At 48.5% G+C, this 57,671-nt stretch carries 50 protein-coding genes and 1 pseudogene; 30 read left to right on the forward strand and 21 right to left on the reverse strand.

Features of this window, described 5'->3' with window-relative positions; translation table 11 throughout:
- From BQ8005_RS15010 to meaB, 4 genes are all read left to right on the forward strand, one after another.
- A partial coding sequence (locus tag BQ8005_RS15010; RefSeq protein ID WP_075318603.1) for a cytochrome c biogenesis protein occupies nt 1-1,518 on the forward strand: 1,518 nt, incomplete at its 5' end.
- A gap of 147 nt (nt 1,519-1,665) precedes the next feature.
- Complete coding sequence (locus BQ8005_RS15015; RefSeq protein ID WP_075318604.1) at nt 1,666-7,494, forward strand: alpha-2-macroglobulin family protein; 5,829 nt, start codon at nt 1,666-1,668, stop codon at nt 7,492-7,494.
- Between the two features lie 101 nt (nt 7,495-7,595).
- Entirely contained in the window at nt 7,596-8,666 is a 1,071-nt protein-coding gene (locus BQ8005_RS15020; protein WP_075318605.1) for a DUF1573 domain-containing protein, read from the forward strand.
- Between the two features lie 2 nt (nt 8,667-8,668).
- Nucleotides 8,669-9,778 (forward strand): methylmalonyl Co-A mutase-associated GTPase MeaB, encoded by a 1,110-nt coding sequence (gene meaB / locus BQ8005_RS15025; protein WP_075318606.1) that lies wholly within the window; start codon nt 8,669-8,671, stop codon nt 9,776-9,778.
- A 6-nt stretch (nt 9,779-9,784) separates the two neighbouring features.
- Here the strand turns inward: meaB and BQ8005_RS15030 are convergent, their stop codons facing one another.
- Nucleotides 9,785-11,290, reverse strand: a complete 1,506-nt coding sequence (locus BQ8005_RS15030; protein WP_159436271.1) for a tetratricopeptide repeat protein — start codon at nt 11,288-11,290, stop codon at nt 9,785-9,787.
- A gap of 286 nt (nt 11,291-11,576) precedes the next feature.
- Here BQ8005_RS15030 and BQ8005_RS15035 point away from each other — a divergent pair, with 286 nt between their 5' ends.
- The 24 genes from BQ8005_RS15035 (at nt 11,577) to BQ8005_RS15150 (ending at nt 36,387) form a co-directional block, all read left to right on the forward strand.
- Nucleotides 11,577-14,843 carry a SusC/RagA family TonB-linked outer membrane protein gene (locus tag BQ8005_RS15035; RefSeq protein ID WP_075318608.1) on the forward strand — a complete coding sequence of 1,089 codons (3,267 nt, stop codon included), beginning with the start codon at nt 11,577-11,579 and terminating at the stop codon, nt 14,841-14,843.
- Between the two features lie 21 nt (nt 14,844-14,864).
- Complete coding sequence (locus BQ8005_RS17745; protein ID WP_234984066.1) at nt 14,865-15,539, forward strand: RagB/SusD family nutrient uptake outer membrane protein; 675 nt, start codon at nt 14,865-14,867, stop codon at nt 15,537-15,539.
- Nucleotides 15,540-15,635: 96 nt separating this feature from the next.
- On the forward strand, nt 15,636-16,412 hold the full coding sequence (locus BQ8005_RS17750; RefSeq protein WP_234984067.1) for a RagB/SusD family nutrient uptake outer membrane protein: 777 nt from the start codon (nt 15,636-15,638) through the stop codon (nt 16,410-16,412).
- Between the two features lie 202 nt (nt 16,413-16,614).
- Nucleotides 16,615-16,776, forward strand: a complete 162-nt coding sequence (locus BQ8005_RS17445; protein WP_159436272.1) for a hypothetical protein — start codon at nt 16,615-16,617, stop codon at nt 16,774-16,776.
- A gap of 28 nt (nt 16,777-16,804) precedes the next feature.
- Nucleotides 16,805-18,448, forward strand: a complete 1,644-nt coding sequence (locus BQ8005_RS15045) for a leucine-rich repeat domain-containing protein (RefSeq protein WP_075318609.1) — start codon at nt 16,805-16,807, stop codon at nt 18,446-18,448.
- Between the two features lie 256 nt (nt 18,449-18,704).
- Nucleotides 18,705-19,535 (forward strand): DUF6261 family protein, encoded by an 831-nt coding sequence (locus BQ8005_RS15050; RefSeq protein ID WP_075318610.1) that lies wholly within the window; start codon nt 18,705-18,707, stop codon nt 19,533-19,535.
- 516 nt (nt 19,536-20,051) lie between these two features.
- Complete coding sequence (locus BQ8005_RS15055) at nt 20,052-21,350, forward strand: DUF3472 domain-containing protein (protein WP_083610580.1); 1,299 nt, start codon at nt 20,052-20,054, stop codon at nt 21,348-21,350.
- Between the two features lie 313 nt (nt 21,351-21,663).
- Entirely contained in the window at nt 21,664-22,497 is an 834-nt protein-coding gene (locus BQ8005_RS15060) for an AAA family ATPase (RefSeq protein WP_075318612.1), read from the forward strand.
- 83 nt (nt 22,498-22,580) lie between these two features.
- Nucleotides 22,581-23,579 (forward strand): DUF4435 domain-containing protein, encoded by a 999-nt coding sequence (locus tag BQ8005_RS15065; RefSeq protein ID WP_075318613.1) that lies wholly within the window; start codon nt 22,581-22,583, stop codon nt 23,577-23,579.
- Between the two features lie 12 nt (nt 23,580-23,591).
- Nucleotides 23,592-24,854, forward strand: a complete 1,263-nt coding sequence (locus BQ8005_RS15070; protein WP_075318614.1) for a mechanosensitive ion channel family protein — start codon at nt 23,592-23,594, stop codon at nt 24,852-24,854.
- 487 nt (nt 24,855-25,341) lie between these two features.
- On the forward strand, nt 25,342-26,172 hold the full coding sequence (locus BQ8005_RS15080) for a DUF4121 family protein (RefSeq protein ID WP_075319288.1): 831 nt from the start codon (nt 25,342-25,344) through the stop codon (nt 26,170-26,172).
- A gap of 12 nt (nt 26,173-26,184) precedes the next feature.
- A complete protein-coding gene (locus tag BQ8005_RS15085) occupies nt 26,185-27,126 on the forward strand; it encodes a hypothetical protein (RefSeq protein WP_075318615.1) in 942 nt (313 codons plus the stop codon).
- A gap of 80 nt (nt 27,127-27,206) precedes the next feature.
- The gene (locus BQ8005_RS15090; protein WP_075318616.1) at nt 27,207-30,209 is read left to right on the forward strand and encodes an N-6 DNA methylase; all 3,003 of its coding nucleotides are present in this window, start codon (nt 27,207-27,209) and stop codon (nt 30,207-30,209) included.
- A 222-nt stretch (nt 30,210-30,431) separates the two neighbouring features.
- On the forward strand, nt 30,432-30,923 hold the full coding sequence (locus BQ8005_RS15100; RefSeq protein WP_071149203.1) for a hypothetical protein: 492 nt from the start codon (nt 30,432-30,434) through the stop codon (nt 30,921-30,923).
- Between the two features lie 12 nt (nt 30,924-30,935).
- The gene (locus BQ8005_RS15105) at nt 30,936-31,250 is read left to right on the forward strand and encodes a hypothetical protein (protein ID WP_071149204.1); all 315 of its coding nucleotides are present in this window, start codon (nt 30,936-30,938) and stop codon (nt 31,248-31,250) included.
- Nucleotides 31,251-31,262: 12 nt separating this feature from the next.
- The gene (locus BQ8005_RS15110) at nt 31,263-31,550 is read left to right on the forward strand and encodes a hypothetical protein (protein WP_071149205.1); all 288 of its coding nucleotides are present in this window, start codon (nt 31,263-31,265) and stop codon (nt 31,548-31,550) included.
- A gap of 84 nt (nt 31,551-31,634) precedes the next feature.
- Nucleotides 31,635-32,567, forward strand: a complete 933-nt coding sequence (locus tag BQ8005_RS15115; RefSeq protein WP_075318617.1) for a hypothetical protein — start codon at nt 31,635-31,637, stop codon at nt 32,565-32,567.
- A gap of 38 nt (nt 32,568-32,605) precedes the next feature.
- Nucleotides 32,606-33,187 carry a hypothetical protein gene (locus BQ8005_RS15120; protein WP_075318618.1) on the forward strand — a complete coding sequence of 194 codons (582 nt, stop codon included), beginning with the start codon at nt 32,606-32,608 and terminating at the stop codon, nt 33,185-33,187.
- Between the two features lie 13 nt (nt 33,188-33,200).
- Nucleotides 33,201-33,431: a hypothetical protein gene (locus BQ8005_RS15125; RefSeq protein ID WP_055300459.1), complete on the forward strand. Its 231-nt coding sequence runs from the start codon at nt 33,201-33,203 to the stop codon at nt 33,429-33,431.
- A 10-nt stretch (nt 33,432-33,441) separates the two neighbouring features.
- Nucleotides 33,442-34,038: a hypothetical protein gene (locus tag BQ8005_RS15130; protein WP_075318619.1), complete on the forward strand. Its 597-nt coding sequence runs from the start codon at nt 33,442-33,444 to the stop codon at nt 34,036-34,038.
- Nucleotides 34,039-34,049: 11 nt separating this feature from the next.
- Complete coding sequence (locus BQ8005_RS15135) at nt 34,050-34,259, forward strand: hypothetical protein (RefSeq protein WP_075318620.1); 210 nt, start codon at nt 34,050-34,052, stop codon at nt 34,257-34,259.
- 10 nt (nt 34,260-34,269) lie between these two features.
- On the forward strand, nt 34,270-35,340 hold the full coding sequence (locus tag BQ8005_RS15140; protein ID WP_075318621.1) for an LPD29 domain-containing protein: 1,071 nt from the start codon (nt 34,270-34,272) through the stop codon (nt 35,338-35,340).
- Nucleotides 35,337-35,669 (forward strand): hypothetical protein, encoded by a 333-nt coding sequence (locus BQ8005_RS15145; RefSeq protein ID WP_057281950.1) that lies wholly within the window; start codon nt 35,337-35,339, stop codon nt 35,667-35,669. The genes BQ8005_RS15140 and BQ8005_RS15145 overlap by 4 nt, the downstream gene beginning before the upstream one ends.
- A gap of 4 nt (nt 35,670-35,673) precedes the next feature.
- Entirely contained in the window at nt 35,674-36,387 is a 714-nt protein-coding gene (locus BQ8005_RS15150) for a hypothetical protein (protein ID WP_075318622.1), read from the forward strand.
- A gap of 54 nt (nt 36,388-36,441) precedes the next feature.
- On the opposite strand, the gene BQ8005_RS15155 is transcribed toward BQ8005_RS15150, so the two are convergent.
- The gene (locus BQ8005_RS15155) at nt 36,442-36,786 is read right to left on the reverse strand and encodes a hypothetical protein (protein ID WP_075318623.1); all 345 of its coding nucleotides are present in this window, start codon (nt 36,784-36,786) and stop codon (nt 36,442-36,444) included.
- 335 nt (nt 36,787-37,121) lie between these two features.
- Here BQ8005_RS15155 and BQ8005_RS15165 point away from each other — a divergent pair, with 335 nt between their 5' ends.
- Complete coding sequence (locus BQ8005_RS15165; protein ID WP_055172636.1) at nt 37,122-37,412, forward strand: DUF4120 family protein; 291 nt, start codon at nt 37,122-37,124, stop codon at nt 37,410-37,412.
- A 41-nt stretch (nt 37,413-37,453) separates the two neighbouring features.
- The gene (locus BQ8005_RS15170; protein WP_075319289.1) at nt 37,454-38,377 is read left to right on the forward strand and encodes a DUF932 domain-containing protein; all 924 of its coding nucleotides are present in this window, start codon (nt 37,454-37,456) and stop codon (nt 38,375-38,377) included.
- 114 nt (nt 38,378-38,491) lie between these two features.
- Here BQ8005_RS15170 and BQ8005_RS15175 read toward each other — a convergent pair whose 3' ends face one another.
- From BQ8005_RS15175 to BQ8005_RS15265, 19 genes and pseudogenes are all read right to left on the reverse strand, one after another.
- Complete coding sequence (locus BQ8005_RS15175) at nt 38,492-39,670, reverse strand: WG repeat-containing protein (protein ID WP_029426920.1); 1,179 nt, start codon at nt 39,668-39,670, stop codon at nt 38,492-38,494.
- Between the two features lie 19 nt (nt 39,671-39,689).
- Nucleotides 39,690-40,928: a hypothetical protein gene (locus tag BQ8005_RS17105; RefSeq protein ID WP_052332009.1), complete on the reverse strand. Its 1,239-nt coding sequence runs from the start codon at nt 40,926-40,928 to the stop codon at nt 39,690-39,692.
- Nucleotides 40,912-41,319, reverse strand: a complete 408-nt coding sequence (locus BQ8005_RS15185) for a hypothetical protein (protein WP_075318625.1) — start codon at nt 41,317-41,319, stop codon at nt 40,912-40,914. Before BQ8005_RS15185 ends, BQ8005_RS17105 begins: the two co-directional genes overlap by 17 nt.
- Nucleotides 41,320-41,547: 228 nt before the next feature.
- The gene (locus BQ8005_RS15190) at nt 41,548-42,426 is read right to left on the reverse strand and encodes a hypothetical protein (RefSeq protein WP_159436273.1); all 879 of its coding nucleotides are present in this window, start codon (nt 42,424-42,426) and stop codon (nt 41,548-41,550) included.
- Nucleotides 42,427-42,438: 12 nt separating this feature from the next.
- A complete protein-coding gene (locus BQ8005_RS15195; protein ID WP_159436274.1) occupies nt 42,439-42,837 on the reverse strand; it encodes a type III secretion system chaperone family protein in 399 nt (132 codons plus the stop codon).
- A gap of 13 nt (nt 42,838-42,850) precedes the next feature.
- Complete coding sequence (locus tag BQ8005_RS15200) at nt 42,851-43,324, reverse strand: hypothetical protein (protein ID WP_029426924.1); 474 nt, start codon at nt 43,322-43,324, stop codon at nt 42,851-42,853.
- A gap of 26 nt (nt 43,325-43,350) precedes the next feature.
- Nucleotides 43,351-44,328, reverse strand: coding sequence for an AAA family ATPase (locus BQ8005_RS15205; RefSeq protein ID WP_083610581.1), 978 nt, complete (start codon nt 44,326-44,328; stop codon nt 43,351-43,353).
- A 176-nt stretch (nt 44,329-44,504) separates the two neighbouring features.
- Entirely contained in the window at nt 44,505-45,053 is a 549-nt protein-coding gene (locus BQ8005_RS15210; protein ID WP_029426926.1) for a hypothetical protein, read from the reverse strand.
- Nucleotides 45,054-45,066: 13 nt separating this feature from the next.
- Nucleotides 45,067-46,197, reverse strand: coding sequence for a YqiA/YcfP family alpha/beta fold hydrolase (locus tag BQ8005_RS15215; RefSeq protein WP_075318628.1), 1,131 nt, complete (start codon nt 46,195-46,197; stop codon nt 45,067-45,069).
- Between the two features lie 19 nt (nt 46,198-46,216).
- Nucleotides 46,217-48,088, reverse strand: coding sequence for a RelA/SpoT family protein (locus tag BQ8005_RS15220; RefSeq protein WP_029426927.1), 1,872 nt, complete (start codon nt 48,086-48,088; stop codon nt 46,217-46,219).
- A gap of 139 nt (nt 48,089-48,227) precedes the next feature.
- A pseudogene (locus BQ8005_RS15225) lies at nt 48,228-49,178 on the reverse strand (IS1595 family transposase).
- A gap of 142 nt (nt 49,179-49,320) precedes the next feature.
- The gene (locus BQ8005_RS15230) at nt 49,321-50,370 is read right to left on the reverse strand and encodes an ADP-ribosylglycohydrolase family protein (RefSeq protein WP_029426928.1); all 1,050 of its coding nucleotides are present in this window, start codon (nt 50,368-50,370) and stop codon (nt 49,321-49,323) included.
- Between the two features lie 16 nt (nt 50,371-50,386).
- Nucleotides 50,387-50,962, reverse strand: coding sequence for a hypothetical protein (locus BQ8005_RS15235; RefSeq protein WP_029426929.1), 576 nt, complete (start codon nt 50,960-50,962; stop codon nt 50,387-50,389).
- 3 nt (nt 50,963-50,965) lie between these two features.
- On the reverse strand, nt 50,966-51,400 hold the full coding sequence (locus BQ8005_RS15240) for a YkvA family protein (RefSeq protein WP_029426930.1): 435 nt from the start codon (nt 51,398-51,400) through the stop codon (nt 50,966-50,968).
- Between the two features lie 182 nt (nt 51,401-51,582).
- Complete coding sequence (locus tag BQ8005_RS15245; RefSeq protein WP_033160468.1) at nt 51,583-52,257, reverse strand: PP2C family protein-serine/threonine phosphatase; 675 nt, start codon at nt 52,255-52,257, stop codon at nt 51,583-51,585.
- A 413-nt stretch (nt 52,258-52,670) separates the two neighbouring features.
- The gene (locus BQ8005_RS15250) at nt 52,671-53,546 is read right to left on the reverse strand and encodes a hypothetical protein (protein WP_144430719.1); all 876 of its coding nucleotides are present in this window, start codon (nt 53,544-53,546) and stop codon (nt 52,671-52,673) included.
- 42 nt (nt 53,547-53,588) lie between these two features.
- Entirely contained in the window at nt 53,589-54,935 is a 1,347-nt protein-coding gene (locus BQ8005_RS15255; protein WP_029426933.1) for an Ig-like domain-containing protein, read from the reverse strand.
- 474 nt (nt 54,936-55,409) lie between these two features.
- Complete coding sequence (locus BQ8005_RS15260; protein WP_075318630.1) at nt 55,410-56,804, reverse strand: WG repeat-containing protein; 1,395 nt, start codon at nt 56,802-56,804, stop codon at nt 55,410-55,412.
- A gap of 101 nt (nt 56,805-56,905) precedes the next feature.
- Nucleotides 56,906-57,436, reverse strand: coding sequence for a WG repeat-containing protein (locus tag BQ8005_RS15265; protein WP_029426936.1), 531 nt, complete (start codon nt 57,434-57,436; stop codon nt 56,906-56,908).
- Nucleotides 57,437-57,671 lie beyond the last annotated feature (235 nt).

Genomic DNA, 57,671 nt, shown 5'->3' on the forward strand with positions numbered 1-57,671 from the left:
CTGCTGGCCGCGCCCTTCGTGCGTGCGGCCGAAGACCTGCCGCGCACCTTGCCACGCCAGACGGCCGCCAGCTTCGGTCGGCTCTATGTCTATTACAACGACCGCGTCTGCCCCCTGCAGACGCTGGCCAAGGATTTCACCATGAAGCTCTATGGCAAGCCCACGTATCGGGGCCTCACAGCCGAGCAGGTGCTGACGGGCTGGTTCTTCTACTACGACGACTGGAAGCGCGAGCCGTGCATCCGCGTGAAGAGTGCCGACGTGCGCCGCCTGCTGGGGGTGGAGGGGGGCTATGCCTCGTTGCAGGACTTCTTCGGCCCTGATGGCTACCGACTCGATGCCGAAGCCTTGGCCGACGCTTCTATGGCCGACGCGAAGGCCGTGGGCGAGGCCAACGAGAAGTTCAGCCTGGTGAGCAGCGTGGCGACAGGGGCGGCCTGGCGCATCTTTCCCTATATGCCCCCGTCGTCGGCCGATGCCTCCCGCCTGGAGTGGCTCTCCCTGGCCGACCGCCTGCCGCGCGACATGCCCCTTGAAGAAGGCACCTTCGTACGTGGGGCGATGAACTACGTGGCCGAGCAGGTGGCGCGCAAGGATTTTGCCGAGGTGGAGCGGCTGGTGGACAAGATACGCCGCTACCAGCAGCGTGAGGGTGGGGTGTTGTTGCCCTCTGCCCTCCGCTTTCGTGCCGAGCGGGTCTATAACCAGGTGAACGATAGCTTTCCGCTGGCCGTGGCCTCTGTCGTGCTGGGGCTTTTCTCCTTTGTTTATTCTGTCCGCTGCCTGATGCTTCATCGGCGGGAAAGGCGAGGGGTAAGTCGTGTACTGCTGGGCGTATTGGCTCTGATGGCCTGCTGGCTGGCAGGCCTGATGGTGCTTCGTGGCCTGGTGAGCGGCCACCTGCCCATGTCCAACGGGCACGAGACGATGCACCTGCTGGCCTTTTGTGCCGCCCTGCTCACCCTTGTCTTCCATCGCCGCCTGCCCCTGGCGCTTCCCTTGGGCTTCCTGGTGTGTGGGTTGGCGTTGGTGGTGTCCATGCTGGGCGAGCGCAATCCGCAGGTGGGGCAGCTGATGCCTGTCCTTGCCTCGCCCCTGCTCAGTGTGCATGTGGCGGTCATCATGGTGGCCTACGCCCTGCTGGCCTTCGTCATGCTCAATGGGGTGGCGGCACTTGTCTTGCTTGCTTCGCGCAGGGAGTGTGAAGCTCAGGTGGAGCGCCTTCAGGTGGTGAGCCGCCTGCTGCTCTATCCGGCCGTCTTTCTGCTGGCCGTGGGCATCTTCATTGGTGCCGTGTGGGCCAATGTGTCGTGGGGCCGCTACTGGGGATGGGACCCCAAGGAGGTGTGGGCGCTGATCACGATGCTTGTTTATGCCCTGGCGCTCCATCCTGCTTCGTTGCCCTGTTTCCGCCGTCCGTTGTTCTTCCACGTGTTCAGTGTGGCGGCCTTTTTCTGTGTGCTGATTACTTATTTTGGTGTCAATTTCCTTTTGGGAGGCATGCACAGCTACGCATGAAGCGTGCTTCCCTATTTCTTCTTTATTTTCAGACTTTTTCAGTTAAAAGATACGGTTGTTTAAACTTTAATCCTTTTCTTTGTTCTAAGTAATATATTCAAAAACTGAACAGACATCTATTAGAGAACGAATGAAAGGGAAATGCTTATGAGAGGTTTACAATGTATCTGCAAGATTGCTTTGTGGAGCATGCTCCTTGGATGGGGGATATGCGCCCAGGCACAATCGTACGAAAAATTATGGAAGCAAGTGGAGCAGGCACAAAAAAAGAGTCTGCCACAGACTGTCGTGAATTTGACAGGTGAAATCTGCCAGAAAGCATTGGCCGAAAAAAACTCGCCACAACTGCTGAAGGCCTATCTCTGTCGGGCTGTTTTTCAGGAGCGTCTGACTCCAGACAGTCTTTATACACGCCTGAACGAGATGGAGCAATGGGCCGCTACGGAAACAAATGAAACCGACCGTGCCATCCTTCATTCGATTTTGGCGAGCGAATATGCCGGCTATTGGCAGAATAACCGTCGTGTCATTGCCGCACGAACAGATTTGGCTACGGACAAACATCCTGCCGACGTTCGCGAATGGACACCTCGTCAATTTGTGGAGAAAGTGGATGCTCATGCTCTGGCTTCGACCCACGATGTCGATAGGCTCATCAAGACCTCGACAGACGGCTATCAGCCTTTTGTGGAGCAAGGCGAACAGAGTGCTTACTACAGTCACGACCTCTATCACCTGCTGGCGCGTAGGGCCATCAGTGCATTGAAATCCATGACGGGAGCGGGAGCCGACTCCTTGATGCAGACACGCGTCGAACGCCTTTACCTGCAGATGATGGATGCCTATGCAGCTCGCCCTGATGGAGCAGATGCCTGCCTGCTGGCCACGCTCGATTATTGGGAGTGGAAGAATGGAAGTGTCTTGCAGGATGAGGCAGCTTACCTGCAAGCTCTTGACGAATTGATGACTCGCTATGCCGACCGTCCCTTGTGTGCCGAAGTTTACCTGCGTAAGGCCCAATGGATGAGCCGTGGAGGTGAAGGACGAAGTATGGGCGAGGCCATCCGCCTGTGCGATGAGGCTATTCGCCGCTATGCTTCCTATGCGCGCATCGGGCAAGTGAAGCAACTCCGTGCTGAACTCTTGCGCCCGCAACTGGCTATTTCTGCCGAAGGTATAGGCTATCCAGGCGATACCTTGGATTTGCGCGTGCGCTATCGTACGATGGATGCACCTGTCACATTGAATATCTATGCCACGAACCTGAGTGGCTATTCTACTCGCTATGATTGCAATAACGACAAGACTTTCCGTAGCTTGTCGCCTCGCCGAGTCTATAGTCGGCAACTCACTTTGAATCCTTTGCCTGCTGAACATAAGTCGGAGGCTGATCTTCCTTATCTGGAGAGCATCACAAACCTGCCCTTGCCTGTACCTCAGGAGGCGGGTGTCTATGTTGTGGAAGTCGTTCCTCAAGCCAAGAATGGCCGCACGAGCCGTTGCCTCTTGCCTGTGAGCCGCCTGCGTGCCCTGACGCTCGACTTGGGCGAAGGACAGATAGAAGTGACCACACTCGACGGTCGTAGTGGCCATGCTGAAGGGGGCGTCCGCGTCTGCTTCTATTCATCGAGCGACGAAGAGAAGCGCCGCCTGCTGAAGGAAGTCGTGACCGACGAGCAGGGGAAAGCCCTTGTGACTCTTGAAAAGTATGACTATAACACCTGCTATACCCTTAGTAAAGGAACAGACACGGCATTGCCTTCTACAGGTGTGTATTTGAGCCGCTTGTCACGAACCTCGACCGATAATCGCTACGAACTTTCGCTCCTCACCGACCGAAGCATTTATCGCCCTGGTCAGACCGTTTACTTGAAAGGAGTTGTATATAATAAAGGAAAAAACAGTGCCCAAGTGGTAGAGGGCGAATGGGTGAGCCTGGAGTTGCTCGATGCCAACCGTAAACAGATAGCTACCCGACGCGTGCAAACCAATGATTTCGGTTCCTTTACCGCTGACTTCACCTTGCCCTCTGTCTGCCTGAACGGTCAGTTCATGGTACGTGCCCAAGGAAATGTAATGGGGACCGCTCACTTCCGGGTGGAAAAATACAAGCGGCCGACGTTCGAAATCACTTTCCTGCCTGTCACCGTTCCCTATTGCTTGGGCGAGACAGTAACTCTTCGTGGTGAAGTAAAGGCTTTTAGCGGGGCTTCTGTTCAGGAGATGCCGTTGGCTTGGAGCTTGAGACGCTATGACCGTCTGCGTGGCTATCTGCATACAGACAAGGTGCTAAAAGCCGACACGGTACGCCTTGATGCGCAAGGCCGTTTTGCTATCGACATCCCGTTGGAAGGCGAAGTGGAAAAGACTCTCCAACCTTGGCAAGTCAAACAATATTATACTTTCGAAGTGGAAGCAACCGTAACCGACGAGGCAGGTGAAACGCAAACCGCCTCTTACGCCCTTTCGGCTGGTTCACAGGCATTCAACCTGGATATCTCCGTCCCTGCGCAATTATGTAAGGAAGACACAGCCCAATGGCTCATTCACGCCTCCAATCCACAAATGGCGCCTCTCTCACTGATCGTCGACTGGCGTATCGACCTCGAAACAGAGAAAGGCGAATTAGTGGTAAAGGATGCCAAGCCTGCTTTGAGCGGACGATGCCTCACGGGCAAAAAAATCCCCTCGTCCACTTGGCTGAGTGTGCCTTCAGGTCGGTATCGCATGACGGCATGGGGCACCGACTCGTTGGGGCATCGGGTGGAGAGCAGCGCATCATTTACTCTCTTTTCGAAAGAAGACCGCCGTCCACCTGTCCACTCCCCTCTCTTCTTCCACGAACGGAAGATGGAGGTGGCTGCTGGTGAAAAGGCCTCCTTCTGTCTGGGTACTTCGTTCAAGGACGCCTGGGTATGGATGGATGTCTTTACAGGTGGCAAGCGTGTGGAGAGCCGTCTCTTACAAATCTCAGACACCCTGATGAGCGTCGAGATGCCTTACCTGGACAGTTACGACGAAAGCGTCACGCTCCTGTTCAACACCCTGAAGGAAGGCGAGCTGTATAGCCGAACCGCTTTCTTGAAGCGCACCCAGCCCAATCGCACTCTGCAGATGAAGTGGGAAGTCTTCCGCGACCGCCTGCGTCCTGGTCAGGAGGAGGAATGGCGTCTTGTGGTGACTACGCCCGAAGGCCTGTCCGCCTCGGCTGAGATGCTGGCGTTGATGTACGACGCTTCGCTCGACAAGCTTTATCCCAACCGTCAGTCGTGGGGAGTCTTCTTTGCTCCGCAACTCGACTGGCGCAATGTGCGTCTGAATACGGCCAGTCGCCTTTACTTGTCGCCCTACTTTACGATACCCGACTGGAAGATACCCGGCTGGTCGTTCGACCGCTTCTGCTCGCCGTGGCTGGTACCCCAGGTCATAGAGATACGCGATGACGCTCTCGTCATAGGATACGGCTCCAGCCGGACGCCCACTTTGGTAGGAGGAACCGTCTTGCAGAAGTCTCCCTCCAACGCTATCTTCAACACGAAGGAAGAAGCTGGCCTTGCCGTGGAAGCCGCCTACGCACCTCCTACGGCCGACGATGTCTTGTTTGAAGAAGAAGTGGTGAATACCGCCGAAACCCTCCAACCCGATGCCGACCTCCGCACCAACTTTGCCGAGACGGCCTTCTTCTATCCCCAGCTCCGCACCAACGAACGGGGCGAGGTGGTTGTGGCCTTCACCCTGCCGCAAAGCCTGACCCGATGGAACTTCCGCGGCTATACCCACACGAAGGACATGCAGACAGGCCTGCTCGAAGCATCGGTTGTCAGTGCCAAGGAATTCATGCTGCGTCCCAACCTGCCGCGCTTCTTCCGCATGGGCGACCAGGCACAGGTGGCCGCCACGGTGAGCAACCTGACCGAGGGCACGATAAAAGGGCGTGTGACATTACAATTGTTCGACCCCACAACCGAAAAAGTCATCCTGACCCGCCGCGAAAAGTTTGAAGCGGAAGCCGGCCGCAACGCCGCCGTCGGCTTCGCCTTCAATGTGGACGACCGTTATCCCCTGCTGGGCGTACGCCTCACGGCCGATGGAGGTAACTTCAGCGACGGCGAGCAGCATGTCCTTCCTGTACTTAGTAACCAAGAGTACGTGACGGAAACCTTGACCTTCGACCTGAAGGGCAACGACGCCTGCACACTCCGCCTCGATACGTTGTTCAATCACAACAGCTCTACCGCCACCCAACGGCGCCTGACCGTCGAGGTGACAGGCAATCCTGCCTGGATGGCTATACAGGCCCTGCCTTCCTTGACGCAACCCGACGGCGAGAATGCCATCTCGTGGGCCGTAGCCTATTATGCCAATACCTTGGCCGCCGCCATTGCCCAGTCGCAACCACGCGTCCGCGAAGTCATCGAGGCTTGGCTGGTTAGCGGGCAGAGCAAAGAAACCTTTCTTAGCCGTCTGGAGCAAAATGAGGATTTGAAAAATATGTTGTTGAGTGAAACGCCCTGGCTGGCCGAAGCCACTTCGGACACGGAGCGCATGCAACGCCTCGTACAGCTGTTCGACGCCAACCGCCAACGCAACCTCACCCTCTCGGCCCTTACCCGCCTGAAGGAATTGCAAGGCGAAGACGGCGCCTGGAGCTGGTACAAAGGCATGGGCAGCAGTCGCGACATCACCACCTACATCGCCACTCTGCTTGTGCGCCTGCCCCTGCTGACAGGCAACCCGCTCGACGCCGATGCCTCGGCGATGAAGCAACGTGCCTTTGCCTACCTCCATCAGGAAGCCCTCAAGGAGTACAAACGCCTGCGCGAAGCCGAACGCAAGGGCACGCCCATCACCACCCTGTCGGCCGACGCCTTCGACTACCTCTACCTGCTGGCCTTGGATGCCGACGCGATGAAGCAGGCTGACAAGGAGGTACACAACTACTTCCTCTCGCTTCTGCCCCGCCAGCTGACCACGGCCTCCATACAACGCAAGGCGCAAACCGCCGTCATCCTGCAAGCCGCAGGTCGCAAGGCCGATGCCCAAGCGTTCGAAGCCTCACTCAAGGAGCACCTCGTGCAGGAAAAGACGATAGGCGCCCACTTCGCCTTCAACGACGGCTATTATAGCTGGGGCATGATGCCCGTCACCACCCATGTGGCCGCCATGGAAGCCCTGTCGCGCTTCGAAGGCAACGCATCTGTCATCGAAGAGATGAAGCGCTGGTTGCTAAAGCAGAAGCAGACCACCCAATGGAATACGCCTGTAGCCTCTGCCGACGCCATCTACGCCCTCTTGTGCAACGGCCGCAACTGGCTGGCCGACCGTGGCGATGTCACTCTCATCTTGGGGCATGAACGCCTCCGTACTACTGACGCTTCCGCCTGTCCGTTGCAAGGCTTGGGATACATCAAGGAAACTTACGAGGAAGGCAACGCCGCCCTCAAAGCCCGTACCCTCGAAGTGGAGAAACACGACGAAGGCATGGCTTGGGGAGCTGTCTATGCCCAGTATCTTTCGCCCGTGGCCGATGTCCGAGCACAAAGCACTGGTTTGTCCATCGAAAAGCAATGCTTTGTCGAGCGTAAAACAGCCTTTGGCCGTTCGGAACTCCATCCGCTGGAAAAGGAAGGCGGCCTTCGCGTAGGCGACAAGCTGGTCATCCGCCTTGTACTCCGCCTCGACCGCGCCATGGATTACGTTCAGCTGAAGGACAGCCGTGCCGCCTGCCTCGAGCCGACCGCAACACTTTCAGGTTACCGCTGGACAGGAGGATTCGGCTATTATGCCGAGACGAAGGATGCTTCGACGCGTTTCTTCTTCGACCATCTGAGCAAGGGTACCTACGTATTGGAGTACAGCTGCCGTGTTTCGCAAGTCGGCACCTACCAATCGGGGCTTGCTACCGTCCAATGCGCCTATGCGCCCGAGATGGCTGCCCATTCCTCGGCTGGTACACCTCTGCAGGTGAAGGAATGAGTAGGGAAACCAAAAACTTGCCTAAAATATGTAGAGCAGGATGTTTCTTCGGCTTGAATTTTGTAAATTTGCGGCAAGTAATAAAGATAAAGACGAAATAGATGAAACGATTTTTTGCGATAGTTGCTTTGAGCATGGGGTTGACGGCTACGCTTTCGGCACAGGCCCGCTTCACTTCGAGCACCCAAATGCAACACTTGGGGCAGATTGAATGGAAGCGTCCTGTAACCGTGCAGTACACCATCACCAATACGGGCGACGAGCCTTTGGTGCTTTCCGAGGTGGAACCCGATTGTGCCTGTACGGCTGCCCGCTGGACAAAGACTCCCATTGCGCCTGGCGATAAGGGAACGGTGGATGTGACTTTCGATGCTGAAGCGCTTGGACATTTTCAGAAGGCCGTGGCCATATTCACCAATGCATCACCCAATCTGGTGTATCTGAAGTTCGACGGTGAGGTGGTGACGGAAATCAAGGACTTTGCCCGTACCCATCCCTATCTGGTAGGACAAATACGCATCGACCAAAACGAGATAAACTTCCCTGACGTGCAGCATGGCGAGCATCCTGTGGTATATCTCAGTGTGGTAAATCTCTCCGACAAGCCTTATGAACCTGTCCTGATGCACTTGCCACCCTATCTGGAGATGAAAGCCGAACCTGAGGTTTTGCAGCAGGGCGAACGTGGTACGCTGACCTTGACATTGAACTCTGAGAAACTGACCGATTTGGGCTTGACTCAGTCGTCTGTTTACCTTTCTCGCTTTTTGGGCGATAAAGTCAGTGAGGAGAATGAACTGCCCGTTTCTGCTATCCTTTTACCTGATTTTTCTGGGTTGACGGAGACAGAGCGCCTGAATGCTCCTGCCATTCGCCTTTCGGCCGAGGACATCGACTTGAGCGGCGACTTGGCGAAGAAGAAACGTGCGCGGCGAGACATTACCGTGACCAATACAGGTCGTTCGCCTCTTCAGATCAGTAAGCTTCAGGTGTTTCACCCAGCGGTGGGCGTCAGCTTGAAGAAGACCGTCCTCCAACCTGGTGAATCCACCCGCTTGCGTGTTTCTGTTACAAAGAAGAATATAGGCAAACATCGTCGTCACTTGCGTCTGTTGCTGATTACGAACGATCCCACGCAGCCGAAAGTAGAAATCAACATTAAAGCCAAATAACCATGGAACATCCTGAAAACTGTGCTGAATACAAGGGCTTGACCGTCAACGCAGGCGTTGAGCAACCCTCGTCCGTGAATCCTTATCTGAAGAACCGTCCGCGGCGTAAGAAACGCGAACTGACCGTGGCCGACTATGTGGACGGCATCCTGAAAGGTGACGTCACTGTATTAAGTCAGGCCGTGACTTTGGTCGAGAGTGTAAAGCCTGAGCATCAGGCCGTGGCTCAGGAGGTTATCGAGAAGTGTCTTCCTTACTCGGGTAATTCTGTCCGTATCGGTATCAGTGGTGTGCCAGGTGCTGGTAAGAGTACGTCTATCGATGTTTTCGGACTTCATGTCCTCGAACAATATGGAGGAAAGTTGGCCGTGTTGGCCATTGACCCCAGTAGTGAGCGTAGCAAGGGCAGTATTTTGGGCGACAAGACTCGTATGGAGAAGCTTTCTGTCCATCCGAAATCCTTTATTCGTCCCAGCCCTTCGGCAGGTTCGTTGGGAGGAGTCGCACGCAAGACGCGCGAAACCATTATCCTTTGCGAAGCTGCTGGCTATGACAAGATTTTTGTCGAGACCGTGGGGGTAGGACAGAGCGAGACGGCTGTTCATTCGATGGTCGATTTCTTCCTGCTCATCCAGTTGGCGGGTACGGGTGACGAGTTACAGGGCATCAAGCGTGGCATCATGGAGATGGCCGATGGTATTGTCATCAACAAAGCCGATGGCGACAACATCGAACGCGCCCGTTTGGCTGCTGCCCAGTTCCGCAATGCCCTCCATCTTTTCCCTGCTCCCGAAAGTGGATGGACACCCCAAGTGCTGACCTATTCAGGTTTCTATAACTTGGGTATAAAGGAGATCTGGGACATGGTTTATAACTATATTGATTTCGTGAAAGAGAACGGTTATTTTGTCTATCGCCGCAACGAGCAGAGCAAGTATTGGATGTACGAAAGCATCAACGAACACCTGCGCGATAGCTTCTACCACAATCCAAAGATAGAAGCTTTGTTGGCCGATCGTGAGCAACAGGTTCTGCAAGGCAACCTGACCTCGTTTGTGGCTGCCAAGTCGTTGCTCGACACATACTTTGAAGATATGAAAGGCGGTGAGTAAGGGGAGTCAGAATCCCGTAACAAACTCATCGAAGCTGGTGTCGGTAATGCCAATCTTTTCTTTCAGGCGCATTTTTTTACGTGATATACTTCCCTTGGCTATGTGGTAGATTTCTGCCAGTATGGCCAAGGGAAGTTCCATTTTCACCAGGCAGCAAAAGTCAATCTCTTCATCCGTTAGTTGTGGATAAGTTGTTCGTAAACGTCGGGTGAAGTTGTCGAAGCAAGCGTCAGTATTGTTGCGTAAGGTTTGCCAGTCTTCTTGGGAAAGGTGAAGGGCACCTGCCTGGTTTCGACTGCGCATGAGCAGGGGAATGGTGATTTCGTTCAGCTGCTTAAAGTATTCTATCTTCTGGGTTAGTTGGGCGTTTTCGAGTTGTTCCTTTGCTTCCTGTTCTTTCAGATAGCGTATTTCCATTTCCTGTCGGGATAGTTGTGCTTGCATCAGGTCGCGGTTGAGCAAGGCCTGACGGCGGCGGGTGTAGATGTAGTAGACTCCCCACAAAATGACGAGAAAGCCAACGAGAATAGCCAGACGGTAGACTTGTAGTATGCGACGTGTCAGTTGGCTTTCACTTCTTTCGATCTGTTGTTGTTGCTTGCGATATTCGCTGATGGCGTGTACTTTGTCCAATAGTTCGGCTTTTTTATCAGCATCGAGCGAGTCGCGATAGCGCACGTGTTCGCGCAAGAAGTCAAAAGCTTTGAGACTTTCACCGCGATGGTATAGGGCTTCGGACATATAGCGGTAGGCATCCGTTTTGCGAGGCAGGGGATACATTTCGGCTATTTGGCGGAAGTAGTAGTGTGCCGAGTCGTTGCGGGCGATGTGGAAGCGGATGCCTTTGCAGAAGGTTCGGTAGAAATTCTGTCGCCCCGCACCTGTGGCGATAGCACGTTCGATGTCTGCCAGGGCAGAGTCGGGCTGCTCCATATAAAGATGGACTACGGCCATTTCGGCTTGTAGTTCAGCTTGCTTTTCAATGCTGACGGAAGCGGCGTATCGGTCGGCCATGCGTAGTTCTGCCAAGGCTTGGTCAAATTCTTTTTTGCTTTTGGAGCGGCTGCTTCGGATAAGTCCGATGCGTACCAGCATCAGGCTGTCCTGTTCCTGCAAGGCCTTGTCGAGGGCTTTGTTCAAGAGGCGTGTCTCTTGTGAGGCGAAATGATTGAAGCGGCAAAAGTCAGCTTGCGCGATGTCCAGCTCCATTTGCAGGCGCGACGGTGATGGAGTGGGGAGGTACTGGCGGGCTTTCTCGTAACACTCCTGAGCGCGTAGCAGGAAGAAATCCTGATGCAGCTTTTTTCCTTTGAAGAAATAGATGAGGCTGATGTGAAGCGAATCGTCTGTTTCTATGGCCTGCTGTAGCCCTTTGTCGAGCAGACTGTCTGGTAATAGAACGGAGTCGTGCAGGGCAATGCTGTCCCAAAATAAGCTCGGGAATTCTTCGTGGCGGTGGTTGCACGCACTTAGCCATGAGGCAAACAAAAGGAATAACAGGACTTTTCTCATAATTATTGCAAATATATACAGAAAGTCTGAAACTTCCTCGTGAAGCTCTATTTTTTTGCTTTTGGAGGACGTCTGCTGTTATTTGTACATCGTGTACATTATCGTTTAGGTGTTTATTCCTTTGAAAAACAGTGATTTGTTTCTCTTTCTTATGTACATCGGGTTTGCTTGTCCGCTTGTGCGTTATCCTATAATTTTGCCGTCGAAAGTCATCACTAAGCGATGCAATGGCTGGATTTTGACAAGATTAACCATCTATACTATCAATACGCTATTTTGTGATTTTATGAAAGAGAGAGTTTTGACATTGATTATGTGTGTGTGCCTGGGTGCGGGAGCGCTTTGGGCACAAGTGAGGCAAGTGACGGGCGTGGTTACTTCTGCGGAAGACGGACAGCCTGTTATCGGCGCTTCGGTGCTGGTGAAAGGAGCCTCGCAAGGTACAGTGACGGACGTGGATGGCAAGTTTGCCTTGGACAATGTACCGGCTTCAGCCAAGATGCTGGTAGTCTCGTTCGTTGGTATGAAGACACGTGAGGTGCCGGTGAGCGACCGCGTGGAAGTTGTGTTGGAGAGCGATCAGCAAGTGCTTGATGAAGTGCTTGTTACGGTGGCGTACGGTACGGCCAAACGTTCGTCGTTGACGGGAGCTATTTCTTCTGTCGATCAGAAGCAGATCGAGCTGCGCCCCGCTTCGAGCGTTACTTCCGCTTTGGAAGGAAGCACTTCAGGTGTGCAGATCAACAGCACTTACGGAGCGCCGGGTAGTTCGCCTGAGATCCGTATTCGTGGCATCGGGACGGTGAATGGATCCAGTTCGCCCCTGTATGTGGTGGACGGCGTTCCCTTCAGCGGAAGTATCGCCGACATCAATCCTGCTGATATTGAAAGTATGTCGGTGTTGAAAGATGCCGCTTCGTGCGCTCTTTATGGTAATCGTGCTTCGAATGGTGTCATTCTGATTACCACCAAGAAAGGTACGGCTGGAAAGCTGAGTTTCAATCTGAAGGTGAATCAGGGTATCTACACGCGAGGCATCAAGGAATATGCCCGTACGGATGCGCGGCAGTTCATGGAAGCCAGCTGGCAGAATTTGCGTAACGCCCGCATTTCCGCAGGCGACGCTCCCGACGTGGCAGCCCGCTATGCCAGCGAAAATCTGATCGGCGAGCAGCTTTACCTGAACATCTTCAACAAGCCCGACAAAGAGCTGTTTGATGCTGACGGACGCCTAGCTGCAGGCGTGCAGATATTGCCCGGTTACGCTGAAGATCTCGATTGGTACAAGGCGTCTATCCGCAACGGATACCGTCAGGAATATCTCTTCAGCGGCAATGCAGCCAACGAGAAGAGCGACTATTATTTCTCGCTGGGCTACCTCGATGAAGAGGGTTACGTGCGCAATTCGAGCTTCGATCGTCTTTCAGCTCGTGTGTCGGTCAATGTGGCGCCAGTGAGCTGGCTGAAGGCGGGAGTTAACCTGTCGGGCAGCCATCAGAATTCCCAGATTACGGCCGGCGACCAGGATGCGTCGTTCACCAATGCTTTCATGTATTGCCGCCAGATTGCGCCCATTTACCCTGTGCATCTGCATAACGCCGATGGCTCTTACCGCCTGACGGCCGACGGGCAGCGACAGTACGATCCCGGCTACTACACCGACGACAAGGGCGTTGAGATAGCTACCCGCAATCAGTATGCCGACCGCCACGTGGTATGGGAAAACGAACTGGACAAGAACGAGACCGTGCGCAATACGTTGCAGGGCATCGCCTATATGGATGTCAAGTTCCTGAAGGATTTCACGTTCACCGTAAAGGGCGACATGAACCTGAGTCAGTCGGACAATACGGCTTACGACAACGCCGTCATCGGCAACGGAAAGGGTAGCAACGGCCGCGGACGCCGTGAACTCTACCGCTACAAGAGCTACACCTTCCAACAGCAGCTGAAGTGGACGCATCTCTTCGGCGGGCATTTGCTGGACGTGCTGCTGGCGCACGAGAATTTCTCCTATAACTATAATTATCTGTATGGATTCAAGACGTCGCAGATTTTTGCCGGACGTCCCAATTTCAGTAACTTCACCGAGATGACTAGCCTGGACAGCTACGAGAACAACTACCGCACGGAAAGTTACCTGGGACGCATCCGCTATAACTACTGCGACCGCTACAATCTCGAAGTATCTTTCCGCCGCGACGGTTCCTCGCGTTTCCATCCGGACAACCGCTGGGGTAACTTCGGCAGCGTGGGAGCCAACTGGATCATCAGTGAAGAAGATTTCATGAAGGATGTCAGCTGGGTGAACGACCTGAAGCTGCGCGCCAACTACGGCCAGGTGGGCAACGACGCCGGAGCCGGATACTACGCCTACATGAGCCTTTACTCCGTGGAGCAGAACGCGCATAAAGGAGCGCTCTACCTGACGCAGAACGACTCTTACGACCTGAAGTGGGAAACAGGTGAGGCCTACGGTGTGGCCGTCGAGGCACGCCTTTTCGATCGCTGGAACCTGAGTGCCGAGTATTTCGACAAGCGCAACAAAGATCTTCTGTTCGACATCTACCTGCCTCTTTCGGCCGGTGGTACTTCGACCTCTGCCGCCGAGTCGACCGTGACGCGCAACCTGGGAACCATCTCCAATCGCGGCATCGAGGTGAACACCGACGTCGATGTCTTCCGCAACCGGAACTGGACCATTAACCTGGCGGCCAACGCCACCTGGTTGAAGAACAAGATCGTGAAATTGCCCGATCAGAACAAGGATGGCATCATCTCCGGTCCCTACAAGATTGTCGAAGGCAAGAGCCGTTACGAATTCTTTACCTACACTTTCGAAGGTGTGGACCAGCTGACGGGCAATTCGCTTTACAAAGCCAATCTGGAGGACTATTATGTCACCCTGCCCGACGGCACGACGCTGGGCAACAAACAGAGCGGCGTTGACATCACCAAAAAGGCAACGGTGATTGGCGGCGTTCCTTACGTGACCAACACTACCTACGGCCAGCGGGAATTCCACGGGTCGGCCCTCCCCACGGTGTATGGCAGCTTTACGGGCACCATCGGCTACAAATCGCTCACTCTCTCTGCTCTTTTCACATATTCGCTGGGCGGAAAGACGATGGACGGTGTCTACCAGTCGCTGATGACTACCGGCACCAGCCCGAGCAACTATCATGCCGACATCATGCAGTCGTGGGCGAAGGCTCCCGAAGGAATGGACGAACATTCGCCCGACCGCATCCGGAAGGACGGCATACCGCAAATCAACAGTACGTTGAGTTCGGACAACAATGCCGTCTCTTCCCGCTGGCTCACTTCGGCCGACTATCTGGTGGTGAAGAACATCACCCTGGCCTACCGCCTGCCGCAGGCGTGCGTCACCCGCATGGGACTCCAGGCCATGGGACTGAACGTCAGCTGCGAGAACCTCTGGACCTTCACCGCCCGACAGGGCATGAACCCCCAGCAGTCTTTCTCTGGCGGACAGGGCAATTACCTCGTGACGCCGCGCATCTTCTCCGTGGGAGTGAGTGTGACTTTGTAAAACCGTAAACACCGAATTCGTATGAAACTGAAAAATAGATTTTTCCTGGCCGCCGCGGCAGCGCTGCTGTCTGCCTGTTCGGCCGACTACCTCGACACCCTGCCGCAGTCGTCTACCGACACGGGCACTGTCTTCGAAACGACCGAAAACGCCCGCATGGCCGTCAACGGCCTCTGCCTCATGATGACCCAGCAATACCTCGGACAGCAGGGCGTCAACGGCGAGGGAACCATCAAGACCTGGTATGGCAACTATCCCGGCAACGACTTCCAGAAGTGCAACCTGACGGGATGGGCGCCCATCATCAACGCCACGTACATGGAACGTAATTCCGTGCTCTACTGCTACTATCCGTGGTTCTACTATTATAAGCTCGTGGGCAACGCCAACCGCATCCTGGCTAACATCGACAAGGCTGTGGGGGCGGAAGAAGAACGGCTCTTCATCCGTGCACAGGCGCTCACCGTCCGTGCCTACGCCTACCTGATGCTCAGCCAGCTCTACTGCCACCGCTGGGCGGACAGCAACCAGGGCGCCTCGCGCGGCCTGCCCCTGCGCATCGACACGTCGGACGGCGACCTGCCCGCTTCGACCCTGGCGCAAGTCTACACGCCCCCTTCCTCCTCTTCCTCTTCCCCTTCTTCTCTTCCCTCCCTTTTCTTTCCCTTTCTCTTCTCCCTCTCTTTTTGGTGTTAAGAGTCAGACGCTATCTATGCCCGTGCCGCCCTGACGCGCGAGGACTGGGCCGCAGCCGCCAAGTATGCGCCCCTGGCGCGCAAGGACTATCCGCTGATGAGCAACGCCGACTACGTGGACGGCGGGTTTAGTACGCCCAACCGTGAATGGATCTGGAGCAGCTACAGCGCTCCCGACCAGACGCTCTACTACTTCTCCTTCTTCGCCCAGCAGGGTAGCAACTCCAGCGCCAACATCTGCCGCAGCTATCCCTGCGCCATCAGCAAGGAGCTCTACGACCGCATCCCTGCGACCGACGTGCGCCGCCGCATGTTCCTCGCCCCACAGGAGGGCGACGCCTACAACACGGCCAATGGTCGCGTCACCGCCGGCCCTCTGCTGGAGCGCGCCCGCCGCGACTACGCTTCGAAGCTCTTCTCTTCGAGCCTCATTTACGCCTACATGCAGTTCAAGTTTCTCTGCACCGGCCAGCCCGGCGTGGGCCAGCTCAATCACTTCCGCTCTGCGGAGATGTACCTCATCGAGGCCGAAGCCCTCTGCCGCCTGGGCGGCAAGGACGCCGACGTGCAGGCCCTGATGCAGGCGCTGGTAAAGGACAGCGGCCGCGACCCGCAGTATGCCTGCACCAAGACGGGCGCCGACCTGCTGGAAGAAGTCAGGCTCTACCGCCGCATCGAGCTTTGGGGCGAAGGCTTCGACTGGTTCGACCTGAAGCGCTGGCGCCTGCCCATCGAGCGCCACGCCCATCCCACGGGCAGCTTCCACGCCCAGTTCGCCGTCAGCGTGAAGCCCGAGGAAGGCAACCAGTGGACGTGGGTCTATCCCGCCAAGGAGGTGGACTACAACGGCGCGCTGGACAGTTACATCGAGTGATAGAACTTCTTTACCCTAACCAATTTCATATTTTTTTCTTCATCTATTCTCTCTGATGTCAGGTCGGGAGGCCCGGTTTCTGCGGAAGCCGGCGTCTCCCGACGTTTTTGTATAAAAACAAAAAAATATTTTGTCTTTTTATTTTTTGTTTGTTGAAATTCACTACATTTGCGACAACTTATAACTAACAAAATAAAAAGACATGGAAAAAGAAGTAATGATGAACGGCAAGAACGTTCGTGAGGCTTACGAAGCCCCTAAGTGTGAAATGATTGAGATGGAATCTGAAGGTACCGTTTTGGCTTTGTCTGCAGGACATGACGGATTTACTGAAGAGGATTATGGAAATGTTTGGGGACGATAAAATCATTAACCAGTCAATTTAGCTAACAATGGAAAACAAGCATTTTTTTAGGGCCTTGCCCCTGGCCGCTTTGGCTCTGATGATGGGAGCTTGCGGTAACGACGAGATGGAGAACGGAATGAAGGATCATGTGGCCGGTGAATTTGTTCCGATGACTTTTACGGCTTCGATGGATACGGATGCAGATACACGCACTTCGTTGGTGGACGGTAAGGCTGTGCATTGGAATGGTGGCGATAATATCGTGGTTATTCCGTCAGATTCGGAAGAATCCATTTCGAATTTGGCGGATTATAAATTTTCCTCAACTTTGGAGGTGGGACAGACGGCGGCTACTACTTCGTTTACCGGAAAGGCTCCCGAAGCGGAAACTTATATTGCATTCTATCCTTTTGAGCGGATACAGGAATATACAGGATTCAATGCATTTAAATTTAATCTGCCCAATGAACAGAAGGCCATACCCGGCGGTTTTGAGTCAGGAATAAATTTAGCATGGGCTCGGACGGAGAGCGGGAGCACAACGTTGCAGTTCAAGAATCTTTGTACCTTGGTGAAGTTCAGCCTTGACAGTGACGAGATTACAAATATCGAAAGTGTTACATTACAAGATAAGGAAGGCACTGCCATCAGCGGTGAAATGGATGGAGCTGTTAAATCTTATAATTCTAGATTTTATTTTCAATTTTATTCAGATGTTGCCTCTCCGAGTGTGACATTGAAGGGGCCCTTTGAGACTGCGAAAGATTATTATTTCGTCGTATACCCTCTTGGTCTGAAGTATGGGTTTACACTGACGTTTAATATGAAAGATGCTCCATCGCCGATATTGACCTCTACTGGTCTCTCTAAAGATTTAGTGCCTGGAACGATTCTTGATTTGGGTACCGTGAAAGTAGAGACGACGGCAGGTACTGAATATATTACGAACCAGAAGTTGATTGAGAATGTAGAAAGAGACTATCCTTATTTTGGATGGACCAAAGATTCTAATGGAGTACCACTTACCGAGAGCAACCTTCAACTCATACAAGAGCTTACTGATTTGACTTTGATTGATATTGATACTCAAGAGGATTTGGAAGGCCTCGAACATTTTACGGGTTTGCTTAAATTGATGATCGAAGGTAGCAGTTGGGAAGGTGTTTCTGAAATTACTTCTGACATTGCTTCTTTGGATTTGAGTAAGCTGGCATCTTTGGAACAATTGTATATTGAGGAACTTGAAAATTTGACTGATTTGAATATTAAGGGTTTGGAGAATTTGTGGTATTTGAAATGTAATAATGGAAAGCTTTCGACATTAGATGTGAGCGGAAATCCGAATTTGACCTATTTATTCTGCTCTGAGAATGAACTCACTGAGCTAAATATGACTGGTTTGACAAAACTGATATATTTGGATTGTTCCTCTAACCAGCTTACTGAGTTGAATGTGAAATCTTTCGTAGATTTGCAATCTTTATTTTGTAATAATAACCGTTTGTCGCAGTTGGATATTACGCAAAATTTGAAGATAACATTGATTTCTAAGTACATTGCTTGTGGTAACCAGACTTCCGACGGAACGAATTATCAATATTTGGATTTGTATTATAGTGATAAAAAAGATTGGTTGGCGGGTAGTGATTACCGGAATGGGTATATAAACCTTCATTCTATGTCAGAATAGCAATCATCTATTTGAGCTGTTTTCCCGATGTGCGAACTCCCCCCGCCGCCGGCAGGGCGTTTTCCCGCATCGTGAAGTGCTCCCACCGACGGGAGGACGTTTTCTCGCATCGTGAAATGCTCCCGCCGACGGGAGGACGTTTTCTCGCATCGTGAAATGCTCCCGCCGTCGGGAGGACGTTTTCTCGCTCCGTGAAATGTTCCTGCCGTCGGCAGGACGTAATTGCAACGATTGAATCTTTAAAACAGAAGAGCCTATGAAGGAAATTTTGTACAACTTCTCGCGCGTCCGTGCCAAGAATGCGCAGCACGTATTGTTCCTCACTCACGCCCTCGCGGCCATTCCGCAGGAAGTGGCCGAGGCCCGCGGCTTTGCCGCCCGTCTCACAGCCTTTGCCGCGGCAGCCGCCAACGAGCAGGAATGCTTCCGTCCCGGCAGAGCGTTTCTTGATACGGCCGACATCGTGGCCGCCGACCGCGCCCGCGACGAGCTGTTCTACTTCTACAATCAGGTGATTCAGGCTTATGCCTCCTACTATCCCGACGCAGAACGCCGCAAGGCAGGCGCGACGCTGGCCTTCGCCTTCCGCGAGGCGGGAAACGTGGCCAAGGCCGACTATGCCTCGGAAACGGCTTCGCTGACCGACCTTGTCGGGACATTGCGCAGCGAACCCTATGTGGCCGCTCTCGCCGTCCTCGGACTGGACGAAGCGCCCGACGAGCTGGAGGCGGTGAACCGGGCCTTCGACGCCCTCTTCGTGAAGCGCACGGCCGAGGAGCGCGACCGCGCCCAGTCGTGGAACATGAAGACGCTTCGTCCCCTTTCCGACGCAGCCTTCGACGACTTGGCCAAGGCTATCAACGCCCTCTACATTTCCAACGAACTGGTCGCTGGCGATGAGGCCATCCGCACGGAGCTGGGCAAGGTCATCGACGACGTGAATGCAGTCATCGTCCGCCTGAAGAAGACGATGAACCAGGGCGCGGCGGGCGTAGATCCCAGTGAAGACGAGCCGGGCGACACCACGCCTACGCCGGAGCCTGAAGAACCCGAACCCGGCGGCGACGAAGGCGGAAGCCCGCTGTAAATGGAGAATTGATAATGGATAATGGAGAATGGAAAATGGCAAACTTTCTGTTCTCCATTTTTTTTATTTCTCCCCGCAACGCCCTTGCTTTTCTCCCGCTTTGTGCTAACTTTGCCGTCAGTAAAACCAAGATATGGAATTCACGTTGGTACAAGTTTTAGTACAATGGCCCATGCCAGAGCTGCCTGAGGATTGTCATTAGCCATAGAACATCGTTTTGTCCTTGTATTCTGACCGACTTTTACAGGTTTGGAGTTGATGCTGAAAATTTGGAAACAACGCCTTTACGAGATAGATAGTGTATTGACACGATTCCCGGAGAAATCCTTGCGGATTCCAAGGATTATTACGATTTTTGCTATGAAATTATGTATAAACAGACAGATGGCAGTCAATAACCAGACTACACACTGATTTACTGAAAAGTCTATCATCTGTGCACTTGTTCATGTGCAGATGTTTTTGAGAGATTAATTCAAATATCATCCATATAATTAATTCAATCGTACCATGAAAATGTATAGATTAATTTTAGGTCACATCATGGCCATATTGTTTTTTTCACTGGCAAGTATTACAACTTTTGCACAATCACGGGTGCAATCCGTATCCTTGGCAGGCAATGCTTATGTTACCCAACGTGCTGATAAGGTCCATATTTCGGATAACGGTGTGGAAAACTGGAACAGTCCCCAGACCACTGTCAGTGCATACTTTCATGTCGACAAGCCGCAGACCATCACACTATCGCTCCAAGGCACAGGTCACGCCACTATGCGTATGGCATGCAACGGCAAAGAACAGGACATCAAGTTCGACAGCGACGAACCGACCGTTGCCGGGAATCTGAAAATCAAGATCAGTAAGCCCGGTTATGTCCGTGTGGACCTCAAAGGCATGAAGCGTGATGGCGGGAACTTTGCTAACATTACCAACCTGATGGTTGCATATACAGATGGCAACATAACGTGTGTACACGATTTCTCCAACTACTGGGGACGACGAGGTCCGTCTGTGCACTTGGGTTATACTCTACCAGAGGGGAATGATTATGAATGGTTCTATAACGAGGTGACTGTTCCACACGAGGGCGAAGTGATGCATAGCTACTATATGGCGGCAGGCTTTGGCGAAGGATACTTTGGTATGCAATATAACTCAAAGACAGAACGGCGCATCCTCTTTTCCGTATGGAGTCCGTTTGACACACAAGACCCGCGTAATATTCCCGAAGACCAGCGTATACGCATGCTGCGCCAGGGCGATGGAGTGAAAATCGGAGAGTTTGGCAATGAGGGTTCGGGTGGCCAGAGTTTTATGATTTACCCGTGGAAAGCAGGTACGACATACCCATTCCTGATGCATGTACGCCCCGACGGAAAGGGCAACACGATATACACGGCCTACTTCTATGCCACGGAGGAAGGAGAGTGGCGCCTGGTTGCTGAGTTCCTGCGTCCACAAACCAACACATGGTACACCCATCCCCATTCTTTCCTGGAAAACTTCAATCCGGAACAAGGCTATCTGACACGTAAGGTGCAATTTAAAAACCAATGGGCACGTACTACAGACGGCCGTTGGGTGCGTCCTTTGAATGCAACCTTTACCAACGACGGCACAGCACAAGCTGGTGTGCGTCTGGACTATGCGGGTGGACAAACTGCCGACGGAAAGGCCCTGTTCCTGAAAATGGGCGGTTTTTTCAACGAGAATGTCCAAGCTGGTACACGCTTCCCTCTGCCTGCTTATGATACCACACAACCCCCACAGATCGATTGGCAGGCCCTGGAAGAACTTGGAAAAACAAAGTAAATACATCGCGATTACTGCGAATTCGGGGAGAATGATACAGACGGCATAATCAAAATACAATGTCATCCTGAACGCAGTGAAGGATTTCAATGCACAGATAGCTGCTTGCGAGATTCTTCACTGTGTTCAGACTATACCTAAATATAAAAATAAGAGTTGTTTTGAGCGAAGCTAATGACAAAATACTGACACTTTTCTATTTCGAGATATTCTTATTTTTATTTTTTCATTTTTCATTTCTCCCCGCAACGCCCTTGCTTTTCTCCCGCTTTGTGCTAACTTTGCCGTCAGTAGAACCAAGCTGAAACAAGATATGGAAATACAAGCCAACTATATCCGCCGCATCGAGATCGACGGCCTGTGGCACCGCTACAACGTGGCCTGGGACCTGCGCCCCGACGTCAACATCCTGGCCGGCATCAACGGCGTGGGTAAGACCACCATCCTGAACCGCTCCGTGGGATTCCTGGAGCACCGCACTTCGGGCGAGGTGAAGAACGGCGAACTGGAGGGCGTGCGCGTCTACTTCGATCGCCCCGACGCCACCTCCATCCCTTACGACGTCATCCGCTCCTACGACCGGCCGCTCGTCATGGGCGACTTCACCGCCCGCATGGCCGATCCCAACGTGCGTTCCGAGCTCGACTGGCAGCTCTACCTGCTGCAGCGCCGCTACCTGGACTATCAGGTGAACGTGGGCAACCGCATGATCGAGCTCCTGGGCAGCGACGACGACGCGCAGCGTGCCCTTGCCCCGCAGCTCTCCCTGCCCAAGCGCCGCTTCCAGGACATGATCGACGAGCTCTTCGGCTACACGCGCAAGACCATCGACCGCCGCAGCAACGAAATCGCCTTCTATCAGGACGGCGAACGCCTGCTGCCCTACAAGCTCTCTTCGGGCGAGAAGCAGATGCTCGTCATCCTGCTCACCGTGCTCGTGCGCGAAGGCACCCACAGTGTCCTCTTCATGGACGAGCCCGAAGCCTCGCTCCACATCGAGTGGCAGCAGAAGCTCATCGGCATGATCCGCCGCCTGAACCCGCAGATGCAGCTCATTCTTTCCACCCACTCGCCCGCCGTCATCATGGAAGGCTGGCTCGATGCGGTGACGGAGGTGAGCGAGATAACAAAGGAAATGAAGAATTAAGAATGAAGAATTAACAATGTACAGTCTCTTCTTTCGCCATTCATCAATTATTCTTCATTCTTAATTCTTCATTCTTCATTTTTATGTCTCTCACTCTCCGCCATAACCTCACCTCCGACTACCTGGACGCCGCCCGCCGCCTGTCGCCGCCGAAGAAGCGCCGCCGCATTGTGGCCTACGTCGAAAGCTACGACGACGTGGCCTTCTGGCGCACGCTGCTCTCCGAGTTCGAGACCGACGAACGCTACTTTCAGGTGATGCTCCCCTCGCAGACCTCGCTGTCGAAGGGAAAGAAAACCGTGCTGCTCAACACGCTCAACGCCGACAAGCTGGGCGGCAGCCTCATTGCCTGCGTGGACAGCGACTACGACTTCCTGATGCAGGGAGCTACCGCCCTGTCGCGCCGCATCAACCAGAATCCCTACGTGCTGCAGACCTACGCCTACGCCATCGAGAACTACCTGTGCTACGCTGAAACCCTGCACGACGTCTGCGTGCAGGCCACGCTGAACGACCGTCAGCTGCTTGACTTCCCCGAATTCATGCGCCGCTATTCGCGCCTGGCCTATCCGCTCTTCCTGTGGAACATCTGGTTCTACCGCCGCCATGATAACACGACCTTCCCCATGTACGAGTTCAACCAGTGCGTCCGCCTGCAGGACGTTAGCCTGGCCCATCCCTACCGCTGCCTGGACGACGTGCGCCGCCGCGTCGACGCCAAGCTCTCCGAACTGCGCACCCGCTTTCCGCAGGACATCGAGCACATCGACGTCCTGGGCGAGGAACTGACGCAGCTCGGCCTGACGCCGGACACGACCTACCTCTACATTCAGGGCCATCACCTGATGGACGGCGTGGTGATGAAGCTGCTCAACCCCGTCTGCACGCAGCTGCGCCGCGAGCGTGAGAAGGAGATTCGCCGCCTGGCCGTTCACGACGAGCAGTTCCACAACGAACTGACCGCCTACGAGAACAGCCTGGCCGCCGTCCAGCTGATGCTGAAGAAGAACGACGGCTACAAGGGCCTCTACCTCTACCAGTGGATGCGTGAGGATGTGCAGCGGATACTGGAAATGAAATAAAGAATTTTGCTTATGGAACTATTGAAACGTATTGACGAACTCTTGATAGGCTGGGGCATGAATCCTGCCACAGCCGACTGGCTCGACCAGCTCATCGCTTTCATGCTGGTATTGCTTCTGGCCTTTGTCGCCGATTTCATTTGCCGCAAGGTGTTGCTCCGGGCCATCGCCCGCCTGGTGCAGAAGACCAAGGCCACGTGGGACGACATCCTGTTCGACCGCCGCGTGATGGGCTATCTCAGCCACATGGTGGCGCCCGTCATCATCTACCTGTTCATTCCGGTCGTCTTTGCCGATACCGACTCGGTGACGCTGAACTTCATCCGCCGCCTGTGCTACATCGTCATCATTCTTTCCTTTCTCTTCTTCATCAATGCCTTCCTCAAGGCCGCCTATACGGTCTACAGCGAGAAGGAATCCATGCGCGACCGTCCGCTGAAGGGCCTGCTCCAGACGTTGCAGGTGTCGCTGTGGACCATCGGAATCATCGTGGTCGTGGCCGAACTGCTGGGCAAGTCGCCCCTCTCGCTGCTGGCCGGACTGGGGGCCTCGGCCGCCATCCTGATGCTGGTGTTCAAGGACAGCATCATGGGCTTCGTCAGCGGCGTGCAACTCTCGGCCAACGACATGCTGAAGGTGGGCGACTGGATCACGATGCCCAAGTACGGAGCCGACGGAACGGTCATCGAGGTGACGCTGAACACGGTGAAGGTGCGCAACTTCGACAACACCATCACCACCATTCCGCCTTACCTGCTGGTAAGCGACTCCTTCCAGAACTGGCGCGGCATGCGTGAGAGTGGTGGCCGTCGCGTGAAGCGCAGCATCAACATCGACATGACCAGCGTACGTTTCTGCACGCCCGAGATGCTCGCAAAGTACCGCAAAATCCAGCTGCTGAAAGACTACATCGACCAGACCGAAGCCGTGGTTCACGCCTACAACGAGGAGAACGGTATCGATAACGAGGTGCTGGTGAACGGCCGCCGGCAGACGAATCTTGGCGTATTCCGCGCCTATCTCACTGCCTACCTCAAGAGCCTGCCCGTCGTGAATAAGGAACTGAACTGCATGGTGCGCCATCTGCAACCCACCGACCACGGCTTGCCCATTGAGCTTTATTTCTTTTCTACGATCAAGGATTGGATTCCCTACGAGGGTGTGCAGGCCGATGTTTTCGACCATGTGCTGGCCATTATTCCCGAGTTCGACCTTCGCGTTTTCCAATCGCCTTCGGGAGCGGACTTTCAGCGGTTGGCGGAGAAACAGCATTAGAAAACTGTGGTTTCGTTTGTCGCTGCTCTTACCTTTCGCTATATTTGTTGTAATCAGGTAGGTTTTATTTGACTATCAACAGATTGGATAAAACTCGCACGAGAACGGGCAATGGATAAGAAAAAGCCGGACTGTTCCGAACCGCCATATTTCTCATGCTTTCAAATAACTCTTTATCTCATTTGCAAAGATAACATTTCTTTCTGAAAAGGCCGAATAAAAAGGCCATAATCTCTCCGCACAAACACACCTCAAAAGGAGAAGTCATACCGCAGCCGAGTCCCCATAACCACAGGCAAAGGTAATTCGTGTTCTTCCCGTACAAGCAAGGCCAAGCCCTTCGGGTTCGTGGAAAAAATCATCCTCGCCCCGGAGGGCTTGCGGTATTTTTTCCCGAAGCCTTGCATGTACGGAACACGACCTTTTTAAGCCTGTAGTTATGGGAACTCCGGCCCCTGTAAGCCGGACTAACAAAAAATCAAATGTCATGTTACAGAAAGCGAAGAAGAAGTACACGGTGGAAACACTCAAGCCATTGAATGTACTGTACGATCACGAACACTGGCTGACAGAACAGGACGTGGATATGGCCAACAATTATGTGGAACTGATAGAGAGGACACGCTCTGAAAAGACTCCGCAAGTCGGAGACAGACTCATCTATGTGGACCGATACGGGAAGTATTACGGCAACGCCCTCATCGAGAAACGGGAGGAAACGAGCGGACTGATCTCCATCTGCGAAGAGCCCTACATTCCCTTTGTCTGGGAAGAATATGACGGTATAGGACTGAGCGTCAGCGGAGGATCTTTCCACCATATAGACCCCAGGCAACTGACCTTCGTCAGATGGACGGAAGGAGCATTCAAGGACTGGGGAAACTGCGGAGCGTGTGCCAACGGTGCCGTCACATTCACGGCAAAAGTACCGTTATGGTCCTATTCCGAACCTGATCCGCTCTACGGTGATTTCACCACGGAAACATGGAGACAATATTATTTGACCAAGGACACGGGTCCGGACACACGCAACCTGTACCAGGGCTACGACATAGCTTTCAGGACCGAAGAGAACTTCCGGCAGTTCCTGAAGGACTATGAAGGGACTGTGTTCAAGGGCAACTGGGAAAACCAGATCGTACTCTGGTGTTTCCGACATGAAAACCGGTTCCTGCCGCAGCACGAATGGGACAAGATAGATGCCCCGGCCATGGAACGGCGTCTCAACTTCCATTCCGAACAGGTCAAGCTGGTCAAGGACATGGACAGCCACATCACCTACTGTTACCGTATCAAACCCGAAATTGACAATCTCTAAAACAATACAGTTATGCAGACAACAGCAACAAGAACAGCAGGCAGCCACACTGACCTGCTTACAGGTATCCTGAACGTGCAAGTAAGGAACGAGGACAAGATTACAGAACAGGACCGGCAGTATTGCCAGCTACAGCAGGACCAACTCTACAAGACACTTGACCGTATCGACCGATGGTATGCCATCTTCAAGGAAGAAGCGGAACGGTATCGGGAAATCAAGAGCTTCAAGTATGAGGATAACGGTAAGGTCTCCATACGGAATTTCTATTTCAACAACAGCGGGGAGGATGACTATACCCACAACGAATTCAAACCGTTTGACCTCATCAACGAGCTTGCGGACAACAACTGCAATGCCAATGCGAATTTCGCGAGTCGCATCATTTCCTATTTCAACAGGACCTACAATGTAGATGTCCCCATTCCTGTAATCGACGAGAAGGCCATGCGCATGGGATTCCGTCCGGTCTACCAGACTTACGTGGACATGGTCATTGAACACCTCGGCGGAAAAAGTTTCCGTGAGACCGCAGAGGAAGAACTGCTGGCCCGTTTCCTGAAAACGGTACAGCCTTCCCGCTGGAGCAAGGTGAAGCCCGAACTGAAAAAGGACAAGATCACATTCCCTGACATCGTATCCTGGGACAGCATCCATCTGGAATACCACCGGGAATATGAGTTCTCGTATGACTGCGGAACGAAATTGGACATTTTCTGCGAAGGTATCGCATACGGGGCGGATGACGTGATAAACGGTTCAAGCGGTATGGTCATCGGCCTTGACAGACGCGATGTGGATATAACCGAATGGTACAACCTCACCCTGAGCAACGCAGAACAGATCAAGTTCTACAAGAACGGACGCATCGACGTACGCTTCAAGGACAGCCAGGCCGCAGAGAACTGCTACAGAAGGCTGCGGCTGGATGAAATCACACTCAGAGAAGAGTGATTCATGAAATACTTATTCAGACACCCCGTAAGACATCCTTGCGGGGTGTCTCCGTTTCCAACCATTAAAAAAGAAAAGACATGTATGCCATCATACCCCAACAGATTCCCCAGGACAGGCGTGCCGAGATCAACGAGAAAATCCTTTGCGCCATAGACTCGGGCAAGGACCTCGTTCCGAAGGAAAGCATCTACAACTGCTACACGGGAATCGGAGGACTGCACAACCTCAGGCAGTCGGATTTCACCAGCTACCATGAATACGCCGAGGCCAAGAAGGAATTCGAGATGGGACAGTTCTTCACCCCGCACGACATATGCCGGAGCATGGTGGAGACCCTTTCTCCGACATCGGCGGAAATGGTGCTTGACATGTGCTGCGGCATGGGCAACTTCTTCAACCATCTGCCCAACCTGCACAATGCCTACGGATTCGACATTGACGGCAAGGCGGTGGCCGTTGCCAGATACCTCTACCCGGAAGCTCATATCGAGAAATGCGACATACAGCTGTACAATCCCGAACAGCGCTTCGACATCATTGTCGGAAATCCGCCCTTCAACCTGAAATTTGATTACAGGCTGTCGCAGGAATTTTACATGGACAAGGCCTATGACGTGCTCACCCCTGCCGGAATCCTGATGGTCATCGTCCCTCTCTCCTTCATGCAGAACGAGTTCTGGGAAAAGACACGCGTGGCGAAAATCAACTCGAATTTCTCCTTCATCGGCCAGACCAGGCTGGAACATTCAGCCTTCTCTACGGTGGGCGTGCAGAATTTCGCAACAAAAATCATGGTATTCCTCCGCCGTTCCCTCCATATTGAAATGCAGCCCTACAACGCGGAAAAGTTTGTCAGCATGGATGAGCTGAAGAAACGCATAGCCGAAGTGCGGAAAATGAAACACCGGCTGCGCCTCCAGCTGATGCGGGAGTGCAACCATATAGACAAGGAAGAGCTGGAACAGTTCGAGTACAGGCTCGCCAAATACATGTACGAACTGAAAGCCCATGCCGTGCTGAACAGGCATGTCGAAAAGGCGGAGGCGCTGGTGTCCAAATTCCGCAACCAGAAACCACCGGAAGGTGCCACCAGGGAACAGATAAAGGAATGGGAACGCAAGAAGCTGACCACCGGCAAGGTTCTCGGCATCATCCGCAGGTACATCACCTCGCAGAACGTGGTGCCGCGCAAGGAAGTGGCATTGGTGAAGACATCCTACGGCTTCAAGCTGAAACAGTATGCCCCGCGTCTGCTCGACAAGGTCACGCACAAGGCCGCAGGCATCAACGACCTCATACTCGGAAGGGCCGAACTCCCGATGCCGGAAACCGTCACGGAAAAGAACATGCGGCAGATCCGTGCCGCCAGAAAACTGATACGGCGCAAACAGAGGCAATATGAGACCCAGAATCTCCAGTTTGCGGAAATGCGGGAAGATGACGGTCTGAAGGAATACCTGGACCGCACCAGGTTCATCAACAAGGAAGGTGAAGTCTGCGAATTCACGGACTTGCAGAAACACGACCTGAACCTCGTGTTGCAGAAACGCTACGCCCTGCTGAACTGGCAGCAGGGTTCAGGCAAGACCGCCGCCGTCTATCACAGGGCGAAATACCTGCTCAAGTTCAGAAAGGCAAAGAACGTCATCATACTTGCCCCGGCCATCGCCACCAACATGACCTGGATACCGTTCCTTACCATAAACAAGGAACGCTTCCGTACAATACAGACCGCCGGCGACCTCGACAACGTACCGGAAGGGACATTCCTTGTCGTCTCCACCTCCATGCTCCGGAAACTGAAAAGAGGACTGATGCGTTTCGTGAAACGCACTTCCGGCAAACTGTGCCTTGTCTTCGACGAGTCGGACGAAATCACCAATCCCACATCGCAGCGTACAAGAAACATCCTGTGCATATTCAGAAGGCTCAGGTACAAGATTCTCGATACCGGAACAACCACCCGCAACAACATCGCGGAACTGTACAGCCAGTTCGAACTGCTCTACAACAATTCGGTGAACATGATATGCTGGAGCCCGCAGGTCTACCACGAAAACAGGGACCACGAGATAGAGGAAGAGAACAACCCGGATTACGGAACACCGTTCCCCGCCTTCAGGGGGCATGTCCTTTTCCGTGCCTGCCACTGTCCGGGGAAAGCCACTGTATTCGGCATCGAGAAACAGAACCAGGACGTGTACAACAAGGACGAACTCTCCGAACTTATCGGCAAGACGGTCATCACCCGCAAATTCCGTGACTTCGCGGGTGAGAAATACCGGATACGGACACATACCGTCCGCCCCTCGGAAGGAGAACACGAGGTATACCGTGTCATCATCGAGGAATTCTGCCGCATCTGCGAACTGTACTACAACAGCACGGGAGACACGAAAAAGGATGCGGGGCTGAGACTCATGAGGCAGATCAAACTGCTTATCAAGGCCTGCTCGGTACCGCACCTGATAAAGGGGTATTACGGCGACAGGTATCCCTCCAAGACCCGGTATATCGAAAGGCTTGTAAGGGAAATACCGGGCAAGGTAGCCATCGGATGTACCACGCTGGCGGCATTTGACCTGTATGAGAGCTATATCCGGGAACATTTTCCTGACAGACCTGTATATGTGGTCAAGGGAGATGTCGCCTTCAAAAAACGGCAAAGTATCGTGACGGAATTCGACTCCACCATCAACGGCATCCTGATATGCACGCAACAGAGCCTGAGCAGTTCCGTGAACATACCTACCTGCAACGACGTGATACTGGAGTCCCTGCAATGGAACATCCCCCGCATGGAACAGTTCTATTTCCGCTTCATCCGTCTCGATTCCAGAGAAATGAAGGATGTCCACTACGTCACCTACGAAGATTCGGTCGAACAGAACCTGATGGCACTGGTACTGACCAAGGAGCGTCTGAACGAATTCATCAAGACCGGGGAGGTCAAGGAACAGTCAGAAATCTTCGAGGAATTCGACATCACGATGTCCGTCATCGACAGCCTGCTCGTCCGCACGCAGGACAGTGAAGGCAAAATACACATCAGCTGGGGAAGCCAGCGCATAAGAGAATGAACATGAACCGTATGGAGAAGACCGGGAGTTCCATTCCCACCGACAAAGGTAGTCCGCGTCCCCATCGGCTGAGCAAGGTCAGGCCGCAGGCGGTTTTCGGGAAAATCATCCTCGCGGAGCTGCGGTATTTTCCCGCAAAACCCTGCACAGCCGGGACACGGCACCTTGTCAAGGTCGGTGGAATGGAATCCCCGGCATCCACATACATAAAAGACAAGTAATATGGATCTGAACAATGCAGAGATTGCCGTGACCACACAGCATCTCATGGACATAAAGGATTACAGGGACTACTGGATGCACCTGTCCGAATACAGCGACATGGGCGAGTTCCTGAGTGCCTGTTCCGACCTGTTTCCCGGGGAGGAGGAACCGGAATACCGGTATCCGAAATGGGAAAACATTCCGGACACACTGATCAGCCGTGAATGGCTCTGTCCCAACTTCTTCGAGATCAGGGATGCCCTTGAAAGGCTCGAAGAGGAAGAAACGGAGTTTTTCATAAACTGGAGCAGAAGTTACGGATATGACATCACCACGGATGACCCGCACATGATGGTATCGCACTACCATGACCTGTACGGGGACACCGTCACGGAAACGGAAGAAGACGCGGACACGGGAGAAGATGCCCTGATATACACGGGCGTATCAAGCTACTACTGCGACATGCTTCCCTTCCGGTACGAAATATTTGATGACAATTATGACTAAAAGACAAAAAATATGGAAATCAACTTCAAAGGACCTGTAATGCCTATCGACCCATACTCGCAGCTGGCATTCGTGGAGATACTGAACATACTACTGACGGCGGGACACATCGTGGACGTGAACCGCTTCCTCATAAGCAGGAACGTCAACCCGCAATTCGGCTCGCTGTCAGGCTATTTCAGATGGTCGTTCACCGGAAACCATTTCACCCTCTGGCAACGCACGGACTACAATTCAACGCTGTGTTTTAATCACAGGATACTCGATCTGCCTTTCGGTGTCCTGGCAGCGAAAGACAACGGAAAAGACATGGAAACGGCAAACTGAAAATGAAACGATATGGAAACTACGGTAAAAATACCCAACCGGGAAATCGCGCTCGCGGCATTTGACAGGCTCCGCAGGGAACAAAGGAAGGATGCCGCACTGAGGCTGGCCGGGTGTATGCTCAGAGGGACATACATATCCCTCGGCATCGGTGACACCGACTGGGAAATAGATACCGCCCTGCACCAGTGCGGCGGTGAGCCGAAGACCGGATACGGTCATACTGCACATTTCCACTTCGACGGCGAGACGGAAATGGAAACAGAGAAATATGAAAGGCTCAAGGAAGAGAACAGATGATAAGGGAGCGGCCGAAAGGTCGCTCTTCTCATTTATAAACGACATGTACGGGAAACGGAATCCTGCCGTACACAGGTAACAGAAATGGAAGAACAGGAAAGACTGACTATGGAATTCGTGAAATCGCTCATGGACAAGTCCTACACGCTGGTATGGGTGGACTACAACGACAATCTCGACAACTGCCGTGACACCATCCAGAAGTGTCTGGAAGAAAGGAGCTGTGAAAGTCTGTGGGAGAAAGTGGACGAATGGTACGGTGACGCCGAATGGGAAGCTGTCCGTGAAATCGTCTCAAAGCTGAAGGATGAATGTATCCGTTTCCATGATTTCGGAGAAGAGGAAGTGGACAAGTTCTTTCAAGAACACGAAGACGAAATCAGGGAAGAAATCTATGACAGAAACGACTCTGACACGCTGAAAGAACTTCTCAAAAACACGGATGACATCCCCGTGCGTGTCGAGATGCTGTCAAACTACGACTGCATCAATTCCAACTGGCTGGAATCGCAGGAAGGATACCGGTACAAGGAATCCTATTTCGGGGATATGATAGACGCGCTGAACCTCAATCCAGCCAAAGTGAAGAAAATGCTGGTGGAGAAAGGCTACACGGTATTTGGCCGGTTCCCCGACAAAAAATACAGGGACGGCAAGGAACAGGTATCCTATGAACAGTTCTATCAGGAACTCATCAACTCCTGCTGCGGTGCCAACCTGCTGACCTATATCGGCAAGGTAAGCCTGCAGGAACTTTATGATGCCGGATTCTCGGTTGGGGAAGTCATTATCCCCAAAGGAAACTGCTGCGGCATCTTCAGCTCCATGTACGGCGGCGGGAGTCTCCTGGAGATGGAACTCCGGAAAGACGTCAGACTGAAACTGGAAGTCAGGGACTGTCACGGATTCCGCTTCCGTCTTGACAACGAGAGCTCAGAATATGAATGCTCCATCAAGCATGTGTACGGGGTATGCGATTCCTTCTTCGGAGAAAGGATCGGCCTTGTCGCTTCATAAACGACTCATGTATATCAACAATTATAAATCATGGAATTATGGCAAAATACGATGTAAGAGTAAGGTACGCCTTCGAGGGTACCTACAAGGTCGTGGCGGAAGACCGCGACGAAGCGGAAAGAATGATAGCGGAAGACTGCGGCCTGGTACTGGGCGGAAACATCCACACTACCCGCGATGATGACGAGGTGACAGACTGGAGATTCAGCAGTCACCCTGACATGCAGATCCTTTCTTTCAGGGAACGGGTTGACAAAGGCAAGGTCAGATACACGTCCATGTGTTTCAGCGACAGGATTGAAGAACTGAGAAAGGACATAATCGAAGCCATCAGGCAACTGCTCGATGTGCACGGCCTGAAAAAAATCACGTTTACCGACAACGAAGAAGACCCTGTATGGATCATCTGGTTTGACGATAATGCAGAACCATACGAGTGTTATGTTACAGGAATTGAGGTTACTGACAAGCACATTACCGTGTTGGCAACAATAAAGGACAGTATGGAAGAGGTTTTCTGTCAGAGTCCTTTCGAACTCGGAGCCAGCAACATTGATTGGCTTAATCAAATGTACGAAGCAGTAAGGCTTCAACTTGAAAATACAAAAGGAAACTCTTGAAACGAAAGACAATATGGCAACAAAAATCAATATGGACAGATACGTCTGGGAAGGATGGACTGTCGGAGCGTTCATCAGGGAACTGGCCCCGCAGGTGGAAATGATCATGAGCGGGCAAAGCTGGAGGGAACCTTTCAGGAACAAACAGGAACTGGCGGACTGGTGCAGGGACAACCAGCCCTATTACAAGAAAAGGATCCCTGAAGTGAACAGCCATTTTGCAAGGATGTATAACCTTAAATAAAAACAACATTATGAAATATCAAGCGGAAAATGCAGTCTCCAGCTTCTTCTACTATATGTGGAATGCCTGGTGCGAGGAAGAGTGCAGGACAGTATTCAAGGAAATGCACCCACACTTTTGGGAAAAATGGTCTCTGATGACGGACAAGGGAATATTCGGAGCCGCTGAACGGTTCTATGCGGAACTGACGGACCGTTACAGGGAAAAGCTGGTGGAACGGGCCGTTAGCCTGTATGACGGCAAAGCCAGACGCAAACACCCGGACGATTCCGAAATCAAGGTGTGCAATGATTGCGGTTCAACGGAGATTGAAATCCAGGCATGGGTGGATGTAAACACGAATGAATACCACAGTGACGTGGACGATGACATCTGGTGTTCCCGGTGTGAGGACAATGTGGAGACCTGCTCCAAACAATCCTTTTTGGAAAAGATGCAGGAATGGTGGAAATCCAACAGCACCGATAACCTTGAATACCTGACCGGATTCAAGACATCCGATTTCCCTTCAGCCAATTCCGGACAGACATTCGCCGAGGCCGCCGACGAATGGTGGAACGGCAATAACTATGACGAGAAGAGGAACATATACCTGACAAACAATTAAAGACAACGGCTATGGCACGGAACATCATTGACCTGATCTGCAACTCATGCAGTTGCGGCAAGGAAGGGGCACAGGAATACCTGGACGACGAGATAAGAAACCTGCAGGAACTTCAGGAAGACAACGACCTGAGAAGCGAAGACTTCGAAATCGCGTGCAGCAACCTCGGACTCGACCAGGACTGGCAGATATATTTCATCAACCGTCTTGCGGGACTTTAATATCTACACTATGACTTATTTTCAGAACATACACTCACTGGCGGAGCTGAAAAAAGAATACCGCCGTCTGGCAATGCTTCACCACCCGGACAAGGGTGGTGACACTGCCCTCATGCAGCAGGTGAATACCGAATTCGGAAAGCTGTTCGAGGTCTGGAAAGACAAGCCTTGCGTTTCCACAACCCCGACAGGCTACGAACACGACTTTCAGGATGCCACCGCAAAGGAATACACCGAATACGTGTACAATGAATACCGCTGGAAAGGGCGCAACTACAACGGGCAGTCCGCGCCGGAAATCACGGAACTGGTCAGGGCATGGCTCAAGGAGACCTATCCGAGATACACCTTCTCGGTCCGCAAGGACGGATACAGCTCAATCCTTATCCGACTGATGAAAGCGGACTTCGAGGCTTTCACCAGAGAATCCGGCAAGGTACAGGGAGACATCAACCACTACAACATCCAGGCATCGGACAGTCTGACCGACCGGGCCAAGGAGGTGATGACAAACGTCAGGGATTTTGTGATGTCATACAATTTCGATGAAAGCGACCCCATGACCGACTATTTCCACACCAACTTCTACCTCACGCTCGGAATCGGCAGCTACAGACAGCCGTACCGGATGGAACTGCCGAAGATTACGGGAAAAGACACTCCTGAAGTGTTCAGGTATCCTGAAGGACCTGCACACAAGGCTATGCGACAGGCACTGGGCAAGGCGCGTTTCGGCTTCATCGAGAGCCGGAAGCATATCGGGGAAATGATACTCGGAGAAGACTTTTACGGCTCACAGGGAGAACATTATTTCTGGCCCAAGGAGTATTCAAGCGCGAAGACGGCACAGAAACGCATCGGAAAACTGGAGGCAGCCGGAATGCACTGCGAACTGACAGGCTGCAACGGCGGATACATACGCCTGCTCGGATATACTCCGGAGACGGAAAGCAGTCTGGAACGGGAAAGGCAGGAATATGCCACGGCATACCGGAAGTGGGTGTCAGAACACGGCATATCCCCAAATACGGGAACAGTACACCAGAACATTTCAAATCCAATCAGACAGATACAATTATGACAAACAGGGAAATCATCAGAGAACTGAAACGCTGCGGCTACAGCCGGGTGGACATTGATACGGACAGTAGAGCCGCAAAGACTTTCTACACCTACCGTGGCGGGCTTCATATCAACGGTACGGAAGATCTGTCATTCCATATCGTACCGCCACAGGACAGTCTCGGACTGGGACGGTTTGCAATATGCGCCACCCGTAACGGGGAAAGCTCACAGCTGGGGACAGACCAAGCCCCGTTCTTTTTCCGGTGGCTGTTCGCCTTCCTCAAAGGTGAGAGAAAAGAGAATGAGATAATAGATGGAATATGTACCGACAGAAAAACAGAATAGAAATATGAAAGCAAAAGTATTGAAATACAAGTTTGACGGCAACACCATCGTTGCCCCATACATGGAACTTGAACCGTATGCGGAGAATGTATTCATCTCGCTGGCAAGAAAAAACGAATACGGAAACGAAAGTGAAGACAGTTTCCATGTAATCTGCAAGATAGGTGATATCCATTTTTCCTGCGGACAGTATTCACGCAGAATCCTTGACAAGGAGGGTCACCGGGAAGAAGCGGCAGCCTATTGCAAGAACTGGATTGAAAACATCCTGAAGGATGCGGAGGATGGAAAAATCATCCCCCTCTTGTCTGTCCATGTATTCAATGCCCTCGGTCTTGACTCCACTCCCTTGGTACAGGCCCGTGAGACGTATGCAAAAAGGCAGGAAGAAAAGCGTCTGGAACGGAAAAGAAAAGAAGAACAGGAAAAAAAGGAGAAAGAATCCCGATGGCATCAACAACTCGACGAAAACAAACGGAAATTCCTGAACGGTGAGAAAATAACGGCAGAAATGTTTCTTGAAATCACAGGAAGGGACGGCTTTGACATCCATATCAGAACCAAAGGGACATTCAACCGACATGTGACGGCAATCGAAAGGAACGGGACGGTAAGTTTCAGAAAATACAAAGGCCGCCGTACTCCCGACTTCACCGGATGCCATAAGGCTGTAGCCGACTATCTTGCATTTCTTTCCGAAAATGAAATCAGAAAATAAGGTCCAAAGCGGTAACAGCCATCCTATACAACTGTTACCGCTATTATCAGGACTTTACAACTTCATGTTCAGTACCATAGCCAACAGGAACATATATTGATTGTAAACCTTGAGCTTCTTCAGATCCAGCACATACCCTGCATAGGGATTGGTACAGTCCGAATAGAAAAATACGTCGGTAAAACCCGCATGTTCCTCTATGATTTCACCTTCCAGGGGAATCTCGTCCACATCAAACTCCTCCAGAGGCAGTTCCTCCAGGCGGGCATATTCCCCATTGCCCAACACATTGAGGTTACGGTTGAACAGCACATATCCCCGCTTACTGTAATCCACACGCATACCATACGGACGCTCCACAAGGAAAGCATCCGCAGCTTTCTTTATATAATCTTCCATGATTTTTCAAATTAGGATTTGCAAAAATACACCATTCCTTTGTCAAAGACGAACAAATCAATGGGTTTCTCACCGACATACCTGCAAGAAAATACAACGACACACAACCTGTATATTTTATTTTCCTCCCTGCAAAGGTAGTCCCGTGTCCAACGTACCCGGACAAGGTCAGGCCCCTATGGGGTTGGCTGAAAGAAAATCATCCTCGCCGATGGCTGCGGTATTTTCTTTCGCCAAACCTTGCGGGTACGGTCACGGGACAGTCAGGCAGGTGAAAAATAAAAAATACCGGCTCCCGGAGCCGGACGTGTTTAACAGATAAAATACAATGAATCATGAAAATCCTGAATGAAGAACATTTCCAGAATGTAAAGCGTTACGCCGAATCCATCGGTGACACATCACTCCAGAATTGTCTGGACAGACTGAAAAAATGGGAGGAGAACCCAGACCATCCAAGCGAAATCTCGCTCTATTATGACCATGCCCCGTACTCGTTCGGCTTCACGCAACGCTATCCAGACGGAAGCATCGGCATTGTAGGCGGTCTGCTCTATCACGGAATACCCGACCAATCCTTTGCCGTGACACTTGAACCGTTCCACGGATGGCAGATACATACCTAAAAACAGACAATCATAGTATTAACTTTATAAAATTCAAGATTATGGAAGCAATGGCAGTATTGGAAAAACAACAGCAGTTTGATTTTCAGAACAACGGAATCGAAGTAATGAACTTCGAGACTCTCCAGCGTACCTACAAGGAGAATGATATCTACGGCAAGCCAGTCCAGGGCATTTATCACTACCAGGTCCTGCAGCGTATGATGGACATTTGCGAGAAGTACAACCTCGATTACGAGGTGGAAGAAATCTTCGCGGCACAGAACAGGAACAAGACACAGCCGGGAGTAAGCATTCTCCCGCAGGTGGAACAGACACTTGGTGAAAAAGCAGTGGAAGCCCACATCCTCCGACGCATCTTCGCTACCATCCGGATCAAGGACTGGGAAACGGACGAGCTGACAACTACGCTGGTTGTCGCCTATCATCAGGACGGCATACAGGCTGCCATAGGCCCGTGCGTGAAAGTATGCCATAACCAGTGTATCCTCTCGCCGGAAAGGAGCATCTGCAATTACGGAAAGAACAAGGTGACAACGGAAGGGGTATTCGAGACGGTGGACGGATGGCTGGCAAACTTCGAGGTGAACATGAACGAAGACATCGCAAGGATTCAGCGACTGAAACGCAGAATCGTCTCACTGGAGGAAGTATATATGTATATCGGACTGCTGACAGCATTGCGTGTCTCCCATGACAGTTCGGACAGGAACCTGTCATCCTCCGTGGAAACCTACCCGCTTAACCAGAGCCAGATTTCCATCTTCACGGAAGAGGTGCTGAGACTGGTCCGCGAAAAGGGACAGGTTACCGCTTGGGACTTGTATAATGTAGCGACTGAGATATATAAGCCGGGCAGAACGGATTTCCCGGCACTGATTCCGCAGAACGGAGCAATGGCGGAACTCCTGCTTTCCCGTCTGCCCGCAGAAGTGGAAATGCAGGATGTGGTTTTAGTGAGCTGAATTTTCCCCAAATATCAAATATGACCATTTGATTCGGAATCCATATAACATACGAGGGCAACTCCAAATGTCAAGTCGCCCTCGTATGAATAAAATTATGTTCTTACAATACTGTTATTCCACGATTTCTCCCTTATCGTTTACAATTACACCGTCCGGCTGACAAAGGTACAGGTCTTTGCCTATAGCCTCGATTGATGTGTAGATGGGCGGAGTTACAATTTCGCCGTTACGGTTCAACAGCCCATAGTAATCCGAAGAGTTGTAATCTCCGCTCCGAACCAGATACTGCTGACAATTGGCTATCCCGTAAACCTTGCTGTCCGTGCATCCATCATCGGAAGATTCTGTATTGTTACGGAGTTCTGTCGTCTCATAAATCAGGTTGTTTACATCATCGATTACGAAGTTGACGGTGATATTGCCCTTGTGGTCGTACCGCCGGGCGATATGGTCGGCATGTCGGACTTCAATACAGTCGTTATATACATAAATTGCCGTATTCTCGACAGGGAAAAGCAAATCCATATCTGCCGTGTATAATCCGACACGTCTGTCTTTTTCCACCTGCCAGAAACCGTCGTTGTTGAACAGGTTGTCATATTCAGCATCCAAAGCCCAATTACCGGAACGGTCAATCAGTCCCATCTTGCCATCAACGGGGTTCTTTACCATGCAGTATCCGTTTTTGAATGCGTATTTCGGGTCATCGAAATGCACCTGGAAATCCTTGTCGATGACAACTTTGCCGGAATGGTCGATGAACATCAGTTCGCCGTCCTTCTCCACGGCGGCAAGACCTTCTGAAAATATCCATGCTCTGGTGAATGAAAGAGGTATTGCCACCTTACCTGTAAAACGGTTGATATAACCACGTTTGCCATCCTTTGAGAATACGGCCAAAGAATCCTTGTCATCGGATGTCACCACCCAATCTACATCTTCCAGAAGCACGATCCCTTTATTTTTATCATATAATCTGCCTTTGTCCGAATAATATATCTGTTGGAACACGACGTGGTTACTGATGTGTTTCTCATCATAAACCAGCGCCTTCATTGTATGCGGACGAATCCATTTATCGTAAACCACCTCGTCCACAAATGAGTATGTTAAGGCTATAGTGAACAATGCCACGAGCATTGTCACACAACCTGCAAAGATTCTCCAGACAACCTTTGCGTAAGTACTTTCATCCTTGTAGCCAAACAGTCTGCCGATGAATCCAAAGACCTGGCAAATACCTCTCCACAATACCGTGAAGAACAATTTGAATGATATTCTCTTTTTCATAACTTTCTTCGTTTCTTTATCAATCTTTATTAAAGTAGTCTTTTGATGTATTTCCAAGCCGTTGGGCGAACTCTTCGTCTGTCGTGTCACTATCCATGCCCTTCAGACAATCGTTCACTCTGCTGAACCAGCTTCTCCTGCAGTACCTTTCTCGTTCAAACATGGCGCAAGTACCCTCGTTGGTCTGTTCAAAAGCCATGGCATTGTCAATGTTCATACTGCGGGATACTTTCTCGACATCAATATTGGCTCCGATAAAACTGAAATTCCAGCCATCTTTCTTAAGCTGTTCAATCATATCAGACACTTGTTTGTGAGAGTACTCTTTGGATGAGTTCTCCATGCCATCTGTGATGATGGTGACTGAACCGATAGCGTGTTCGTGTGTTCTGACAATCTCACGAAGGCTGTTTACGGTTATTCCAACCGCATCATAAAGAGGGGTGCAGCCACAAGGTGTGTAATCCGTCTCTGTTATGTGGCAGACTTTCTCGGGGCTTTCGTTCTTTATAAGATAGCGAGATGGTGTGCCACCGCTTTGGAAAGCGTAAATGCTCACAAAATGATTTTGGGTATCCGCATGCTCGGTTTGTGCAACCTTGATGGTATTAATCACTTCATTGCAGCCTAAAATAGTCTGTTTACGGATGCAGCTCATGCTGCCACTTTCATCAAGAATGATCAGATTAAAAATGCTTGTCTTCATATTTCTTTTACTTCTTAATTCTTTTAAATGTTCACCTATGTTTTTGACAGGTCTGAACGGTTCTATAAATTCCAGATTGGTATTGATAATCCCATAAACGACCTCCTCCTCATTGTCCTCCATGCCAAATCCGTCTTCATCGGCAAAGTACCTGCCATCCGGATAGAGCGTCCATGTTATGGCACATAATCCATTCTTAAATCCATCCCATCGGTTCAAGCCGGCATAACACAGGTCCTTGTATTTGGCATTGCCGAAACCATTCTCGCACTCTTTTTTTATTGATTCAAAATCAATCTCATCGTCACCTACCAGGACATCTCCGTTCTTTGTGGCCAATTTTCGTATCTGTCCGGTCAGGGTATTGGCAATGTAAAACTCATAATTTTTCCATCCTTCACCGAAAAAGATTGCCATACCATCCCCGACATCCGCTCCATGTCGGCCTTTCAACTCTGGATAACCACGTACAACATAGTCTTTTTCTTTCTTATCGTACATGAATGTGATATCTGTTCTCATCTTGTCAGTTCGATTATAGGTTATTTCCATATTGATACATCGCTCTCTCAGCTATTTCTATAGCCTTCTCATCCAGCTTTGACTGCTTAATCATCCCCCATATCTGCGCTATGACAACCGGGGAAAACACACATACGGTAAGGAGGGTCGGAATAAACTGCTGCTTGACAATGCTTATTCCCGCCTCAAAATCAATGTTGCCTTCCCTGTTCGGTTTCATTACTACTTTTAAAGCGGAACGCAATCCGAGAGCGGCTTTGAACAGGCCGCCTTTAGTAATGTAAATCTCATTTCCTCTGTTAGGGTCAACGATACGCACTTCAAACCCTTCGGACATGAATGATTTGCGCATCTCTTCTGCGATATATGGTATCCTGGATGGATCGCCATATATGATTTTTTTGCTTTTAAATGCTCCCATGATGATATTAAGTTTTTTTGTTTTATATAGAGAGTGGTTTATGCGATATTCTCTATCATTGACCCGCTCTTCACGAAATATATTTTAGTTTTCCTTTATGAATCAGCAGGATAGTAACCCCAAACTATCCTCAAAATGAGAACAGCTATCAGTCGTGGTTCGGTAGTAAGATACAGCATCAGTTGCAGCAAGATTCACATACGACACTCAGTTGTCTCGCATATCGGATTACTTTGTTGTACTATCAACACAAACCGTATCGGCAGCAATAATGTTTTCTCTCTCATGGGTAGCTCTCACAAACGCCTGTAACCTCCTTACATCCTCATTGTCAAGCTGGATTTCACCGCCATCGTTATGATAGGACAGCAGCCACCTAGCTTCACGTTTGAAGAGCAATGCGTGCTTCTCTGCTTTCTGATAATAATAGGCGGCCCGTTTCTCTTCAATATTTCCATCCTTATCAGAGCTTAAATAAATCCTTCCGAGCATTTTGTATGCAAGAGGAACTCTTTCTGCTACTTGCTCCAACTGATGTATGTCCGGGTTCAACTCCCCATTTTTGTCAAGAGAAGCATTCAACAGGATTGCAAAATTACTTCCATTCTGAGCAGCCTTTCTTATCTTATCAAGCCCCTTAACGCTGTCTCCGTTTTCAATGCTTACGATGCCGCTTACTGCAAGTGCGTCAGGACTGTCCAACATATTGAGACGTGGCAGGATGGAATCTTTCTTTTCCCTTAACTCCCTTGGATTCTTGTTTAAAAGTTCGAACAAAAACTTAAAGACATTGTCGTCCGAAATGCGCAAAAGATAATCATTCTCGGTTTCTATAGCCCCTAATGCACGGGCTTGTGCTACCGTGTACATCATTCCAAGGAGGTCACTCTGCACTCCAATTCCATCTTTATAACAGTCCGCCAATTGCAGGAAGGCTTCTCCATCGCCCCATCTTGCTCTGGCCACGAGGGCATCAATATCAACTGACACAAGACCGGTTTCTTTCATCGCCTTAGTCCTGTTTGTCTCTGTAATATCCTCTATCAATTGATGTTCCGAACATCCGAAAAGCAATGCTGCAAACATCATAAAAATACATTTTCTCATATCCGTCATTCTTTAAAAGTTACTTAACTCAGCTTTTGCCTGGTAATATGTAGAACGTGCCATTCCGAGGATGTTCAGTGCGCATTCCACATTGCAACTCAAACTTTCCATATCGGTATAAAAGAATTCACAGTTGGCCGAGACACTCTTGAGCGTCTGGTCTATATACACTTTGGCCAATTTAACTTCACGGCTTACCTTGTTACAAACAGCCAATGTGATAGTTTCCTCACCTTCTTGCACTTCAGCGAACTGAGGTAAAACAGCCGACACATACTGTTCTTCATCCGTACCGGTCAGAAAAAAGATTGTCTTCATCTGATAGCGGACGCAGATGTCGCCATCGTCGTCAACTTTGGGTTTGTACCCCAAACTTTCTATCGCTTCAATTATCATTTCTTTCTTAGTCATCGTTCGTCCTCCTTTATTCGTTTTCTTCATTATTCGTAACTTCTTCTACGATGGCCTCTTCTCCATCCTCCGGTTTGTCTTCGCTTGGCACATCGTTTTCGACGTCATTCTCTATTTCCGTTATTGATTTACGGGCAAATCGTAGTCCGTTTTCCAAATGAAGGATAATACGGGAGATTTGCATCATCAAATCTTCATCGCCAAACAGCTCACGCTCGTAAAACAGCCATACACTTCCGCCAAGTATGTATGCCTTGACATACTTCAGGGTAGAGTTGATTTTTTCAAGCAGAACACATGCCTTCAAACCATTGCTTTCGTCAATGTCCATGATGCCCGGCAATGAGACATTGAGGAAATCCTCGTCGTTCTCGTTGTACATATACAGCATGTTCAGTCCTTCATATTTAAAACCATAGCCCATGCCATCTACTTCCTTCAGTTTGAAACCTAAGTTCTCAAACGCTTCCAAGATTTTTTCTTTCATACTACTATGTGTCTAAATTATTTTTGTCATTTGAATCCTATCCTCATATGGCGGCATCCCTTATCGTTGGGAGAGAACTCACTTCTTACCCGCTCATATTCGCGCAAGTCACGACTGCTGACCGACGGACTTCTTTGGGAGATGATCTCTTCGAGCAATGCCTGGTTTATGGGCTGATATTCACCGATATTCTTTTTAATGGTTGCGTTGAACATTTTTCTTGCCGCCGTTTTCACAATATAGCATATATCGCTACAATTGTATCCGGCTGTCAACTCAGCCAACCGCTCTACATCCACGTTCTCGTCAGAAGGCAGTTTTGAGAGTGCCAAAAAGAAAAGGCTTTTTCGTGCCTCCTTATCCGGCATGTCTATATATACCATCTCGTCAATGCGCCCGGTTCGGAGTACTGCCTTGTCAATGCGTTCCGGATGATTTGTGGCGGCCATGACATAGATGCCTCTCTCTGATGCATTGTTAAGCATGCACAGAAACTCGTTCACCTCACTGTCGTAATGCTGGTTCTCTTCGTTACCCGAACGTTTGGGCACCATCGCGTCAAATTCATCGAAGAAGAGCAATGTAGGGGCTTTCTTCTCAGCATCCCTGAACACTTCTCCAATCTTCTGCTGTGTGCCATGCACCCATGTACAGGCAAGGTCGTCAGGTACAATCTTCATGAAGTTGATACCCACTTCTTCGGCCATCTTCTCGGCAAAGAACGTCTTACCACATCCTGCAGGACCGTAGAACAACATGGAAGGGGGCTTGATGTCATACACCTCGGCACACTTCTTGTTCCTTAACACGTTGATGAACCCTTCGGTGATAAACTCTTTCAGCTTTTCCATTCCTGCAATATCCTTGAACCCGTTGCCCTTGCGTGTCTCTTTGGTTACAGGCTTGATAGCGACCTCTTTTGTCGGTTCAGTCTTTTTATCCATTGTAGGCTGCCCCCCGCAAATGCGCTGCAACCATTCTTTTTCAGCTTCCGATGTGTTCATAATACATACCTCTACATTTTTTGTTCTTATTTCTATGATAAGAGAGTGTCTTTTATCCCATTCTCTATCATTGAATTGAATTAATCTATAATGAAATATCCCTTTGGTCTCATGTGATTTTGACACATTCACCAAAGGGATATTAATTATTGAAGTTGCTCTATCGCTTTAGCTTGTTATAATAAAATGAAGTTATTGTAGTTGAAGATGGTCAAAGGAGTGCGTTCATCATCCAATGCCTGCATCCTTTTCGGTATCTCTTTCATTGGAATATTCTCGTCAAGCAAGGCTCTCAACCGCCTGAACAGCTTCGCATTCTCACTACTCAATTCTTCTTGGGTAGTTTCCACATTATACAAAAGGGCTTCGCTCATTTCCGTGATTATCATCCCTGTAAACAATCCGTGTAGTCCTTCATCTCTTGCAAACAAGTCGGCATTGCACCAAACTGCCACGATATTTCCTTTATGTTTTCTCAGATGATACGCATGAGAATGACCTACAATAATTTTGTCGAAGCCATCCACTGTATCATCATTTCGAAAGAACAGCCCTTTGTCTGATCCATGGCCAAGCAACATGATTGGCTCGTGCGCAGATAAGTGGTTCAGCAGACGGCTTATTTCCTTGGTTGAACAAAAGCCGTTAATCACTTGCGTATCCAGCCCTTCATACAAGGTGGAAAGCATCGCCGTAGTCCGGTCTTTAGGATGTATCACTAGCATAAGCGATATTGTTTTATTGCACAATATTATGGATGAGCGGAACAAGAACGTTCTTTATCGCCGCCTCGTCTAAGCGATGCTCACCGCTGAAATGTATCACTTGCGTGTAATGTTGCAAGAACAACGGCTCTTCGTCTACCTGTGTATCATTGTCGGCAAACATACCCCATACCTGTTTCCTATCAACATCAGTGACGGCATCGAACTGATGTTCCTCCATCTCCGCAAAATGTCGTATTGTATCAGAAGTTATCTCAAAATGTGTGGAACTATCTTTTCTGGGATTGGAGTACTCATGGATACCTGTCGTGAGCACCTTGCTTTTATTCGACATCTCAAAGGCTGGATTTACGCAGATACGTTTATAGCCATGCATCTGCAGTGCATACATGCCTCCCATGCTGGTGCCGACTACTACGTCAGGCTGTTCGTTCATGCACAGCCCTCGCAGAAAAGGCAGACCCTCTGCCGGATCTACAGGGATGTCGGGTGCAACCACATCAAAGCCCGGCAGATGTTTACGCAACATTGTTACTGTTCCGCTGGCCGCTGATGACCCGAATCCATGCATATAAAGCAATTTCTTTCGTCTGACGGACTTCTCTTTCAGTTCCTGAGTCTTGTCACGGAGGTCATAACTGTCTCGTATGTCCATAAGTATACCGCAGAACTCAGTAGGTGTAAGTATTGTCTTGTATGGATTGTCCTCACCGCTTGTATGTATCAATGCAATACCTCTCGTCTGCATCAGTGCTGTACGGAAACGCTCGTTCTGGTCAAACATCGCCTTATAAGCACGGTGTATCAGTTGCCGGAAATCATTGCTCTGGCGGTCTATCGCCTGTCCTTTCCACCATACTATCTGTTCCGTCTGCCAGAAGGTCACACTCATCTTCCTTGCATTGCCGCCTTTCATACTGCATATCTGCCGTTGCTTGTTGGGGTCCTTCCGCTTCAGCGACTGCAGAAAGCCTTCCATACTGCCGCATACCATTCCTTCAAAGCGAAATCCATTGCTACACAAGTTACTTAAAACATTGGACGGATATAAGCCGTCAGACCTTATATCTATGGTATTAGTAACGGGATCAAAATAATCCTTCGACCTGCTACATTCATTATCGAGTATATTATTCACTTTCATAGTTATTTTGAAAACTATTTTACTCAATATTCACACCATGAGCTTCATCTACTCCTTCTATACTGTCAATAAGGGCAACTATATTATCTAATTCCTCTCTGGAATGTACTTTGAAGTCGATGTAACACTCTACTATTCTATCTATGGTCTCTGTGTGCAGACAGTCTATAGACAACTTCAGTTTGTCTGTGATACATTCCACTACATCACTCAGTATATGATATCTGTCAACACCTCTAATCTGGACTCTTACAGGATATAAGAACCTGTTGTCCGGTTCAAAATTTACAGCTACAATAGAATCGCCTTGCCTTGATGCCGTTCTTATAGCTGCATAACAGTTCCTTGTGTGCAAAGTGACTTTACCATTCTCATCCTTAAAGCCTATGACCTCATCACCAGGCAATGGATGGCAACAATTACATCTGATGTATTCCAATATCGGCTGATTACGGAAAAACTGACGCAGATGCCTTTTTGCCTTATATGTCTTGACACAGTCAAGCCAACTTTTATCAGGAGCAGAATGATTACTTGTCCCAATCTCCACGCAATCACCCCGGTGCAACTCAGTTTTTACAGACGATAATTTTCCGTTAATCCTGGCATATACGGCATGTTCACCGATTTTGCTATGAATCTCATAGGCAAAATCTATAGCGGTTGCTCCTTTAGGAAGAATTATCCCTTTACCTTCCGGAGTAAAAACCATTATATCATCATTATAAAACGAAGATGTAACCCCATCCATATAGTCCATCTCACTGTTGTATGCCACGTCTTCAAGGACTGATTTAAACTTATCCAGCCATGCTTTCAAGTTCGATTCACTACGTTCTGCTGCGCATCCTAACCTGGAGTTGCGAACCATTCTCTCTGATGAAATGTGAATCTCTTCCCAATTGCCGTTATCACACAAAAGTTTCAGATGAAAGCTCTGATACCCGTTTTCTTTAGGTGCATTGATATAATTGGAAACACTTCCGGGTTTTTCCTTTATATAGTCTGTCAAGACAGAATATATTTTCAGACTTATATCTTTCTCTTCCTTAATATCCGAAGCTTCATATACAATACGCACATAATGTTTGCCGTCAATATGCTGAAAATCGCATTCCATGCTGTTCATCTTTCGCCATATACTATACGGCATACGGTGTCTTATCTCAGTTCTGGCCTTGATATTGTTTTCTTTCAATAGACACTCTATTTTACTTATGAAGGAATCAATACGACTTTGGTTTTGTGTCTTTTCCTTTTCAATAAGGTTCTCAAGAAATTTATATTCTCTCGGACATCTGAATCTGAAGGATAGATTCTCAAGTTCAGTTTTCACATGATACATCCCAAGACGGTTTGCCAAAGGTGCATAGAAGTAATCTGTTTCACCTGCTATCTTCATCTGTTTGTCAGGCCTCATGCTGTCCAGTGTACGCATATTGTGAAGACGGTCGGCAAGTTTTATCAGGATAGCCCTGACATCAAACTGTACAGAAGCCAGAATTTGTCTATAATTATCAATCTGCTTAGACTGATTATATTCGGCTTTCTTCTGCTTCGTTACAACGCCCACAAGAAATGCGACATCTTCACCAAAGCGTTCCTTAATATCATCCAGTGTGTAAGGTGTATCTTCAACCACATCATGCAGAAAAGCTGCCATTATCGGATTGGCACCTAGCTCAAATTCCTCAGCTACAATACTGGCTACTGCAATAGGATGAATGATGTAAGGTTCGCCTGTTTTGCGTTTCTGATTTTTATGAGCTTCTTTTGCAAGCTCATAAGCCGAGCGGATGCGGGTCATATCTTCTTCTGACATCCGTTGTTCAATAGAATGAAACAGTCTGTTTACGCTTTCATCTATTTTGGTAAAGTAATCATTTTCCATAACGCATCGTAATAAAATAAAAAAATCCTCCTATATAAGAATGGAGTAACCATTACGGTTCCATATATCATAAAGGAGGGTTAATTTTTCTGTTCGCCAATTTCTGGATAAATATTTATAAATGTCCGCATGTTTCCAATCAATAAATTCGATGTTTAAACTCCGCCCTATACGTACATGCGCAAAGTTCGAGTCTGTCAAAGAGCCTGAACCCGAAATACCTTCTGTTGAACTTGTAGCAGAACTCGTTGAGGTACAGTTGCAGGAACTCGGCCTTTATGTCATGGTACGTGTCCAATATGCTTCTTTTGGCATTGCTGATGGCAATGTGCACCCAAGGAAGGACTTTCCCCACACTCTTTTTGTCGTCCGTAACAACGGCATGGTGGGAGGCTGCCGCCCCCTCCTTTTCAAGGACGCCATAACTGCTGAACCCGTCCGTGGTCATATCAGCATTTCCGTCCGTCCCCGCCTTTATCTTGCCCGTGATGGTGGAAGCCTTGAAATCGCCGATGACCTGCATCTTTATATGCCCGACAGTCTTGGGCGTACTGTACTTCTTGGCAGGAGGCGTACCGGGCAGGCGGCTTTCCGCCATGACCAGAACGGAGGTCTTTCGCTGGCTCCCACGCTCACGCTTCAGCGGACAGTCCTTCTGATCCTCAGGAGTTTCAGTGGAGAAGAAGCCCTCGTCCACTTCCATATTCCCATGAAAGGGGTAAAGACTGTCGCGCCGGCCCATCACGTCACGCAGCTTGTGTACCATTTCCCATACAGGTTGGTAACGCTTGCGACCGAGCTAGCGCTGTATCTCCTTTGCCGATATGGCACGCTTGGTTGCCGTCAGCAGGAACATGGCTGCAAACCAATCACGCACAGGCAGATGGCTGCCTTGCATGACCGTGCCCGAACGGAGCTGCATCTCATGACCGCAATCCATGCACGTCCAAGACTTGTGGCTCGGATTCCAGCTCAAGCGCAAACCGCCGCATTGGCTACAGAACAGGCCGTGGTGCTCACGGAAACTACGCAATGCCGCCTCGCAGGAGGCCTCGTCAGGGTATTGACGGTAAAAATCAAGCAGGTTCATAACATCTATATCTTTATTGTCTATATCGCACGGAGAACATAAAGTGTTCCAAAACACGACTTTCGGACATCTTGGCGGTTTAAACTTTGCTAATTTGGCAGCTTGCGGACATTCATTTAAATATTTTAGTTTAGATATTCTTTTATTTATCCATTGTTCCCATTCCTATATAAATGTCATCAGCAATATGAATAATTACGTCATGTAGTTCCAAATTTTCTTTGTAAAAATCAGGTAAGGCTTCATATCCTATTGCTGCACCAAGTATATTTCCAGTGACTGCTCCTGTAGAATCACTGTCACCACTATGATTGACGGCAGCGATTATGGCTCTTTCAAAATCATCGAAATGAGCAAGCGAGCAATAGACGGCAATAGCAACTGTTTCTTCGGCCACCCAACCACGTCCCAAATAGTATTCGATGTTTTGTACATCGTCATCCGCTTTTTTGGCGAGATACATAGCTCTGTCTACCAGTAAGATGAATTCTCCTACGGTGTTCCTGTGGTTGGGATACATATCTGAGATTAAAGAAAGACCATCCTTGATATATGTCCTATAGCTTTCTCTTGTCGGTTGTATATCTTGCGACAAACGGTAGATAAGGTATGCGACAAACGCAGATGGAATATATCCCAAAGGGTGGCAGTGAGTCAGTTCGGAGGCTTCTGCCGCCAAAAGACAGGCCTCTTTTATATTCATACGGTTATCGACCGCCCCATAAAGAGGAATGGGGGCGATACGCATGACACCTCCACAACCCTTGCTGTTATTATAAGGTTCTTTTCCATTCATAATATCCATAAGAGAATTGATACAGGTATTTCCCGGTGCCCTGCAGGCATTCATCTCCGGAAGTTTCCCGATCCAGCATTGGTTGAATCCTTTTTTATTCTTTTTTATCTGCGTCAACAGCCATTCGATATATGCCTCACAAATTGCAGGCATTATAGCTGAACCATTCTTTTTTGCGTTCAGCATACCGCATGCGGTATATAGGGTCATTTGCGTATCGTCAGAGACGAATGCCAAGCCGTTGTCTGCTGTATCATAGCGTGTGATTCCCATTGCCCCATATTTGTTCTGTATATTGCTCCAAGACAGAAATTCCACAGGATATCCTAAAGCGTCTCCTATGGCTCCACCTGTCAGCGAACCTCTTATCCGGTCATTTATTACGTTCTTTTCCATTGCATTCTTTATTGTTTTAATATTTGGTACCGGGTTTAAAGATATACCCCGGTGCAAAAGGTTGGATTACATTCCCCTCAAAATCAAACAAAGCGCAGGCCCACATATCCGGTTCTACACCAAATCCGTCCTCATCTCCACGATCGCCTTCTTCTGTACAGATTCTACTGACGAGGCTGTTGTCATCATAAAATTCCAGATTCAATAGCTTGGGTCTGGTACCACGCAACATTTTTTCGCGCCATTCCTGGTATGCGCAATATTCATTATCGTATCGTAAACTATATATAAGTGGAAGTTTTTTCCCTTTCTCACGTAGTTTTTTAAAATCTTCCTCGCCAAAGAATTTGAAATCTTTATCCGTTAATCGGACATATGCGGTACATTGACAATCGTGGTTGCTTTTGAGAACTTCCACAACCTCTTCCCAAGGTGCGGTAGAAGGGAAATAAATGTAATTATTATATCCGGATGCCTCCGGCCCCCACAAATCCTTTGTCTGACTGTCACGCATTGATTCCGGGAAGTCGAATATATGCCTTATCTTCTCAGTTCTACTAAGTTCACTCCACGGTTTAACAGCTTTCGTCATGGCTCATTCTTCTATTAATTCATACTCAATTCCAAACCATTCATTCAATGTATCTTCAACCTGAGCATTGATTTCTGGCGTAATCTTATCCTTTATCTTCTTATAGACATAAATGATGGCAGCACCTTCATCCAATACACCCAACAGCCGATATACAGCACTTGGTATCAAACTTATCGGAGATATAGTGTAGATAATTGCGGCATAAATCAGTACCCTGTCCAATGTGGTCGTCTTTTCATCAGCTATCACATAATAGAACTGAAGCAGTGGACGGGCCGCTGTACGTCCGGCTTTCATGGCATAAGGCCGAAGCTTGGCATACAATTCATTGATTTTACCACGCCAATCATAGTTCTTCACTCTTTCCAATAAGGAATCAATCTCTTTGCCCATAATCCAATAGGCTAAAATCGTAATACAAATAATCGTTAACATATCCTATCTTGCTTTAGTTTTTTATATAGAGTCATGCATGTGTGAAAACCTGTCTCCTATAGCCAATTTAATTACAAAATCCTAATTCGTTCAGAGAAATTTTTAGCTCGGACACAACGTAATAACTATCTCATACATTTACTCAAATTGCAGTAATCGTATACTTTAATATAACATATTTCTTATTCGATTATGGCAAAAATACCAGTATAGTTATCATCTCCATTCTTTTCACACAAGAATGCAAATGTATCAAGTATAACTTGAGGAGACTTATTATCCACCATACGAGCTTTTAAAATCTCAGGAGCAATACTTTTGTATAGGCCATCAGAACAGAGTAATATCCTGTCTCCGGCTTCTATTTCAATCTGAACAATTTCAGGTATTGCAATATTACCAGTGTATGCAATGAAACACTTGTCTAATACCTCCAAACCAAAACTCAATTTAGTATGATCCCTTGTCTGGTAAACAAGCTCCCCGTTCCTTCGTATGACATAACATCTACTGTCACCTATATGAGTGATAGTCGCTACATTACCATCAATACAAGCCATAACTAAGGTTGTACCCATATTCACACGATTTAATTGGTCAGCCTTAGTATCCAAATCCTTTGACGCGGCTTCACACGCTTCTTTGATTGCTTTTTCTGCATCTTTTTTTTCATTTTGTGCAAAATACCGGGCAACCGATTCTACAACTGATGCACTAGCTACTTCTCCCATAGGGTGACCACCCAATCCATCGCATACAATGCCAATCCAACGATTGCCGTAATCCATCACATCAAAAGCATCTTCGTTATTTGAACGTCTTCCACACTCGCTTATTGTTGCATATTTTATCTTCATATTCTTCATTTTACTTAATGAATCCGAAATTATTACCAATCAATCTATCTCCAACAATGACACAAATCTGCGAACTTCTTGATACAATCAATTTGCTGTTGATTTTCAATAAGATAACAGTAATCTATAAATCTCTTTCAAGTTTAGCAATTAGATGATACTTTTCATAAAATTCATTCTATAAGATAATCTTCCTGATCTAATTGAAAAATCAAGCATCTCCAGCTTCCATTCATTGTAATCTGTTCAGCTGTCACAACAATATGTCATACATAAAATTGATTATCTTTCACATAATTATGATAGGGACATTTTAGTCCTCGGATTTCTTTAACTATATTCATGTGACAACTGCTTATGTAAATGCGTATCAGGCACAGTATATAATCCTGCGCCTGATATGCTCTATGTGCTTATCGTTCAGTGAACTCTACATCTGAGTCTGTAATAGGAATAGTTTCCAAAGAAGTATTAAAGTCTGATTTGGAGATTGTAAGATTTATGCGAGTAATTTCACTCCTTTTTACACTGATAGTTCCTTCTGATTCAAAGTTTATCTCTTTCCCATCTGTGTCGCAAATCTTAACTTTCAAAGAATTGAAGTCTCCTTGAGGAACTACAATATTAAAATCAGTAGCTGAAGATATATATAAGCTATGTGCTTCTGCACAATTCAGCACAACACCATCTGTTCCACTGACAATAGCTGAATTGTCTTCTCCAATAGTGAAGGTTCCGCTCATACCTTTATTGCTAGAGAGACCAATTGAGGAGATATTGATTTCTCCACTCTCTTTAGCTTTTATACAAAGGCGGATGATACCACAGAGGTTCTTGAATGCTAACTCTTTATTCGTGGATACTGCATACATGGGAAAGTTCTTCACATTGTTTTCTACATAAATTTGCGTTGAGGGCAAAACCATATTGGAGGCTGTTATGCTTGAAGGGTAAAATGCAGTGTATGTAGCAGCACTATTGTTAATGCTTCCTTCTTTATGGCTAAACTCAGCTATAGAGGAGTAGTCATCATTTGTGACATAAACAGCAGATTTGTTTCCATCTGAGATGCTAATCTCATCACCCGAAGACCAATACAAAGAGTAACAGCCGTCGGCATTAGTGTAACCGGAAAGGGACGTGCGAGTATAAGGTTCTGTCTCGGTTGTAGCATTGAAAACTGTTTCTGAAGGATCAGTAAGAGAATCCAATTCCAAAGTTGTACTCATCTCCACACAAGATGACAGTAAAAATATAAAAACGATGCCGAAGAAAAAATCTCTTTTCATAATTTTAATCATTAAATTGTTAGTACTTATATATCTTAATTTCTACTTTGTGGGCTTTTGGGGTTGAATCTGAATGTAGCATCTGAAAGGAGCAACAGTTGCTTCATCTGTTTTTGTTAGACCAAATGCAGTTCCATCCTCCGTCAATTTATAGACACCTGCACCTATACAAGTCTTTTGAAATGCCGCTTTCATTATTGAAGAATTATCAGGCGATACATTCAATTCTGCATTATCCAATTTGAATTTACAAAGGACATCGGATGGCGCATATATCAAGCAGGGAATTCCAGCTCCTACAGAGGTTACTTCCTTAATAGTTATGTGACGTTTATCACCTACGACCTCGAATGTTTCCACAAGTGCTATTTTACAGCCCTCTGAGAAATCATCCAACATTGTTTGATTTAATGCGAAAGGAACACATACACTATTCCATCCAGCATACATTGTTCTGTCATATCGAATGTTTGCTATTGCCGGTATTTCCGCAAGACCATCCTTGTCAGATATTTCTATATCTGGAATCACAGGTTGGCATATCACTGTACAAGTAGCTGAAATCCCATTACTAACGGTTGCTGATATTGTAGCAGTTCCAGCTTTTAGACCTGCTATATTGCCTGTCTTATCAACGCTGATTATAGATGATTGACTAGATGACCATATGACTTCCTTGTCTGTCGCATTAGATGGGGAGACAACTGCATTTAACTTGTATTCCTCTCCAACCTTAATGGTATAAGAAACTGGGGTAATAGCTACTGATGTAATATCTACTGTCGGTCTTATAGCATTTACGGTACATGTAGCAGTCTTACCATTAGAAGTCTTGACTGTGATTATAGATGTTCCTTCTTTTTGGGCTAAAATACGTCCGTTCTGAAACACATTGATAGTAGCATAGTTACTTGATGACCAAGTCATTTCCGTTTGAGCATCATTAGGGGTGAGGCTCGCCGTCAAGTATCTACTTTCTCCCACATTCAAGGTTACAGACGAAGGAAGTGACACACTTGTAGGTTCATTAGACTCCGTTTCCACTTTGAAATCATATATGCCTGATAACTGATATGTAAAACCTGCGTTGTTTACTAAATAGTAATACTGACAGTGAATCAAACAAGTTGTGGTCGACGGAACAGCTTTAAGTACTTTGATGGTCGCTGAGTATGTTGTTTGTGATACGATCTGCACCTCATTAGGACATGTAGATGTCCACTGAGCCCCTCTCATAGCCAAAGATGTAATACTTGATGGTAATCGAAGCGTCATAGTTTCCCCGACCTGCATTGTGACGGTCTTATTTGCTGCACCTGCAGATGTTGTAGATAGCACAACGATTGCTATCATTATCAATAATAGTTTGATATAATCTTTCCTTTCCATAAAATGATTGAATGGTTACTTATTTCTATAAGTTGTATTCTTATAGAGTTTTAGTGTTTCAGAATCTATCTCTGTTATATATATTTTTTTATTAGATAGCTACATAACATAACAAATTGCGCCCGAACTACAAACTCTATTAATACAGAGTGTAATTCGAGCACATTCTATCAATGCTATTATAAACTTACGCAAACAGGGTTCTTACATTAAAACATACGATGTTTATGATAATATACATGACCAAGAATAACATATCCAACATGATTGACATCTCGTGTTGATCAAGCTCTTTTTTAAACAATTGAGTAATGATAAAAAACAACTTAGAAAAGTTAATTTTCTCAAAAGTTTGATTATAAGGTTGTTCCCTGAAATGATTATCACAACTTATTTTTATGGTTACTAAATAAACGGTGCATAATCAAGCAATCTAATCAACACATATCACGATTCATTATAAATGTAAAAAGGTTATTCGTTATAACTATGGTAAGATTTCTCCTCTTCCCATTCATTTATATCAACTGTATTAGCAAACACCATATCGTTATTCGTATTGATAACACAATAATTGCCATTGAATTTCGCCACAACAAGTCCATTTCCTGAAATTGAAAGGCTTTCATACATACATGGAATTATTTCCTTGCCCGTAATGTCCAATAATCCCCAATAGTCATAATCATCTGGATCAAAATCATCTTCACAATCATAGCATGAGGCTAATTCATCATCGTGATAACAAACACGGATAAGACCATTTTGTGGAACATCAATAATCTTATATTTCTTTGGCTTAATAATTATGTTGCCATCCCAATCGATTAGTCCACAATAACCATCTCCATCGTAAACAGAAATATAGTCATTGTCTATTTTATGAAAATCTTTATAGATTCCTTGTGAACAGTTTTTTTGTTCATAGTTATATATACTCCAATAACCATCAGGACGTTGGACAAAAGCTGCTCTACAACTTGGAGATATTTTTTTATACCTACATGGAATTAATAAAGTGGAACTCTGTACATGATAGAGCCCATAATTACCATTCATTTCTACTATAAATCCAAACTCTCTAGACTTAATCGAATCATACATAAAATCTGTCACCAATTTGTTTTCATTAATGTCAAGCAACCCCCATTTACCACTTCCGTTTTTAACGGGGACAACACCATCGCTTATACCCAAATCAACATCATATATGTCAGACAAGTTTATGAGAGTTTCGCCATATTTATTTATGACCATGAATAGTCCGTTTTTTCGTGCGATAGCCTTTCCGTTTTCATACCAGGATATTTGATCCCACTTACATGGGACCAATATGGTTACGCCATCTTTATCTATAATACCTGATTTATTATTTTTCCGTATGAAAAATGCGTCTATATCTTCATCATAGTCAACAGCATCATACTTACAAGGTACTATAATTTGACCTGTTTTATCTATGAGACCACTTAAATCATCCTTTGTGACTTCACAATATTCATTAGAAAAGAAAATACTTAGATACTCGTATTTGCATGGTATTACTTCTTCGCCCGATTCATTTATAAAACCATACATGCCATTTCTTTGAACACGAGCGAGACCATCATAAAATTCATAAATTTCATCATACGAATGCTGTAGTTTATGATTCTTGCTATTTGAAAATGTTGTGTCCTCAGAAGATAGATTACTATTAGATGTGGAATTTGGCATATCTGTTTGCTGTTTATTAACAGACGAGTCAATATTCTTGACTTCTTCACCTGATAATGCACTTCCACAGATAGGACAACAAATTGCTCCATCAAGGAATAAGGGCTTTCTATATTCCGAACAATTTTCATTGCTGCAACTCACTTGTTTCATGATTTGTTTGTTCGTAAATGGACAAAACTTATAATTATCTGGATGTTCCTTACCACAATGAGGGCATATCATATTTATCGGCTTTTATAGGTGAATATTAATTACGATAATTCTCTTCCAGTTTCGGGGTCAATTATACCTTTTGTTTCTCCAAAGAATCCCCTACGTACATAAGTAATCCTATTTGCAAAGTCTACTAAGAAGCCTATGTATTTATAACTCGTGAGCATATTGTCTCCTGGCCTTACCAATGCTTGCATACCTGATGAATCGGTTGCAATGTAAGTCCCTGCCTTAAGGTAAGAAAGACGCTTATATTTAAATTGAAATGCTATCGTCATATTAGCACTGTATAACCCGCCATATTTCCCGTCTTTCTCTAAAAGGATTACTCCATCATAGCAAAGCACAAATCCAGTATCATATATCGCAGGAATTACAAATCGTTCAGATGAATCAATCCATCCCCATTTACCATTCTTTTTTACCCCCAGCAACCTTGGTTCTCGCATAAGACTTAAAGAGCCATCACGGTGTACCTGATATTCTTTTAATGGCTCGCTAATATCTTCATATCTAGACTTGTAATAGCTGTATAAACGATTGTCTGTAAAAATTCTATCAAAATCCATTTTTATAATTTAATTTTATGTTTTTGTTCAATTGACGTTGTTATTTTATTAATCTCATCTATAGGTAACTTCATGACCAATAAAAGTCTCATAAGTTTACACCAAGGACAAACATCCTCTGTTATGGATCCTTTTATCATATATGTTCTATGTCCACATACACCACATTTTCCAGATGGTCTCTCAAAATCAATATCTGTAATGTGTGATAGAACTTTATAGGTTATAAACGATA

The sequence above is a fragment of the Bacteroides togonis genome (assembly GCF_900130135.1).
Lineage (GTDB): Bacteria > Bacteroidota > Bacteroidia > Bacteroidales > Bacteroidaceae > Bacteroides > Bacteroides pullorum.

What these genes read in the sequence shown, in the direction of transcription:
- BQ8005_RS17445 (WP_159436272.1), top strand. Translation starts at nt 16,615, where the DNA reads ATGGAAAAAGAAGTAATGATGAACGGCAAGAACGTTCGTGAGGCTTAC.
- BQ8005_RS15065 (WP_075318613.1), top strand. Translation starts at nt 22,581, where the DNA reads ATGTCTCTCACTCTCCGCCATAACCTCACCTCCGACTACCTGGACGCC.
- BQ8005_RS15185 (WP_075318625.1), bottom strand. Translation starts at nt 41,319, where the DNA reads ATGGGAGCATTTAAAAGCAAAAAAATCATATATGGCGATCCATCCAGG.
- BQ8005_RS15165 (WP_055172636.1), top strand. Translation starts at nt 37,122, where the DNA reads ATGAAAATCCTGAATGAAGAACATTTCCAGAATGTAAAGCGTTACGCC.
- BQ8005_RS15030 (WP_159436271.1), bottom strand. Translation starts at nt 11,290, where the DNA reads ATGAGAAAAGTCCTGTTATTCCTTTTGTTTGCCTCATGGCTAAGTGCG.
- BQ8005_RS15200 (WP_029426924.1), bottom strand. Translation starts at nt 43,324, where the DNA reads ATGAAAGAAAAAATCTTGGAAGCGTTTGAGAACTTAGGTTTCAAACTG.
- BQ8005_RS15120 (WP_075318618.1), top strand. Translation starts at nt 32,606, where the DNA reads ATGGCAAAATACGATGTAAGAGTAAGGTACGCCTTCGAGGGTACCTAC.
- BQ8005_RS15110 (WP_071149205.1), top strand. Translation starts at nt 31,263, where the DNA reads ATGGAAACTACGGTAAAAATACCCAACCGGGAAATCGCGCTCGCGGCA.
- BQ8005_RS15150 (WP_075318622.1), top strand. Translation starts at nt 35,674, where the DNA reads ATGAAAGCAAAAGTATTGAAATACAAGTTTGACGGCAACACCATCGTT.
- BQ8005_RS15105 (WP_071149204.1), top strand. Translation starts at nt 30,936, where the DNA reads ATGGAAATCAACTTCAAAGGACCTGTAATGCCTATCGACCCATACTCG.
- BQ8005_RS15215 (WP_075318628.1), bottom strand. Translation starts at nt 46,197, where the DNA reads ATGAAAGTGAATAATATACTCGATAATGAATGTAGCAGGTCGAAGGAT.
- BQ8005_RS15255 (WP_029426933.1), bottom strand. Translation starts at nt 54,935, where the DNA reads ATGGAAAGGAAAGATTATATCAAACTATTATTGATAATGATAGCAATC.
- BQ8005_RS15035 (WP_075318608.1), top strand. Translation starts at nt 11,577, where the DNA reads ATGAAAGAGAGAGTTTTGACATTGATTATGTGTGTGTGCCTGGGTGCG.
- BQ8005_RS15060 (WP_075318612.1), top strand. Translation starts at nt 21,664, where the DNA reads ATGGAAATACAAGCCAACTATATCCGCCGCATCGAGATCGACGGCCTG.
- BQ8005_RS15085 (WP_075318615.1), top strand. Translation starts at nt 26,185, where the DNA reads ATGCAGACAACAGCAACAAGAACAGCAGGCAGCCACACTGACCTGCTT.
- BQ8005_RS15020 (WP_075318605.1), top strand. Translation starts at nt 7,596, where the DNA reads ATGAAACGATTTTTTGCGATAGTTGCTTTGAGCATGGGGTTGACGGCT.
- BQ8005_RS15055 (WP_083610580.1), top strand. Translation starts at nt 20,052, where the DNA reads ATGTATAGATTAATTTTAGGTCACATCATGGCCATATTGTTTTTTTCA.
- BQ8005_RS15195 (WP_159436274.1), bottom strand. Translation starts at nt 42,837, where the DNA reads ATGACTAAGAAAGAAATGATAATTGAAGCGATAGAAAGTTTGGGGTAC.
- BQ8005_RS15100 (WP_071149203.1), top strand. Translation starts at nt 30,432, where the DNA reads ATGGATCTGAACAATGCAGAGATTGCCGTGACCACACAGCATCTCATG.
- BQ8005_RS15245 (WP_033160468.1), bottom strand. Translation starts at nt 52,257, where the DNA reads ATGAAGATAAAATATGCAACAATAAGCGAGTGTGGAAGACGTTCAAAT.
- BQ8005_RS15125 (WP_055300459.1), top strand. Translation starts at nt 33,201, where the DNA reads ATGGCAACAAAAATCAATATGGACAGATACGTCTGGGAAGGATGGACT.
- BQ8005_RS15115 (WP_075318617.1), top strand. Translation starts at nt 31,635, where the DNA reads ATGGAAGAACAGGAAAGACTGACTATGGAATTCGTGAAATCGCTCATG.
- BQ8005_RS15250 (WP_144430719.1), bottom strand. Translation starts at nt 53,546, where the DNA reads ATGAAAAGAGATTTTTTCTTCGGCATCGTTTTTATATTTTTACTGTCA.
- BQ8005_RS15145 (WP_057281950.1), top strand. Translation starts at nt 35,337, where the DNA reads ATGACAAACAGGGAAATCATCAGAGAACTGAAACGCTGCGGCTACAGC.
- BQ8005_RS17750 (WP_234984067.1), top strand. Translation starts at nt 15,636, where the DNA reads ATGAGCAACGCCGACTACGTGGACGGCGGGTTTAGTACGCCCAACCGT.
- BQ8005_RS15210 (WP_029426926.1), bottom strand. Translation starts at nt 45,053, where the DNA reads ATGCTAGTGATACATCCTAAAGACCGGACTACGGCGATGCTTTCCACC.
- BQ8005_RS15045 (WP_075318609.1), top strand. Translation starts at nt 16,805, where the DNA reads ATGGAAAACAAGCATTTTTTTAGGGCCTTGCCCCTGGCCGCTTTGGCT.
- BQ8005_RS15265 (WP_029426936.1), bottom strand. Translation starts at nt 57,436, where the DNA reads ATGGATTTTGATAGAATTTTTACAGACAATCGTTTATACAGCTATTAC.
- meaB (WP_075318606.1), top strand. Translation starts at nt 8,669, where the DNA reads ATGGAACATCCTGAAAACTGTGCTGAATACAAGGGCTTGACCGTCAAC.
- BQ8005_RS15015 (WP_075318604.1), top strand. Translation starts at nt 1,666, where the DNA reads ATGAGAGGTTTACAATGTATCTGCAAGATTGCTTTGTGGAGCATGCTC.
- BQ8005_RS15130 (WP_075318619.1), top strand. Translation starts at nt 33,442, where the DNA reads ATGAAATATCAAGCGGAAAATGCAGTCTCCAGCTTCTTCTACTATATG.
- BQ8005_RS15235 (WP_029426929.1), bottom strand. Translation starts at nt 50,962, where the DNA reads ATGACGAAAGCTGTTAAACCGTGGAGTGAACTTAGTAGAACTGAGAAG.
- BQ8005_RS15175 (WP_029426920.1), bottom strand. Translation starts at nt 39,670, where the DNA reads ATGAAAAAGAGAATATCATTCAAATTGTTCTTCACGGTATTGTGGAGA.
- BQ8005_RS15260 (WP_075318630.1), bottom strand. Translation starts at nt 56,804, where the DNA reads ATGAAACAAGTGAGTTGCAGCAATGAAAATTGTTCGGAATATAGAAAG.
- BQ8005_RS15050 (WP_075318610.1), top strand. Translation starts at nt 18,705, where the DNA reads ATGAAGGAAATTTTGTACAACTTCTCGCGCGTCCGTGCCAAGAATGCG.
- BQ8005_RS17745 (WP_234984066.1), top strand. Translation starts at nt 14,865, where the DNA reads ATGAAACTGAAAAATAGATTTTTCCTGGCCGCCGCGGCAGCGCTGCTG.
- BQ8005_RS15155 (WP_075318623.1), bottom strand. Translation starts at nt 36,786, where the DNA reads ATGGAAGATTATATAAAGAAAGCTGCGGATGCTTTCCTTGTGGAGCGT.
- BQ8005_RS15170 (WP_075319289.1), top strand. Translation starts at nt 37,454, where the DNA reads ATGGAAGCAATGGCAGTATTGGAAAAACAACAGCAGTTTGATTTTCAG.
- BQ8005_RS15205 (WP_083610581.1), bottom strand. Translation starts at nt 44,328, where the DNA reads ATGAACACATCGGAAGCTGAAAAAGAATGGTTGCAGCGCATTTGCGGG.
- BQ8005_RS17105 (WP_052332009.1), bottom strand. Translation starts at nt 40,928, where the DNA reads ATGGAAATAACCTATAATCGAACTGACAAGATGAGAACAGATATCACA.
- BQ8005_RS15070 (WP_075318614.1), top strand. Translation starts at nt 23,592, where the DNA reads ATGGAACTATTGAAACGTATTGACGAACTCTTGATAGGCTGGGGCATG.
- BQ8005_RS15135 (WP_075318620.1), top strand. Translation starts at nt 34,050, where the DNA reads ATGGCACGGAACATCATTGACCTGATCTGCAACTCATGCAGTTGCGGC.
- BQ8005_RS15240 (WP_029426930.1), bottom strand. Translation starts at nt 51,400, where the DNA reads ATGTTAACGATTATTTGTATTACGATTTTAGCCTATTGGATTATGGGC.
- BQ8005_RS15080 (WP_075319288.1), top strand. Translation starts at nt 25,342, where the DNA reads ATGTTACAGAAAGCGAAGAAGAAGTACACGGTGGAAACACTCAAGCCA.
- BQ8005_RS15090 (WP_075318616.1), top strand. Translation starts at nt 27,207, where the DNA reads ATGTATGCCATCATACCCCAACAGATTCCCCAGGACAGGCGTGCCGAG.
- BQ8005_RS15140 (WP_075318621.1), top strand. Translation starts at nt 34,270, where the DNA reads ATGACTTATTTTCAGAACATACACTCACTGGCGGAGCTGAAAAAAGAA.
- BQ8005_RS15220 (WP_029426927.1), bottom strand. Translation starts at nt 48,088, where the DNA reads ATGGAAAATGATTACTTTACCAAAATAGATGAAAGCGTAAACAGACTG.
- BQ8005_RS15230 (WP_029426928.1), bottom strand. Translation starts at nt 50,370, where the DNA reads ATGGAAAAGAACGTAATAAATGACCGGATAAGAGGTTCGCTGACAGGT.
- BQ8005_RS15190 (WP_159436273.1), bottom strand. Translation starts at nt 42,426, where the DNA reads ATGAGAAAATGTATTTTTATGATGTTTGCAGCATTGCTTTTCGGATGT.